This window comes from Rhizobacter sp. (assembly GCF_046595475.1).
Taxonomy (GTDB): Bacteria; Pseudomonadota; Gammaproteobacteria; order Burkholderiales; family Burkholderiaceae_C; genus Rhizobacter.
Genome location: NZ_JBKJOQ010000029.1, coordinates 1 through 52,672 on the forward strand (window position 1 = coordinate 1; position 52,672 = coordinate 52,672).

Annotated in this window: 41 protein-coding genes, 4 tRNA genes and 1 pseudogene; 19 read left to right on the forward strand and 27 right to left on the reverse strand. The window is 62.5% G+C overall.

The window, feature by feature from the left end; genetic code table 11:
- Positions 1 to 117 (reverse strand): annotated as a pseudogene (locus tag AC30QB_RS05320) (electron transfer flavoprotein subunit beta/FixA family protein); the annotation flags it as partial.
- 180 nt (positions 118 to 297) lie between these two features.
- Here AC30QB_RS05320 and murI point away from each other — a divergent pair.
- The gene (murI, locus tag AC30QB_RS05325) at positions 298 to 1,089 is read left to right on the forward strand and encodes a glutamate racemase (protein WP_489545149.1); all 792 of its coding nucleotides are present in this window, start codon (positions 298 to 300) and stop codon (positions 1,087 to 1,089) included.
- 43 nt (positions 1,090 to 1,132) lie between these two features.
- On the opposite strand, the gene AC30QB_RS05330 is transcribed toward murI, so the two are convergent.
- Positions 1,133 to 1,224 (reverse strand) — tRNA-Leu (locus AC30QB_RS05330).
- A 37-nt stretch (positions 1,225 to 1,261) separates the two neighbouring features.
- Entirely contained in the window at positions 1,262 to 1,702 is a 441-nt protein-coding gene (locus AC30QB_RS05335; RefSeq protein ID WP_489545150.1) for an OsmC family protein, read from the reverse strand.
- Positions 1,703 to 2,206: 504 nt separating this feature from the next.
- Here AC30QB_RS05335 and fusA point away from each other — a divergent pair.
- The 4 genes from fusA to AC30QB_RS05355 all read left to right on the forward strand — a co-directional run bounded on the left by fusA (position 2,207) and on the right by AC30QB_RS05355 (position 9,101).
- Positions 2,207 to 4,222 carry an elongation factor G gene (gene fusA, locus AC30QB_RS05340; protein ID WP_489545151.1) on the forward strand — a complete coding sequence of 672 codons (2,016 nt, stop codon included), beginning with the start codon at positions 2,207 to 2,209 and terminating at the stop codon, positions 4,220 to 4,222.
- Between the two features lie 282 nt (positions 4,223 to 4,504).
- Positions 4,505 to 6,430, forward strand: a complete 1,926-nt coding sequence (locus tag AC30QB_RS05345; protein ID WP_489545152.1) for an FAD/NAD(P)-binding protein — start codon at positions 4,505 to 4,507, stop codon at positions 6,428 to 6,430.
- A 51-nt stretch (positions 6,431 to 6,481) separates the two neighbouring features.
- Positions 6,482 to 7,837, forward strand: coding sequence for a YbfB/YjiJ family MFS transporter (locus AC30QB_RS05350; protein WP_489545153.1), 1,356 nt, complete (start codon positions 6,482 to 6,484; stop codon positions 7,835 to 7,837).
- Positions 7,838 to 7,955: 118 nt separating this feature from the next.
- On the forward strand, positions 7,956 to 9,101 hold the full coding sequence (locus tag AC30QB_RS05355) for an ABC transporter substrate-binding protein (protein WP_489545154.1): 1,146 nt from the start codon (positions 7,956 to 7,958) through the stop codon (positions 9,099 to 9,101).
- Between the two features lie 38 nt (positions 9,102 to 9,139).
- Here the strand turns inward: AC30QB_RS05355 and AC30QB_RS05360 are convergent, their stop codons facing one another.
- Together AC30QB_RS05360 and AC30QB_RS05365 are read right to left on the reverse strand one after the other, a co-directional pair.
- Positions 9,140 to 9,814 (reverse strand): general secretion pathway protein GspB, encoded by a 675-nt coding sequence (locus AC30QB_RS05360; RefSeq protein WP_489545155.1) that lies wholly within the window; start codon positions 9,812 to 9,814, stop codon positions 9,140 to 9,142.
- A gap of 11 nt (positions 9,815 to 9,825) precedes the next feature.
- Positions 9,826 to 11,511, reverse strand: coding sequence for an ExeA family protein (locus tag AC30QB_RS05365; protein WP_489545156.1), 1,686 nt, complete (start codon positions 11,509 to 11,511; stop codon positions 9,826 to 9,828).
- Positions 11,512 to 11,583: 72 nt separating this feature from the next.
- On the opposite strand from AC30QB_RS05365, the gene AC30QB_RS05370 reads away from it, so the two are divergent.
- Positions 11,584 to 12,633 carry an MBL fold metallo-hydrolase gene (locus AC30QB_RS05370; RefSeq protein ID WP_489545157.1) on the forward strand — a complete coding sequence of 350 codons (1,050 nt, stop codon included), beginning with the start codon at positions 11,584 to 11,586 and terminating at the stop codon, positions 12,631 to 12,633.
- Here the strand turns inward: AC30QB_RS05370 and AC30QB_RS05375 are convergent.
- Both AC30QB_RS05375 and AC30QB_RS05380 read right to left on the reverse strand, forming a co-directional pair.
- Positions 12,630 to 13,811, reverse strand: coding sequence for an acetyl-CoA C-acetyltransferase (locus AC30QB_RS05375; protein WP_489545158.1), 1,182 nt, complete (start codon positions 13,809 to 13,811; stop codon positions 12,630 to 12,632). The two genes, AC30QB_RS05370 and AC30QB_RS05375, sit on opposite strands and share 4 nt — an antisense overlap.
- A gap of 52 nt (positions 13,812 to 13,863) precedes the next feature.
- Positions 13,864 to 15,180, reverse strand: a complete 1,317-nt coding sequence (locus AC30QB_RS05380) for a UDP-N-acetylglucosamine 1-carboxyvinyltransferase (RefSeq protein WP_489545159.1) — start codon at positions 15,178 to 15,180, stop codon at positions 13,864 to 13,866.
- Positions 15,181 to 15,406: 226 nt separating this feature from the next.
- Here AC30QB_RS05380 and AC30QB_RS05385 point away from each other — a divergent pair, with 226 nt between their 5' ends.
- A complete protein-coding gene (locus AC30QB_RS05385; protein ID WP_489545160.1) occupies positions 15,407 to 16,027 on the forward strand; it encodes a hypothetical protein in 621 nt (206 codons plus the stop codon).
- A 70-nt stretch (positions 16,028 to 16,097) separates the two neighbouring features.
- On the opposite strand, the gene AC30QB_RS05390 is transcribed toward AC30QB_RS05385, so the two are convergent.
- The 9 genes from AC30QB_RS05390 to AC30QB_RS05430 all read right to left on the reverse strand — a co-directional run bounded on the left by AC30QB_RS05390 (position 16,098) and on the right by AC30QB_RS05430 (position 26,943).
- A tRNA-Cys gene (locus AC30QB_RS05390) sits at positions 16,098 to 16,171 on the reverse strand.
- 88 nt (positions 16,172 to 16,259) lie between these two features.
- Positions 16,260 to 16,335, reverse strand: a tRNA-Gly gene (locus AC30QB_RS05395).
- Positions 16,336 to 16,443: 108 nt separating this feature from the next.
- The gene (gene lon, locus AC30QB_RS05400) at positions 16,444 to 18,867 is read right to left on the reverse strand and encodes an endopeptidase La (RefSeq protein ID WP_489545161.1); all 2,424 of its coding nucleotides are present in this window, start codon (positions 18,865 to 18,867) and stop codon (positions 16,444 to 16,446) included.
- Positions 18,868 to 18,976: 109 nt separating this feature from the next.
- Positions 18,977 to 20,245, reverse strand: coding sequence for an ATP-dependent Clp protease ATP-binding subunit ClpX (gene clpX, locus AC30QB_RS05405; RefSeq protein ID WP_489545162.1), 1,269 nt, complete (start codon positions 20,243 to 20,245; stop codon positions 18,977 to 18,979).
- 127 nt (positions 20,246 to 20,372) lie between these two features.
- Positions 20,373 to 20,999 carry an ATP-dependent Clp endopeptidase proteolytic subunit ClpP gene (gene clpP, locus AC30QB_RS05410; RefSeq protein ID WP_489545163.1) on the reverse strand — a complete coding sequence of 209 codons (627 nt, stop codon included), beginning with the start codon at positions 20,997 to 20,999 and terminating at the stop codon, positions 20,373 to 20,375.
- Positions 21,000 to 21,145: 146 nt separating this feature from the next.
- Entirely contained in the window at positions 21,146 to 22,453 is a 1,308-nt protein-coding gene (tig, locus tag AC30QB_RS05415; protein WP_489545164.1) for a trigger factor, read from the reverse strand.
- Between the two features lie 30 nt (positions 22,454 to 22,483).
- Positions 22,484 to 22,570 (reverse strand) — tRNA-Leu (locus tag AC30QB_RS05420).
- 75 nt (positions 22,571 to 22,645) lie between these two features.
- Positions 22,646 to 25,792 carry an efflux RND transporter permease subunit gene (locus AC30QB_RS05425; protein WP_489545165.1) on the reverse strand — a complete coding sequence of 1,049 codons (3,147 nt, stop codon included), beginning with the start codon at positions 25,790 to 25,792 and terminating at the stop codon, positions 22,646 to 22,648.
- A gap of 11 nt (positions 25,793 to 25,803) precedes the next feature.
- Positions 25,804 to 26,943: an efflux RND transporter periplasmic adaptor subunit gene (locus AC30QB_RS05430; protein ID WP_489545166.1), complete on the reverse strand. Its 1,140-nt coding sequence runs from the start codon at positions 26,941 to 26,943 to the stop codon at positions 25,804 to 25,806.
- A gap of 159 nt (positions 26,944 to 27,102) precedes the next feature.
- Between AC30QB_RS05430 and hpnC the strand changes: the two genes are divergently transcribed.
- Genes hpnC through AC30QB_RS05450 form a run of 4 tightly spaced genes read left to right on the forward strand, consistent with a single transcriptional unit; the run spans position 27,103 to position 30,892 of the window.
- Positions 27,103 to 27,960, forward strand: coding sequence for a squalene synthase HpnC (gene hpnC / locus AC30QB_RS05435; protein ID WP_489545167.1), 858 nt, complete (start codon positions 27,103 to 27,105; stop codon positions 27,958 to 27,960).
- The gene (hpnD, locus tag AC30QB_RS05440; protein WP_489545168.1) at positions 27,957 to 28,793 is read left to right on the forward strand and encodes a presqualene diphosphate synthase HpnD; all 837 of its coding nucleotides are present in this window, start codon (positions 27,957 to 27,959) and stop codon (positions 28,791 to 28,793) included. Before hpnC ends, hpnD begins: the two co-directional genes overlap by 4 nt.
- The gene (hpnE, locus tag AC30QB_RS05445; RefSeq protein WP_489545169.1) at positions 28,757 to 30,067 is read left to right on the forward strand and encodes a hydroxysqualene dehydroxylase HpnE; all 1,311 of its coding nucleotides are present in this window, start codon (positions 28,757 to 28,759) and stop codon (positions 30,065 to 30,067) included. Before hpnD ends, hpnE begins: the two co-directional genes overlap by 37 nt.
- Before the next feature lie 54 nt (positions 30,068 to 30,121).
- Positions 30,122 to 30,892 (forward strand): IclR family transcriptional regulator, encoded by a 771-nt coding sequence (locus AC30QB_RS05450; protein WP_489545170.1) that lies wholly within the window; start codon positions 30,122 to 30,124, stop codon positions 30,890 to 30,892.
- A 67-nt stretch (positions 30,893 to 30,959) separates the two neighbouring features.
- Here AC30QB_RS05450 and pbpG read toward each other — a convergent pair whose 3' ends face one another.
- From pbpG to AC30QB_RS05485, 7 genes are all read right to left on the reverse strand, one after another.
- A complete protein-coding gene (pbpG, locus tag AC30QB_RS05455) occupies positions 30,960 to 32,075 on the reverse strand; it encodes a D-alanyl-D-alanine endopeptidase (RefSeq protein ID WP_489545171.1) in 1,116 nt (371 codons plus the stop codon).
- A 158-nt stretch (positions 32,076 to 32,233) separates the two neighbouring features.
- Positions 32,234 to 33,778 carry a 2-isopropylmalate synthase gene (locus AC30QB_RS05460; RefSeq protein WP_489545172.1) on the reverse strand — a complete coding sequence of 515 codons (1,545 nt, stop codon included), beginning with the start codon at positions 33,776 to 33,778 and terminating at the stop codon, positions 32,234 to 32,236.
- A gap of 27 nt (positions 33,779 to 33,805) precedes the next feature.
- Positions 33,806 to 35,503 (reverse strand): 2-isopropylmalate synthase, encoded by a 1,698-nt coding sequence (gene leuA / locus AC30QB_RS05465; RefSeq protein WP_489545188.1) that lies wholly within the window; start codon positions 35,501 to 35,503, stop codon positions 33,806 to 33,808.
- 193 nt (positions 35,504 to 35,696) lie between these two features.
- Positions 35,697 to 36,521 carry a CDP-diacylglycerol--serine O-phosphatidyltransferase gene (gene pssA / locus AC30QB_RS05470; protein WP_489545189.1) on the reverse strand — a complete coding sequence of 275 codons (825 nt, stop codon included), beginning with the start codon at positions 36,519 to 36,521 and terminating at the stop codon, positions 35,697 to 35,699.
- A gap of 112 nt (positions 36,522 to 36,633) precedes the next feature.
- Positions 36,634 to 37,650 carry a ketol-acid reductoisomerase gene (gene ilvC, locus AC30QB_RS05475; protein WP_489545173.1) on the reverse strand — a complete coding sequence of 339 codons (1,017 nt, stop codon included), beginning with the start codon at positions 37,648 to 37,650 and terminating at the stop codon, positions 36,634 to 36,636.
- Between the two features lie 48 nt (positions 37,651 to 37,698).
- Positions 37,699 to 38,190: an acetolactate synthase small subunit gene (ilvN, locus tag AC30QB_RS05480; protein WP_489545174.1), complete on the reverse strand. Its 492-nt coding sequence runs from the start codon at positions 38,188 to 38,190 to the stop codon at positions 37,699 to 37,701.
- Between the two features lie 159 nt (positions 38,191 to 38,349).
- Positions 38,350 to 40,125, reverse strand: a complete 1,776-nt coding sequence (locus tag AC30QB_RS05485; protein ID WP_489545175.1) for an acetolactate synthase 3 catalytic subunit — start codon at positions 40,123 to 40,125, stop codon at positions 38,350 to 38,352.
- A 240-nt stretch (positions 40,126 to 40,365) separates the two neighbouring features.
- Here AC30QB_RS05485 and AC30QB_RS05490 point away from each other — a divergent pair, with 240 nt between their 5' ends.
- The 6 genes from AC30QB_RS05490 (at position 40,366) to AC30QB_RS05515 (ending at position 43,728) form a co-directional block, all read left to right on the forward strand.
- Positions 40,366 to 40,932, forward strand: a complete 567-nt coding sequence (locus AC30QB_RS05490) for an RNA polymerase sigma factor (protein WP_489545176.1) — start codon at positions 40,366 to 40,368, stop codon at positions 40,930 to 40,932.
- The gene (locus AC30QB_RS05495; RefSeq protein WP_489545177.1) at positions 40,929 to 41,381 is read left to right on the forward strand and encodes a DUF3619 family protein; all 453 of its coding nucleotides are present in this window, start codon (positions 40,929 to 40,931) and stop codon (positions 41,379 to 41,381) included. The genes AC30QB_RS05490 and AC30QB_RS05495 overlap by 4 nt, the downstream gene beginning before the upstream one ends.
- Positions 41,382 to 41,482: 101 nt before the next feature.
- The gene (locus AC30QB_RS05500) at positions 41,483 to 42,193 is read left to right on the forward strand and encodes a DUF3106 domain-containing protein (protein ID WP_489545178.1); all 711 of its coding nucleotides are present in this window, start codon (positions 41,483 to 41,485) and stop codon (positions 42,191 to 42,193) included.
- The gene (locus AC30QB_RS05505) at positions 42,190 to 42,738 is read left to right on the forward strand and encodes an RDD family protein (RefSeq protein ID WP_489545179.1); all 549 of its coding nucleotides are present in this window, start codon (positions 42,190 to 42,192) and stop codon (positions 42,736 to 42,738) included. Before AC30QB_RS05500 ends, AC30QB_RS05505 begins: the two co-directional genes overlap by 4 nt.
- Before the next feature lie 31 nt (positions 42,739 to 42,769).
- Complete coding sequence (locus tag AC30QB_RS05510) at positions 42,770 to 43,147, forward strand: diacylglycerol kinase (protein ID WP_489545180.1); 378 nt, start codon at positions 42,770 to 42,772, stop codon at positions 43,145 to 43,147.
- Complete coding sequence (locus AC30QB_RS05515) at positions 43,144 to 43,728, forward strand: LOG family protein (RefSeq protein WP_489545181.1); 585 nt, start codon at positions 43,144 to 43,146, stop codon at positions 43,726 to 43,728. Before AC30QB_RS05510 ends, AC30QB_RS05515 begins: the two co-directional genes overlap by 4 nt.
- 51 nt (positions 43,729 to 43,779) lie before the next feature.
- Here the strand turns inward: AC30QB_RS05515 and AC30QB_RS05520 are convergent, their stop codons facing one another.
- Both AC30QB_RS05520 and AC30QB_RS05525 read right to left on the reverse strand, forming a co-directional pair.
- Positions 43,780 to 44,118, reverse strand: a complete 339-nt coding sequence (locus AC30QB_RS05520; protein WP_489545182.1) for a P-II family nitrogen regulator — start codon at positions 44,116 to 44,118, stop codon at positions 43,780 to 43,782.
- A 33-nt stretch (positions 44,119 to 44,151) separates the two neighbouring features.
- Positions 44,152 to 45,825: an NAD+ synthase gene (locus tag AC30QB_RS05525; RefSeq protein WP_489545183.1), complete on the reverse strand. Its 1,674-nt coding sequence runs from the start codon at positions 45,823 to 45,825 to the stop codon at positions 44,152 to 44,154.
- On the opposite strand from AC30QB_RS05525, the gene AC30QB_RS05530 reads away from it, so the two are divergent.
- Positions 45,826 to 46,995, forward strand: coding sequence for a GNAT family N-acetyltransferase (locus AC30QB_RS05530; RefSeq protein ID WP_489545184.1), 1,170 nt, complete (start codon positions 45,826 to 45,828; stop codon positions 46,993 to 46,995).
- Here the strand turns inward: AC30QB_RS05530 and AC30QB_RS05535 are convergent.
- Complete coding sequence (locus AC30QB_RS05535; protein ID WP_489545185.1) at positions 46,985 to 49,720, reverse strand: M16 family metallopeptidase; 2,736 nt, start codon at positions 49,718 to 49,720, stop codon at positions 46,985 to 46,987. The genes AC30QB_RS05530 and AC30QB_RS05535 overlap by 11 nt on opposite strands.
- A gap of 117 nt (positions 49,721 to 49,837) precedes the next feature.
- On the reverse strand, positions 49,838 to 50,371 hold the full coding sequence (ppa, locus tag AC30QB_RS05540) for an inorganic diphosphatase (RefSeq protein WP_489545186.1): 534 nt from the start codon (positions 50,369 to 50,371) through the stop codon (positions 49,838 to 49,840).
- 234 nt (positions 50,372 to 50,605) lie between these two features.
- Here ppa and AC30QB_RS05545 point away from each other — a divergent pair.
- Positions 50,606 to 52,672, forward strand: a 2,067-nt coding sequence (locus AC30QB_RS05545) for a sodium-translocating pyrophosphatase (protein WP_489545187.1), incomplete at its 3' end; no start/stop codon positions are given.

Sequence of the window (52,672 nt, forward strand, 5' to 3'; positions counted from 1 at the left end):
GTCGAACGGGTTCATGCTCATCTTGACGTTGGCGATGTCCACGCCACTGCCATCGCTCTTCACCCGCACCTTCACGTTGTAGTCAACCACTCGCTTGACGGCTACCAGCACTTTCATCGCGCATTCTCCTGAGAACATGGAATTGAATGAATTTTAGTGTTCGCCCTTCTCAAACTCCGAGAGGGCAAGACGAGCGTTCAGCGTGAAAAAAGAACGATCGTTCGATTCGGAGATTGTCTCACGTCTCTTGGCACTGCCGCCACCCCTCAGAAGACCCGCTGCTAGACTGCGCGCCCCATGAGTACCCCACAGCCCCCTCTCATCGGCGTGTTCGATTCAGGGGTTGGTGGTTTGTCGGTTTTGAAGGCGCTGCATCAGCAGTTGCCTCACCATGATTTGCTCTACGTGGCCGACTCTGGCCACGCCCCGTACGGCGAGCGCTCCGATGAGTTCATCACCGAGCGCACCCACCGGGTGGCCAGCCATTTGCTCGCCCAAGGCGCCAGCCTCCTGGTTCTCGCCTGCAACACCGCCACCGCGGTGGCCGCAGCCAGCCTGCGCCAGCGTTGGCCCGACCTGCCGATCGTGGCGGTCGAGCCCGGCATCAAGCCAGCGGTGACGGTCACTCGCAACGGCCGCATCGGCGTGATGGCCACGCCTGCGACCTTGCGCAGCGACAAGTTCAAGCGCTTGTTGAGCGCGCACGGGGCCGGCATAGAAGTTCACCTTCAACCCTGCCCTGGCCTGGCCGGGTTGATCGAACACGGAAACGGTGAAGACGAAAAGCTGCTCGCACTGATCGCGCAGTTCAGCATGCCCCTGAAGCAGGCCGGCGTCGACACCGTGGTGCTGGGCTGCACGCACTACCCTTTCGTCTCCACGCAAATCCAGTTGGCCTTCGGCGCAGAAGTGGTGCTGGTCGACACCGCCAATGCTGTGGCACGGCAGGCCGCCCGTCAGCTCGGCTCGGGCATGACCAGCGCACGCCACGTGACCCTGCAAACCACCGGCGACCCTCAGCATCTCGCGCGTCTGGCTCGCCACTGGCTGGAATTCGCGTTTGAAGTCGCGCCCGCGCCGGGCCTATAAACACAAAAGCCCGCATTGCGCGAGCTTTCGATTGGCGGGTGACTGGTGCCTGGGACGGGGGTCGAACCCGTACGCCCTCTTTCAAGAAGCGGCGGATTTTAAGTCCGCTGTGTATACCAATTTCACCACCCAGGCGCAGGGCGGATTATCAGCGCAGGCATCGCAAGCCAACTCACTCTGGCTGCAGGCGTGCTTCAAGCGTGATCTCGGGCACGCTCGCCAAGGCCTTAGACAAGGGGCAGTTGCGCTTGGCGGTTTGCGCGATCTCGTGAAATTGCGCTTCGCCTATACCGGGCACGGTGGCTGTGAGTTCAAGGGCAATACGGTCGATGACAAAGCCATCCCCCTCCTTGGCAAGCCGCACGCGCGCCTGCGTGGTGGCTTCGGTGGTGCCGAAGCCTGCCTTGTCGCAAGCGAATGAAAAAGCCATGGTGAAGCAGGCCGCATGGGCTGCCGCCAAAATCTCCTCTGGGTTGGTGCCCTTGCGGTCGTCTTCGAAGCGACTCCCAAAGCCGTAGGGGTGGTCGTTAAGAGCGCGCGTTTCGGTGCTCACGCGGCCCTGGCCAAGCTTGCCCCGGCCGACCCAGCGAACACTGGCTGTCTTTTCGATCATGGCGATTCCTTGAAGTTGTTGTGACGCTGCGAGTCGTTGCTGGCCTTGAGTATCAGCAGCAGTGCAAGTAGCGAGCATCGGACAGCGCCGCGAGCTGCAGGGGTTGGCGTCCTACAGCGGCACTCTATGGGCGCGATAGCCAAGCTTGCGCTTCCCTTTCCGCCTGGCGCCTGAAACAATCTCCATCTCATACGGATGGCCCACGACATGAACCGCACTTTCTTTGGCAAGCACGCCACATTCGCTACCTAGTCACGGCCTTTCGACTCATCGGAAGGCTGCAGCGCCTTCCGCCCTACCCCGGCAGGCCTGTTCCTCCCGGGGTTTTGTTTTTTCCGGCACATGCAATGCGCACCTACGACAAGCTGATCGCCACGATTCTTCTCGCCAAAGCACGAGACGGCCTGCGCTCGTGCTTTGGCTCGTTGCTGCCAGCGCACTAGCGCCAGCCTGATTGCGGACACCGCTTGCAGGCTGGTCACCAGCCTTCAACGAAAGATTCGCATGAACACCACCCCTCGCAAACTCAGAAACATCGGCGTCATTGCCCACGTCGACGCCGGCAAGACCACCACCACAGAACGCATCCTGTTCTACACCGGCGAAAACCATCGTATCGGCGAGGTGCACGATGGCACCACCGTGATGGACTTCGACCCTCAGGAGCGCGCACGCGGCATCACCATCAACAGTGCGGCCACCACGGTGTTCTGGAAAGGTGCGCAGATCAATCTGATCGACACGCCCGGTCACATCGACTTCAACATCGAGGTGAACCGCTCGCTGCGCGTGCTCGATGGCGCTGTCGTGGTGTTCGACGGCGTCGCAGGTGTGGAGCCGCAGACCGAAACCAACTGGCGCCTGGCAGACAAGTACTACGTGCCACGCCTGGCCTTCATCAACAAGCTCGACCGCGTGGGCGCTGATTTCCTGCGCGTCGTGCAGATGATGGAAGACCGCCTGGGCGTAAAGCCACTCGTGCTGCAACTGCCCCACTACGCGCGCGAAGGCGCCGAAGATTCCTTCAACGGCGTCGTGGATCTGCTCGCGCTCAAGGCTCGTGTGTGGCACGGCAGCGAAGCCGGCGAGCCCTATGAAACCCAGGCCATTCCGCCGCGGCTCATGGCGCAGGCCCTGATCTATCGCGCCCGCCTGATCGAAGCCAGCGTGGAGCACGACGACGACGCTTTGGCGGCTTACCTCAACGGCGAAGAGCCTACGCTCGACCAGCTGCGTGCCTGCATACGCAAGGGCACGCTGGCGGGTGCCTTCGTGCCCGTGCTGGCCGGTGCGGCGTTCAAGAACAAGGGCATCGAGCCCTTGCTCGACGCCGTGGTCGACTACCTGCCCGCACCGCAAGACGTGCGAGCGGTGGGTCAACCAGAGGCCGACCCCGACGGCCCGCTTGCAGCGCTTGCCTTCAAGGTGGTGACAGACGCCCACGGCTCGATGGTGTTCGTGCGCGTCTACCGCGGACGCCTGCGGCCGGGTGACGTGGTGCTCAACGCCAATACCGGCAAGACCGAGCGCGTGTCTCGCCTGTACGAGGTGCACGCCAACAAGCACGAGGAACGCCAACTGCTGGAGGCGGGTGACATCGCGGGCATCGTCGGCCTCAAAGACACGCTGACCGGGCACACGCTTGCCGATCGCCGGTACCCGCTGGTGATGGAGCAGATCAGCATTCCAGAGCCCGTGATCCACGTTGCGGTGGAGCCCAAGACCCAGGCCGACCAACAAAGCCTGGGCAAGGCCTTGCACGCCCTGGTGAAAGAAGACCCGAGCCTGCGCATTCGGCAAGATGCCGAGTCGGGCCAGACCATTTTGTCGGGCATGGGTGAGCTGCAACTGGAAGTGACGCTCGAGAAGCTGCGCACCAAACACCACGTGAACGTCTCGACCGGTCGCCCGGAGGTGGCTTACCGCGAGACGATCACCCAAGCTGTGGAGCTGAAACACGTGCACAAGAAGCAGACGGGCGGCCCCGGTCAGTTTGCCGAGCTGACCCTGAGGCTCACGCCGTTGCCACGCGGCGAAGGCATACGCTTCGAAAGCCAGGTGGTGGGCGGCGCCATTCCACGCGAGTTCATCCCCGCGGTGGAGGCTGGCGTGCGCCGCGCCGCCGAGGCGGGCGTGCTTGCGGGCTTCCCGCTGGTCGACTTCCAGGCCACGTTGGTAGACGGCAGCCACCACGAGCGTGATTCGTCGACGCTGGCCTTCGAGCTGGCCGCGGCGGCAGCGTTGCGCGAAGGGGCGGCCAAGGCAGCACCCGTGGTGCTGGAGCCGCTGATGGCGGTCGAGGTGGTCACGCCTGTCGAGTACCTCGGCGATGCCATAGGCGACCTGAATCGCCGGCGCGGCACGATCCGCGGGCAACACGATCGCGGCAATGCGGCGGTGGTCGACGCACACGTACCACTGGCGGAAATGTTCGGCTACATCGGGGCCTTGCGTGCGCTCTCTTCAGGGCGCGCGCAGTACTCGATGCAGTTCGACCACTACGAGATCGCGCCGAAATAGCCACCAGGGCGCGCCCTTTGGCGCCGTGAGATCCCCCTTGGCACAGGCCTAGGGGGACACTTACACTTGGAAACACCCGGGCAAACCCTTCCCGATCATCATTCACCTCACAGAACAACCCCCGATTCAGGGGGGTCAACGGAGACCAGGGCTCCAGAGGACAAGATGGGCATTCGGATGGGCAAGCTGTGGCTAGCCCTGACGTGGCGAATGTGCATCACTGTCCTTTTTCTGTAACAACCCTGGGTTAGATTACGCGATCGATAAGAGGGTGGGTATCAGATGGCAATAACTCGGATAGGGATCATCGGTGTTGGCCCACGTGGGTTAACCATACTCGAGCGGATAGTCGCCAATGAGCGAGTCCGCAAGTCATCGGAAGTACAAATATATCTATTTGACCCGAATGAACCGGGCGTAGGCTGCCACGACCCGGAGCAATCCGACTATTTGCTGGTTAATACGGTGGCCGGTCAGATCACCCAGTTCTCCGACTCATCAGTTGTGGGAGCCGGCCCTATTCTCGAAGGCCCTTCCTTCTACCAGTGGCTCGAAACTGAGAGGCGCAACCTGCGCCCTGGCCATACCGAGAGCACGCCTGTCGCCCCTGATGCCTATTACTCCCGCGGCCTTTTCGGGCGCTATCTGCATTGGGTATACCGTTACCTGGTGGGCTTGGCACCGGCCCACGTCAAGATCACGTTCATCAAAACAGCAGTCGCCCGCGCAGAGCGTGTCGAGGACGACGCCTGGTTGCTTGAAACCAAGAGCGCAAGCTTTTGCGTGAATTACCTGTTCTTGACGACCGGCCATACGAAGCCGGCCGTGCGCGATACCGTGGTGCCCCCGGCACAACGCGAGCGCATTGCCACTGCCGTCGTCGGCGACCCTTATCCGGTCAGGCAAAAGCTGGCGTTTATCACGCCGAACATGACTGTTGCCATCGAAGGCATGGGCTTGACGACGTTCGACGCCCTGGCCGAATTGACCGTGGGGCGTGGGGGGCGGTTCATTGCCTCTGCCACCGGCGAGAAGGAATACATCCCCTCGGGGCAAGAGCCCCGCATCGTCGCCTTCTCCCGCTCGGGGCTACCGCTCACCGCGCGTGCCGTCAATCAAAAGGGTGTCTCGATTCAATATCGCCCCCGCTTTCTGTTTGCTGAAAAGCTTCGCGAATTGCGAGCCAAGCGCAAACTCGATTTCGCCGACGACGTGCTGCCGCTCTTGCGCGCCGACATGGAGTACGCCTTCTACGAAGCCTATTTGAGAGACAGGCGCGACCCCGTATCGGCCCTGCTCTTCTGCAATCAGTTTGTTTGTGCCGATGCTGCCGAGCGGCTGGCGCTGATTGCCCAGTACGTACCGGCCGAAGACCGCTTTTCGTGGGAAAGACTGCTGTCGCCCATCCCGCCGCAGGCGCTCCTCTCGCATGCAACCTTCAATGACTGGCTGGTGGCCTACCTGAACCAGGATCTCGCCGATGCCATGAAGGGCAATGTGGACGGCCCGCTGAAGGCAGCCTGCGATGTACTGCGCGATCTGCGCGACACCCTGCGTGCGGCCATCGATTTCGGTGGCCTGACAGAGGCTTCGCACCGTTGGTTGCTATCTGAGTTTGTGCCGGTGATGAACCGGCTGGCGGTCGGCCCCCCGGCCACGCGCATCGCCGAGATGCTGGCGCTAGTGAAGGCCGGCGTGCTCAACGTGGGCTTCGGCCCCGGCGCCGTTTGCGAACGCACGTCGCGCGAGAGTTTCATGCGCATCACGTCGTCCAGGTGGCCTGAGCAAAGTGAAGAAGTTCATGCGCTGATCAAGGCCAGAATCTCGATGCACAGCCCGCAAGAAGACGCCTCGCCACTGCTTCGAGGCCTGCTTGATGCCGGGCATTTGCGCCTGTTCCACAACGGCAGCTTTCACCCCGGCGGCATCGAGATCGACCGCGAATTCAACTGGGTCTCAAAAGACGGCTCAGCCATCTCCAATGCCTGGTCGCTGGGTATTCCCACCGAAGGCGTCAAGTTCTACACCTTCGTGGTGCCCCGCTCTGGCGTGAACTCCACGGCCATTGTGGACGCGGGCCGAGCGGTCAGCAAAATGCTGTCCATGGTCAGCGGCACCACGCCCGTACCGTTGGTCGTAATACCCGAATCAATACCCACCCAAGAATATGCGTCTGCCTTTGCGTCCCTTTACGGCGCACTTTCTTGAGCCAATGCCACCACCGCCAAACACCTTGCGCCCGCCCCGCCACTTGCTGACATGAGGCAGGGGGCACTGAACCGACTCAGCCTGGCAGGCCTCTGCGCCACCCTGATCGGCAACGGCATCGGCCGTTTCGCCTTCATCGCACTGATGCCAGCGCTGATCGAAGCCGGCTGGTTCACCAAAGGCCAGGCCTCGCACTTGAGCGTGGCCACCCTCCTCGGCTATGTGCTCGGCGCGTGGGCGTCGGCTTCTCTGGGCGCCCGCTTCAGAGTGGCCACGCTGCTTCGCGCATCCATGCTCATCTGCACGGTGAGCTTCTTTGCCTGCGCCTTCGAAGGCCCTGGCATGGCCTGGTTTTACTTCTGGCGAGCGGCTGCCGGCTTCTGTGGCGCCATTCTCATGGTGCTGCCGGCACCCGTGGTGCTCCCCGAGCATGAAGCGGCCGTTCGAGGGCGAGCCAGCGGGGTGGTGTTTTCCGGGATCGGCCTGGGCGCGGTCATCTCGGGAGCGTTGGTGCCCGTACTCATTTCGGGAATCGGGTTCGGCGTCATCTTCGCCGGCAGCATGATCCCTGTGGTTTTGTTTCAAGGTGTTACGGGCGCATGGCTGGGAATGGGGGTTGTGTGCCTGGCGTTGACCGTGTTCGCCTGGCGCCAGTGGCCGGTCGACGCACATGCAGACCCGAGACTGGCGGTCGCGGCGGGGGAGCAGCCTGAATCGCTGCCGCTCGAGGCTCGCTTGCCGGTCGCCCTCATCCTCGCCGCGCACGGGCTCAACGCGATCGGCTACCTGGCGCATACGCTGTTCTGGGTCGACTACATCGTGCGCGAGCTCCAGATGCCACTGGCCACGGGAGGCTTCTTCTGGTCGATGTTTGGGCTGGGTGCCGCCATCGGCCCCTTGCTGACCGGCACGCTCGCCGATGCATTCGGCCTCAAGCGATGCCTCATCGTGGCCTTCTTGCTCAAGTCGCTGGCCGCTGCCCTCCCTTTGTGGAACAGCGGTGTTGCAGCGCTGTTCATATCGTCGATCCTGATGGGCATCTTCACCCCGGGAATCGTGGCGCTGATCTCCGCGTACACCCTTGATCGGGTCGGCCCGAAACTTCATCGCAAGGCATGGGGGATGGCAACTTTCAGCTTTGCCATCGCGCAGGCAGCGGGCGGTTTCTTGATGGCCACGATTGCCGCGAGCCTGGATTCCTACCACCCCTTTTTCTGGGTGAGTGCGCTCGCCTTACTGGGTTCTGTGGCGTGCATTTCGTTTGTTCCAAAAAACCCTGCTGCCGATACACCTGGGGACCAACCCGAAGCCCCGGGGCTTCCCGAGAAAGAGCAAGAACCGCAACCAGTATCAAACCTTGGCGAGCCGCTGTTGGAAAATAGCACCCCTGATCAAATGACCCGTTAAACACCCTCAGTTTCCCGGCATGCCGCGACTTGCCGGCGCTAAACTTGGAGGCTATACAGTTGTTTTTTTGAGGTCGCAAGACCTAAGTCATTCAAACCTAGCGAAATAGGGGTCTTTGATGATCAAGTTTTCCGCGAACGCGTATTGCGCCGCCGTGATCGTGTTCAGCCTGGTGGCCAGTGGCACGGCCGCAGCCCAGATCCGCATCGGGCAAACGACTGGATTGACGGGGCCTGTGGCCGCCCCGGTGGCCGAAATCAATACCGGCGCAAAGCTGTATATCGATTCCGTGAATGACGAAGGCGGGATCGGCGGGCAGCAGATAGAACTGCTTTCGCTAGACGATAAAAACCAAGTTCCCCTGGCTGCACAAAATGCAAAGCAGCTCATAGCCGACCCCAAGGTGGTCGCACTTTTCCTCACCCGCGGTACACCCCACGCGCAAGCGCTTCTGCCTCTCCTGGCGGAAGGGAAAATCGTGCTTCTGGCCCCCTCTACCGGTGCCATGGCGCTGCACAAGCCTGTTCAGCCCTGGGTGTTCAACGTGCGGGCCACCTACCAGCGCGAGGCCGAGCAGGTGATTCGCCACCTCGGCATGGGCGGCCTGGAGCAAGTCGCCATGTGCTACGTCGACGACTCGTTCGGAACAGACGCACTGCAAGGAGCGCTCAAGACGTTCAAAAACGCCGGCAAGGTGCCCGCGTTCAATCAAGCCGTCGACAAGTTCAAGCCTGACTATTCCTCATGCGTCAGCCAAACCTTGGCCAAGAAGCCCCTAGGCTTGTTGATCATCGGTACCACGGTCTCCGTGGCAGCTGGCGTTAAGGCGGTCAGGGCTACCGGCTCGAAGGTGACGATCGCGACGCTGTCGAACAACGCTGCATCGGGCTTCGTTCAAGCGCTAGGCGAGAGCGCGACCGGGGTGATCGTGAGCCAAGTTTTTCCCTCTGAACGCCGCTTGGCCTCGCCCATGATTTCTGAGGCCGCGCGCCTCGGCACCGCCAAAGGAATCAAGCAGCTCACGCCGGCGATGATCGAAGGCTTTGCCGGAGCCAAGGTGTTGGTGATGGGCCTGAAGCGGGCCGCCAAAGACAAGGATGGCGTCACACGCGCCTCGTTCAAGCGGGCACTCGAAGGCTTTAACCGTGTCGACATCGGCGGCGGCGTGGGCGGCACCGAGCTGAGTTACAGCGCCGCCGACCATTCGGGCCTGGATTATGTCGACCTCTCGTTCATCGGCGATGACGGTTCATTCCGTCGCTGATTTCTGTCGCTGACACATCGCGCCTCCCGGCGCCCTGATCAATAGTTGATGCCGTAGCGGTGGCCCTTGTAGGCCAGCACCGCCGACTTCAGCTTGATCTGCTCCAGCACCAGCTCCCCGGCCACTTTGTCGCCTTCGTGGAAGACCTGGCCGTTCAAGATCAACATGCGGCTGGCCGGTGTCTTCGAGTACATCGCTCCGCCTATCACCAGTTGCGGCAGCTCCCGGCGAATGTTTTCGGGCAGGTCATTGAAGGCAGACACCGGCCGCTCCACCGCTTCGGACACAGGAGCCGGAGGCTTGGCCGCCTGGTGCACCGGTTTGCTCAGCGCGGTCGAGGTGACGGGGGGAGCAGCCACGCGCACAGGCGCAGGTAACGCGGGCGACGCGGCCTCCGGCGTCGCAGGCGCATCCCGCGGTGCCAACGTCGGTTGCACCACCGCCGTCGGCGCTGGCGCAATGGTTTGAGTGGCAGGTGCGGGCGCCGCATCAGGGGCATTTCCGCCAAAAAACAGCCAGGCCAACACGGCAGCCAGCACCAGCGCGAGCACCACCACCGCCCACCACAGAGGCTGCGAGCGGCCACGCACCTCGTCGTCATCGTCATCGGCATCGGCCAGCGCCGCAGGCACAGGCTTGGTGTGCAGATTGGGAATGGCACCGCGATCGCGCTCGGTATCGGCTCGCCTGAGTGCATCGAGGATGTACGACATCGCTCAGCCTTTCAGTTGGAAGCCATCTCGGCTTGAAGACGCGGCTCATCAACGCCCGCGACCCGGTTCAGCTGCATCAGGGTGAGGGGGCCGACTTGGCCGTCGGCCTTCAGCCCCTGAGCCACTTGGAAAGCCGAAACCTTGGCTTGCATGGTCGAGCCGTACTTCTGCTCAGCGACCGGTGGTGCATCTCCTTGCACCTTGGCCAGCTGCAACGCCAGCCAGTCGACCATCGGCCCTGCATTGCCTGTTGACAGTTTGCCCTGGAAGCCTGGCGGCGCTCGCCAAAGCGTGGCGAAGCTGCCGCGCCAGACCTTCGATAGCGCCAGCAAGCTCACCGTCTGCGTGGCACCACCTGCCCGCAGGCTCGCGGTTTGGTTCGTCAGACCCACAAGCACGGCATACGCCGGCTTGCCATTCTCGTCATAGAACGTGAGCACGCTTGGCCTGCTGAGTTGGCGAATGAGCGCAAGGCCGCCATCGCTCTTGAAGCAATGCAGTTGCTGGTGCAAGGCCGCGGCGCAGGGGTCGCCCTCGACCAATGTCGCTTTCCACCATGGCGCGAGCTCGCGCCATGCGTCGCGCTCGCTCAAAAGGCCAAGCGTGATCGGCGCGGTGGGGTCGGTCGCACTCGCACTCGCACTCGAAATAGCACTGACAGCCGTTACGGCTTGGCTTGCAGCCGCTGATGCTGCGCCGGGCACGCCGGATGCGGCTTTGTGCACCAATGGCGCGACAGCCACCTCTTCGCGATGCTTACCGCTTTCGGTGGCCCAGCTCACCATGCCGAACAGGGCCGCACCCACCAGCAGGCCGGCACCTGATGCCAGCAGAGCCACACGCGTGACTCGTGTGGCCGGCACCGACGCCACATCGTTTGGCCCAAACACCTCCACCGCCGCTTTGTCGACTGTTTCGCGGTCCACTCGTGCGCGCCCCTCGGCGTAAGCGCCCAGCAGCGCGCGGTCGCACAGCAGGTTGATGCGCCTGGGCACACCGCGCGAGAGTTGATGAATGCGCTTGCGCGCCTGGCGATCGAATGGGACGACGCCGCTCAGCCCCGCGACGCCGAGCCGATGGCGGATGTACTGGACGCTCTCACCTTCGGCCAACGCCTTCAGGTGGTAGCGCGCAATCACGCGTTGCGCCAGCTGCTCAAGCTCGGGCCTCGCCAGCATGTCGCGCAGCTCGGGTTGGCCGATCAAGATGATTTGCAGCAGCTTGCGCTCGGTGGTTTCAAGGTTGGTCAGCAAGCGCAGTTGCTCGAGCACGTCGGCCGAGAGGTTTTGCGCCTCGTCGATGATGAGCACGTTGTTCTGCCCCACCGCATGGGTCTTGAGCAAAAACTCGTTGATCGGATCGAGGTAGCCCTTGACGGTGTCCCCCCGTGGGTGCTCGGGGTCGAGTGGTATGCGGAACTCGTCGCATACCGTCTTGAGCAGCTCGATCACGGTGAGCTTGGGGTTGAAGATGTAGGCCACGTTGCAACGCTTGGGGATTTGCTCCAGGAAGCAGCGGCATACCGTGGTCTTGCCCGCGCCGATCTCGCCCGTGAGCAGCACGAAGCCCCCGCCACCACGCAGCCCGTAGAGCAAATGGGCCAGCGCTTCGCGGTGCCGCTCGCTCATGAACAGATAGCGAGGGTCGGGCGCGATGGAGAAAGGCTCTTGCCTGAGGCCGAAGAATTTGGCGTACATCTTGGCCGCGAGTCTATCCTCGCCCTCGCCCCGCGGGCTATGCTGCGGCGCTCTCGCGGCGTGGCCTTCCACATGAACCCCTACTACGACCCCTCCAAGCCCCACCACCGACCCGACGGCTTTCAGAACAGCTACACCGAGTTCACGCCCAAGACCTTGGCTGAGGTGCTGCGCTGGCGATGGGACGCAGCTCGCCAAGGCCTGCCCAAGCCACCTCAGGTGCCCACCCCGCAGGTGGCGCCCGATCTGACCTTCTTGCGCACCAACGCGGTGGCCGGTGCGGCCATGCAGCCCGCAGTCACCTGGATCGGCCACGCCACGGTGCTGGCTCAGCTGGGTGGGCTCACGCTGCTCACCGACCCCGTCTTTTCGCAGCGTGCGTCTCCATCGTCATTCGTCGGCCCCAAAAGGCACCAGCCTGCAGGCGTGGCGCTGGCTGACCTGCCTCATATCGACCTGGTGCTGGTCTCGCACAACCACTACGACCACCTCGACGGTGCTTCGGTCGACGCGCTGAATCGCCAGGCCGGCGGCCCGCCTCTCTTCGTAGTGCCTTTGGGCCTCAAGCCCTGGCTTGCCGCACGCGGCATACGCCACGCGATTGAGCTCGACTGGTGGAGCAGTCATCGCATCTCAACCGCAGCGGGCGAGGTCGAAGTGATGCTGGTGCCAGCGCAGCACTGGTCGGCCCGTGGCCTGAACGATCGAATGACAACTCTGTGGGGTGGCTTCGCCCTTTTCGCTTCCAGCTGCCATTTGTTCTACGCGGGAGACACTGCCTACTCACGTGATTTCAATGACATGCGTGAGCGCTTTGCCGATCGTCAATCTGCAGCGCAAGGCGGCGGCTTCGACATCGCGCTGCTGCCCATAGGCGCGTACGAGCCGCGCTGGTTCATGGCGACGCAACACGTGAACGTGCAAGAGGCCATGAAGATCCACGGTGACCTGGGTGCCAAGCGCTCACTGGGCGTTCACTGGGGCACCTTCTCGCTGACCGACGAGCCGCTGGACGAGCCTCCCCGGGTGCTGCTGCAGGAGCGTCAGGCACGCGGCATGGCTGCAGAAGAGTTCTTCACCATCGCCATCGGTGAAACCTGCAGGCTGCAGCCACGTGCCTAGGCCAAGCGCTCGATGATGGTCACGTTGGCCAAGCCACCGCCCTCGCACATGGTCTCCAGGCCGTAACGTTTTTTGCGCTGCCCGAGCGCATGAACCAAGGTGGTCATCAGCTTGGTGCCCGAGGCGCCCAAGGGGTGGCCGAGGGCAATCGCCCCGCCATTGACATTGAGGCGATCGGGGTCGGCCCCGGTGACCTGCAGCCACGCCAGCGGCACCGGCGCAAAAGCTTCGTTGACTTCGAACAAATCAATATCGTCGATGTTCAAGCCCGTCTTGTGCAGGGCCTGCAGCGTGGCTGGAATGGGCGCCTCCAGCATCACCACCGGGTCGTGTCCGATCACCGTCATGTGGTGCACGCGCGCCAGCGGCGCCACGCCGAGGGCCTTCAGCCCCCGCTCGTTGACCACCATCACGCCACTCGCGCCGTCGCAAATTTGGCTGGCGGTGGCCGCCGTCACGCGCCCATTGGGCTGGATGAGTTTCACGCCGCGAATGCTGTCGAGTGAGGCATCGAAGCGTATGCCCTCATCGGTGCGGTGCATCTCACCGCTCTCGCTGCCATCCTGCAGCCGCACGGCCACGGGCACGATCTCGCCTTCAAAAGCATGCACCCGTGCGGCGGCAATGGCACGCTGATGGCTCTGGAAGGCGTACTCGTCGAGTTGATCCTTCGACAGCTCGTACTTCTTTGCGATGGCCTCGGCACCGAAGAACTGGCTGAACTCCACACCGGGGTAGCGAAGCTGCATTTGCGGGCTGACGTAGTAGCCTAGGCCGTTCTTCTGCGGCAATGTCATGGGCAGCCCCATGGGCACGCGGCTCATGCTTTCCACGCCGGCGGCGATCACCATGTCCATGCTCCCCGACATCACGGCCTGCGCGGCAAAATGCAAGGCCTGCTGCGAAGAGCCGCATTGCCGGTCGACAGAGGTACCCGGCACCGACTCGGGCAGTGAAGAGGCGAGCACAGCATTGCGCGCCACGTTGGCGGCCTGTTCTCCAGCCTGACCCACGCAACCCATGATCACGTCGTCGACCATGGCGGGGTCAGCGCCAGTGCGGCGTACCAGCTCATTGAGCACATGGGCGGCCAGGTCGGCGGGGTGCCAGCCCGAAAGCCGACCACCGCGCCGGCCTCCAGCAGTGCGGGTGGCGGCGACAACATAGGCCTCGGGCATGGTGGCTCCTTCGCGTGGGCGCTGGCGTGGAAGATGACCCCGATTCTGATCTCTAGGCCCCGACCTTCCACTCAATGTTTGCCCCCAGCGCGCGCAGGTTTTCCACGAACTTTGGATGGGCTCGGCGTATCGGTGCCGCATTCTTGATCACCGAGCGACCCTCAATGCTGGCCGCCACCATCAGCAGGGCAATCGCCACTCGGATGATGTAGGGGCTCTCCACTTCAGCGGCCACCAAGCGCTTGCCACCGAATGTGATCACCCGGTGCGGGTCTGACAAGAACGTATGTGCCCCGAACTTTGACAACTCTGACGTCCAACCCATGGCGCCGTCATAGACCTTGTTCCAGAACATCGCACTGCCCTCGGCCTTGACGCCCAACGCAATGAAGATGGGCAACAGGTCTACCGGCAAATACGGCCATGGCGCGGCCTCGATCTTTTGCAGCATGTTGACAGTGAAGGGCTCGGTCACGCGCAGCCGGTCGGGTACGCGGGCATGCGACCAGCCATCGCGGTGCGTGACCTGCACACCAAACTTGGCAAAGCAGCGGTCGATCAGGGGGAAATGCTCGGGCGATGAGTTGCGCACAACAACCGCACCACCGGTGATGGCCCCGAGCGCGAGGAAGGTCACGATCTCATGAAAGTCTTCGGTAAAGCGGAACTCGGTGCCGCCCAGTTCGTCGACACCTTCGATGGTGAGCCGCGAGGTGCCGATACCCTCGATGCGCGCGCCGAGCTGGCGCATGAAGGCACAAAACTCTTGCACATGCGGCTCGCAGGCGGCGTTGGTCAGCGTCGAGGTGCCGCTGGCCAATGCGGCGCAGAGCACGAAGCTTTCGGTGGTAGTGACTGAGGCGTAGTCGAGCCAATGCTGCGTCGCGCGCAGCGGGCCGTCGCTGCGCACGACCAGGGCATCGCTGCAACGCTCCACACGACCGCCGAAGCGCTGCAGCACTTCGACGTGCGGGTCGATCTCGCGCACGCCCAGGGTGCAACCTTTCACGTCGTTCTCGATGCGGGCCGCACCGAAGCGCGCGAGCAACGGCGGCACGAGCATGATCGACGAGCGCATCTCTTGTGGCAGTCGATGCTGCTGCACGTCAAACAACGTGTGCCGATGGTGAATGGAGACGATGCCGCTCTCGAAATCAGCATGCACCTCGCTGCCAATTTGCTCAAACACTGCGAGGATCTTGCGCACATCGGTGATGTCGGGCATGCCGCGCAAAAGCACCGGCTGGCGCGTCAACAAGGTGGCACACAGGATGGGCAGCACCGCATTCTTGTTGGCCGATGGCACCAGCCGACCCGACAGCGTTGCACCACCGTGAACGATGAGGCTAGTGGTACTGTGCGGCTGCACTGCTTGTTGCAAACACTGACTGGGTGACACGCGCTTGGCTCCTGGCTGGGTGCCCCCGACCTGGGTGGCTTGAGAGCGAGCATGGGCGCGGCCTGCGAAGAGGGAATGAAGCATGCGCAGCCATTTGTGAAGCCGCGGTGAACTCAGGGCATAGGTAGTGGGTCTATTGCCCATGGCAACGAAACCCGACAACATGGGCGCAGTTTCTTTTGAGCAATTGACAGGCATGAAAACCCGAACCTTTCCCCTTGTGGTCGCTTTTTCCCTCTGCTCGGCAGCCGCCCTGGCGGCAACCCCGCCCGACGCCGGCAAAGCGGCCGACAGCTGCGAAACAGCCGTCACCGAGACCATCAAAGAAATGCGGGGGCGTGACGCACAAGACGTGCAATTCAACAAAGACAAACGGGTGCTGGCCCCAACCACCGGTGACGACACCGACGTGAAGGGCGGCGGCCGATACCGCAATGCAAGCGGTGCCTCCATGCCCTTCACTTACGGCTGCGCCTACAACACCACGACCGGCGCGACGTCGGGCATCGTTTTCCGCGACGCTGGCGGCCTGCGCGCCACCGAAGAGAAGCCTTGGCAACCCGACTTGGCGAGTGTGTCGCCAGAGGCTTGCGAAGCTGCGGTTGCCGCAGCCCTCAAGACCAAGCACCCACGCGTGGGCCGTATCGCCTTCGGCTCCGACTCTCGGCAACTGCGGCCTGCGCCCGCCGGCCGATCCAGTCTGGAAGGCCTGGGCGCTGTGCAGCGAGCAGCCGGCATGAACCTGGTTCAATTTACTTACCGGTGCGAGTTTGAGCCTGGCAACGGCAAGCTCGTTGCAGTGCAAACGTTCGAGTAAGCCCGAGCACCAAAAAGCAAAAAGCCCCGACGTTTCGGGGCTTTTTGCTGCCTGCGTTGGAGGCGATGTCTGGAGGCGCGACCCAGAGTCGAACTGGGCTATACGGATTTGCAATCCGGCGCATAACCGCTTTGCTATCGCGCCTCTGTAAAACTCAAATCTCTTGGCAAAAAGGGAAGCCGAAGCTTCCCTTTCAAAACCGCTGGAAGCCGAAGCTTCCTTCTCTTAGATCTGGAGCGGGAGACGAGATTCGAACTCGCGACCTCAACCTTGGCAAGGTTGCGCTCTACCAACTGAGCTACTCCCGCTTAGTGCCTCGATCAAAATAAGCTGCTCTTTTGAAGCCTGCCTGAATTAACCGAAGCTCGCATTATAGGCCGGAAAAACCTGGGCAGGCAAGCCCGGATCGCTGAACATCAATGCTTCAGCGACTCCGCGCTCACCGGCGCCACCACGGCTTCGGTTTTCACAGCGTCGACCTTAACTGGCTCATCTTCTGGCAGAGCTTGCGGCATGGATTCAAGCGCGATCTCCAGCACTTGGTCAATCCACTTCACCGGCACGATCTCGAGGTGGTTCTTGACGTTCTCTGGGATGTCCTGAAGGTCCTTGGCATTCTCTTCAGGAATGAGCACCGTCTTGATGCCACCGCGATGAGCGGCCAGCAGCTTCTCTTTCAAGCCACCGATGGCAGTGACCTCGCCACGCAGCGTGATTTCACCCGTCATCGCAACATCAGCGCGCACCGGAATGCCCGTCAGCGCCGATACGAAGGCTGTGGTCATCGCCGCACCGGCACTCGGGCCATCCTTGGGGGTGGCGCCGTCGGGCACGTGGATGTGGATGTCGCGCTTCTCGAACATCTCGTCTTTGATGCCCAGGCGGCGTGAGCGGCTGCGCACCACGGAGCGCGCGGCTTCGACCGACTCTTTCATCACGTCACCCAGCGAGCCGGTGCGGATGATGTTGCCCTTGCCCGGCATCACGGCCGTCTCGATGGTCAGCAGATCGCCACCCACTTCAGTCCACGCCAAGCCCACGACCTGCCCGACCTGGTTGGTCTTCTCGGCCTGGCCGTAGTTGAACTTGCGCACACCCAAGAAGTCGTTCAGGTTCTCATCGGTGACCACCACCTTCTCGGTGTAGGTCTTGAGCTGAATGCCCTTCACCACCTTGCGGCAGATCTTGGAAATCTCGCGCTCGAGCGAACGCACACCGGCTTCACGTGTGTAGTAGCGAATGATCCCGCGCACGGCCGACTCGGCGACTTCCATCTCTTCGTCTTTCACGCCATTGTTCTTGCACTGTTTGGGCAACAGGTACCGCGTGGCGATGTTGAGCTTCTCGTCTTCCGTGTAGCCCGACAGGCGAATCACTTCCATCCGGTCAAGCAATGCTGGCGGAATGTTCATCGAGTTCGAAGTCGCGATGAACATCGTGTCGCTCAGGTCGAAATCGACCTCGACGTAGTGGTCGCTGAAGGTGTGGTTCTGCTCGGGGTCGAGCACTTCCAACAGCGCCGAAGACGGGTCACCACGGAAGTCCATGCCCAGCTTGTCGATCTCGTCGAGCAAGAACAGCGGGTTGCGCGTGCCGACCTTGGAGAGGCTCTGCAGCACCTTGCCCGGCATAGAGCCGATGTAGGTGCGGCGATGCCCGCGAATTTCGGCCTCGTCGCGCATGCCGCCCAGCGCCATGCGGACAAACTTGCGGCCGGTGGCGCGCGCCACGCTCTGCCCAAGCGAGGTCTTGCCCACGCCAGGAGGGCCGACCAGGCACAGGATAGGCGCCTTGACCTTGTCGACGCGCTGCTGCACCGCGAGGTACTCAAGGATGCGATCCTTGACTTTGTCGAGGCCGTAGTGGTCTTCGTTAAGCACTTCTTCGGCGTGCTTGAGGTCGTACTTGATCTTGGTCTTCTTGGTCCAAGGCAAGTTGATCAGCGTGTCGATGTAGTTACGCACCACAGTGGCTTCAGCCGACATGGGCGACATGAGCTTGAGCTTCTTGAGCTCGCCATCGACCTTCTTGCGAGCCTCTTTCGGCATCTTGGCAGCGACGATCTTCTTTTCCAGCTCCTCCATGTCGGCGCCTTCTTCGCCGTCACCGAGTTCCTTCTGGATGGCCTTGACCTGCTCGTTCAGGTAGTACTCGCGCTGGCTCTTCTCCATCTGGCGCTTCACACGGCCGCGGATGCGCTTTTCAACCTGAAGGATGTCAACTTCGTGCTCGAGTTGCTCAAGCAATTTTTCCAGCCGCTTGTCGACCGCGAACAGGTCGAGCACCGACTGCTTGTTTTCGAGCTTCAGCGGCAAGTGCGCCGCGATGGTGTCGGCCAGGCGGCCCGCGTCATCGATGCCCGCGATTGAGGTGAGGATCTCCGGCGGGATCTTCTTGTTGAGCTTGACGTATTGGTCGAACTGCTGCGTCACGGCGCGGCGCAGGGCTTCGACTTCCGGCTTGGCATCGACCTCGGGGGGCACGGGCGTCACCTCGGCCATGAAATGCTCGCCGTTGTCGCTGATCGAATGCGTGTTGGCACGCTGGATGCCTTCAACCAGCACCTTCACCGTGCCGTCGGGCAGCTTGAGCATCTGCAGGATGCTGGAGACACAACCCACTTCGAACATATCGTCGGGCTTGGGCTCATCCTTGCCAGCAGCGCGTTGCGCCACCAGCATGATTTGGCGGCCTGCTTCCATCGCCGCCTCAAGGGCCTTGATGGATTTGGGGCGACCCACGAACAGCGGGATCACCATGTGGGGGAACACCACCACGTCGCGCAGCGGCAGCAGCGGCATCGTGATCGGTTCAGCAGGCAAAACGGGATGTCCGGACATTGGAACCTCTCTTTCTCAAGCCCACATAAGGCCCGAGCGATTATTTGCAAGATGCCCGCGCCTTACAGCGCACGGGCCATTAAGGATCCTCAGTCTCAGCTGCGAGGGCTCAAGCACTGGCCTTGGCTTGCTCGCGATACACCAACAGGGGCTTGGCGTTTTCTTCGATGGTGTGCTCGTCGAGCACGACCTTTGCCACACCGTCCAGTGTGGGCAATTCGAACATGGTGTCGATCAGGCTCAGCTCCATGATCGAGCGCAGGCCGCGGGCGCCAGTCTTGCGGGCCAAGGCCTTGCGCGAGATGGCAGCCAGGGCCGACGGGCGGATTTCGAGTTCCACGCCGTCCATGGCGAAGAGCTTCTGATACTGCTTAACCAACGCGTTCTTCGGCTCGGTGAGAATCTGGATCATCGCGTCTTCGGTCAGCTCGCCCAATGTCGCAACCACCGGCAGGCGGCCGACCAGTTCGGGGATCAGGCCGAACTTGATCAGGTCTTCGGGCTCAACTTCACGGAAGACTTCGGACACGCGCTTCTCGCTCTTGGTGTGTACCGTGGCGCCGAAACCGATGCCCGACTTTTCGGAGCGGTTTTGAATCACTTTCTCCAGCCCGTCGAATGCGCCACCGCAGATGAAAAGAATGTTGGTCGTGTCGATCTGCAAGAAGTCTTGATTCGGGTGCTTGCGCCCGCCTTGCGGGGGCACAGACGCCATGGTGCCTTCCACCAGCTTCAGCAGCGCTTGCTGCACGCCCTCGCCCGACACGTCTCGCGTGATCGACGGGTTGTCGGCCTTGCGTGAAATCTTGTCGATCTCATCGATGTAGACGATGCCACGCTGAGCCTTGTCAACGTCGTAGTTGCAGTTCTGCAGCAGCTTCTGGATGATGTTTTCAACGTCTTCACCCACATAGCCGGCTTCGGTCAGCGTGGTGGCGTCGGCGATCACGAAAGGCACGTTGAGCAAACGGGCCAGCGTCTGAGCCAGCAAGGTCTTGCCTGAGCCGGTGGGGCCGATCAGCAGGATGTTGCTCTTGGACAGCTCCACCTCGTCTTTGGTGGTGGCCATGTGCTTCAGGCGCTTGTAGTGGTTGTAGACCGCGACCGCCAGTGTTCGCTTGGCTGTGTCTTGGCCGATCACGTACTGGTCGAGGCTGGCCTTAATGTCGCTAGGCACAGGCAAATCAGACTTGGCAGCACGCGCTTCGGGCGTGTCGGCCGGAACCTCATCGCGAATGATGTCGTTGCAAAGCTCTATGCACTCGTCGCAGATGAAAACTGACGGGCCCGCGATGAGCTTCTTCACCTCATGCTGGCTTTTGCCGCAGAAGGAGCAGTAAAGAACTTTCTCGCTGGAGGAGCCTTTTTTTTCGGCCATGAATGGGTGCGCGCTAGGGCGTAGAAGAGGCTGAGTGAATGATAGAGCAAAAGAAAACGGGGCCTTGGCGGTAATAAAGGCCCCGTTTAGATCGCAGTTACGGGCCTCGCCCTGTCGAAATGCTGATTCAGCCGGCGGCGGCCGGCCCCGCACGCTTGTTCACCACCAGATCGATCAGGCCATAGGTCTTGGCCTCTTCGGGGTCCATGAAGAAATCACGCTCCATGTCGGAACGGATCTTTTCCAGTGGCTGGCCGGTGCGTTCGGCGTAGATCTTGTTCAGCTGTTCACGGGTCTTCAGAATTTCGCGTGCGTGGATCTCAATGTCGGTGGCCTGGCCTTGCGCGCCACCCGAAGGCTGGTGAATCATGACGCGCGCATTGGGCAGCGAGAAACGCTTGCCTTTGGCACCGGCCATCAGCAGAAAGGAGCCCATGCTGGCAGCCATGCCCACGCACATGGTCGAGACGTCGGGCTTGATGAATTCCATGGTGTCGAAGATCGACATACCGGCGGTAACCGAACCACCTGGCGAATTGATGTAGAAGTGGATGTCCTTGTCAGGGTTCTCGCTCTCCAGGAAGAGCAGCTGAGCCACCACCAAACTGGCAGTCTGGTCGTTCACCGGGCCTACCAGGAAGATGATCCGCTCGCGCAGCAAGCGGCTGTAGATGTCGTAAGCACGCTCGCCGCGGCCCGACTGTTCGATGACGACGGGCACCATGCCCAAACCTTGTGTGTCCAGCGCGCTCATGCGATGCGTCCTTGAAGAAGTGATGGGTACAGGTTGGGTCTGATTATGTCGCGTCAAGAGTGGCGCCACAGAAACAAGCCGAACAAATGCAAAGGGCGCCAAGCCTTGCAGCCTGACGCCCTTTCGAGGCTCGAACAGTCAGCCCGTCAGCCGGCCATCAACTCGTCGAACGGCAGCACCTTGTCGGTGACCTTGGCCTTGGAGAGCACGTAGTCCGTGACGTTGTTCTCGATCACAACGCCTTCGACTTCCGCCATGCGCTGACGGTCGCTCAGGTACCAACGCACCACCTCGGCCGGCTTCTCGTAGCTCTGCGCCATTTCTTCAATGTGGGCTTGCAGTTGGTCGGGTTTGGCTTGCAGGTTGTTGGCGCGCACCAGCTCGGCAACCACCAGACCCAAGCGCACGCGGCGTTCGGCTTGGGGAGTGAAGATTTCTTCGGGGATAGGCGCCTTGTCGGCATCTTTCACGCCGCGCTTCTTCAGGTCGGCGCGCGCGTTCTCGACCATGCGATCGGTCTCGTTCTTGACCAGCGCCGTCGGCAGATCGAGCTCGGCAGTCTTGGCCACGGCGTCCATCACCGAAGCTTTGTTGCGGGCCAGCACGCGAAACTTCACTTCACGCTCAAGGTTGCGCTTGATGTCTGCGCGCAACGCGTCCACCGTGCCGTCGGCAATGCCCAGGCCCTTGGCCAAGGCCTCGTTCACTTCCGGCAGGTGCTGGGTTTCAACCTTGTTCAGCGTAACCATGAAGTCGGCTTCCTTGCCGGCCACATCCTTGCCCTGGTAGTCCTCAGGGAATTGCAGAGGAAAGGTCTTGGAGTCGCCGGTCTTCATGCCTCGCACGGCCTTCTCAAAGGCTTCGAGCATCTGGCCTTCGCCGATGATGAACTGGAAACCCTCGGCCTTGCCGCCGTCGAAGGGCACGCCGTCGATCTTGCCTTCGAAGTCGATGGTGACGCGGTCGCCCTCGCCCGCTGCCTCAGCCTGCGGGCGCTGCGCAAAGGTGCGGCGCTGTTTGCGCAGGATGTCGAGCGTCTTGTCGATGGCGGCTTCAGTCACTTCGGTGCTGACGCGCTCGACTTCAGCGGTGCCCAGGTCACCGAGCTTCACCTCAGGGTAGACCTCGAAGGTGGCGTCGAAGGCCATCTGGCCCTCAGGTGCAGCTTCTTTCTCGGTGATGCGCGGTTGGCCGGCCACGCGCAGGTTGGCCTCGTTGGTGGCCTGCTGGAAGGCTTGGCCGACCTTGTCGTTCATGACCTCGTATTGGACCGAGTAGCCATAACGCTGAGTCACCACGCTCATCGGCACCTTGCCGGGGCGAAAGCCGTCGGCTTTGACGGTGCGCGCAAGGCGCTTGAGGCGCGATTGCACCTCGTTGTTGATGGTGTCGGCGGCGAGCGTCAGCGTGATGCGGCGTTCGAGCTTTTCGAGGGTTTCAACAGTGACAGCCATGATTCTCTGGACTCTCTGGTTTCGTGTTGCTGGTGCGCGGGGCGGGACTCGAACCCGCACACCATTGCTGGCGTCAGGACCTAAACCTGGTGCGTCTACCAATTTCGCCACCCGCGCGGGTGTCAGAAGAAGAAAAGCGGGGTCGCCACGGCGACCCCTTTTCGGTTGGGCGATTTCGAGGAACCGCGGATTTTAGCTGCTTGCGGCCACTCGCTCCTGATCGGCCGGTTTGACCCGGAACCAGGCGGCATACATCGCCGGCAAAGCCAGGAGCGTGAGCGCCGTCGCGACGATCAGCCCGCCCATGATGGCGACCGCCATCGGGCCCCAGAACACGCTGCGCGACAACGGGATCATGGCCAGCACCGCAGCCGCGGCCGTGAGGATGATCGGCCTGAAGCGGCGCACCGCGGCTTCGACAATGGCGTTCCAGGTGGGCACGCCGCGCTCGCGGTCTTGCTCGATCTGGTCGATCAGGATCACCGAGTTGCGCATGATCATGCCGGCCAGTGCGATCACCCCCAGCAAGGCCACAAAGCCGAACGGCCGGTTCAGCAGCAGCAAGGCGCCGGCCACACCCGCAATGCCCATAGGCGCGGTTAGAAACACCAGCACCGAGCGGCTGAAGCTTTGCAGCTGCAGCATCAGCAGCGTGAACATGATGAAGAGCGCAATCGGCAAGCCGGCAGCGATCGAGCCCTGCCCCTTGCTGCTTTCTTCCACCGCGCCTGCCACTTCCACGCGATAACCCTGAGGCATCTTGGCGCGGATGGCGTTGAACAGCGGGTTCAGCTGCTCGGTCACCGTGGCGCCTTGCAGGCCGTCGATGATGTCGCCCTGCACCGTGGCAGCGTAGTCACGGTTCTCGCGCCACAGCACACCCGGTTCCCACACGAAGCTGGCCTTGGCGATCTGACCCAGCGGGATGCTACGACCCGTGGTTGTGGGCACGTAGGCGTTGCCAAGATCGGTGAGCGCGTTGCGCTCTTCCAGCGGCTGGCGCAGCACGATGTCGATCAGCTTGTCGCCGTCGCGGTACTGGCCGACGGTGGTGCCGCTGTTCATGGTGCGGGCTGCTTGGGCGATGGCTTGGCTGGAGACGCCAAGCGCACGAGCCTTGTCTTGGTCAACTTCCAGGCGCAGCACCTTCACCGACTCGTTCCAGTTGTCGTTGATGCCGCGCATGTTGGCATTGGTGCGCATGATGGCCTTCACTTCGTCGGCATAAGCGCGCACCTTGCCAGGGTCGGGGCCGACCACGCGGAACTGCACCGGGTAAGGCACCGGCGGCCCGTTGGGCAGCAGCTTGGGTCGCGCGCGTGCCTCCGGGAATTCGGTGGCCAGCAACTCGGGCAGCAGCTTGCGCAGGCGCTCGCGGGCCTTCAAGTCCTTGGGCAGCACCACGATCTGGCTCACGTTGCTCTGCGGGAATATCTGGTCGAGCACCAAGGCGAAGCGCGGCACGCCACTGCCCACCCAGGTGGTGACGTGGTTGACGCCCTCGAGCTTCATCAGGCGTGTTTCGACCCGCTTGGTCAGGGCTTCGTTGGCCGCGTAGGAGGTGCCTTCGGGGTACCACAGGTCAACCAGCACTTCGAGGCGGTTGGAGTCTGGGAAGAACTGGTTCTGTACCTTGCCCATGCCGAACAAGCCGAGCAGCAATGTGCCCACGGTCAGGCCGATGGTGATCCAGCGGTGAGCCACGCACCAGTTCACCAGTGCGCGAAAGCGCGCGTAGAACGGCGTGTCGAACAGCTCGTGCGGCTGGTCACTGTCGGCATGCGGCTTGGTCTTGAGCAGCAGCGTGCCCAGGTAAGGCACGAAGTACACCGACACCAGCCATGAGATCAGCAGCGCCGCGGCCGTGACGGCAAAGATGGCGAAGGTGTATTCGCCCACCGTCGATTGCGCCAGGCCTATGGGCAAGAAGCCCACCGCGGTGATCAGCGTGCCGGTGAGCATGGGCATGGCCGTGGCCTCATACGCGAAGGTGGCGGCGCGCGCCTTGTCGTAGCCTTCTTCGAGCTTGCGCACCATCATCTCGACAGCAATGATGGCGTCGTCCACCAGCAACCCGAGCGCGATGATCAGCGAGCCTAGCGAGATCTTGTGCAGCCCCACGCCCCAGTAGTACATGGCGACGAAGGTGATGGCGAGCACAAGCGGAATGGTGATGCCCACCACCATGCCAGGCCGCCAATCGAGACGCAGCGGCTTGAAGTGCAGGCCCAGGCTGATGAAACTCACCGCCAGCACGATGATCACGGCCTCGATCAGCACGCCCACGAACTCACCCACCGACGTGGCGACCACGGTCGACTGGTTCTGGAACTGGTACAGCTCCAAACCGGCGGGCAAATCATCTTTGATGGCCTGCGTGGCCACCTTGAGCGACTTGCCCATTTCGATGATGTCTCCGCCCTTGCCCATCGAGATGCCGAGTGCGATCACCTCTTTGCCCTGGTGGTGCACCTTCACCTGCGGCGGGTCAACATAGGCTCGCTTCACTTGCGCGATGTCGCCTAGTTTGAAGCTCGCACCGTTGGCACGTATGGCAAACAGCTTCAGCTGCTCCACCGAGTTGAACTGGCCGCCCACGCGCACCTGCACGAAGTCGGTGGTCGAGTTGATGACACCCGCCGATTCCACTGCGTTCTGCTGGCCCAGCTGCGCCAGCACGGCGTTGAAGTCGAGGCCCAACTGTGCGAGGCGCTTCTGCGAAATCTCTATGAAGATCTTTTCATCTTGCGCGCCGAAGACCTCGACCTTGTTGACGTACTTCACCTTCAGCAGGCGCTGGCGCACCTGATCGGCGTGGTCTTTCAGCTCGCCGTAGGTGAAGCCGTCGCTGGACAGTGCGTAGATCGAGCCATACACGTCGCCGAACTCGTCGTTGAAGAACGGGCCCACCACGCCGCCCGGCAACGTGGCGCGCATGTCGCTGATCTTCTTGCGCACCGTGTACCAAATCTGCTGGACTTCCTTGGGCGGCGTCGAATCTTTCAGCTGAAAGATGATGAGCGTCTCGCCCGGCTTGGAGTAGCTGCGGATCTTGTCGGAGTACGGCACCTCTTGCAGCGTCTTCTCAAGCTTGTCGGTGACCTGGTCGGCCACCTGCTGCGCCGTGGCGCCGGGCCAGTAGGCGCGCACCACCATTGCACGGAAGGTGAAGGGTGGGTCTTCGTCCTGGCCCAGTTGGAAGTAGGCAGCCAGGCCTAACAGCAGCAAGACGAGCAGCAGGTAGCGCGTGAGCGCGGGGTGTTCAAGCGCCCATTTGGAGATGTTGAAACGCTGCGAGGCGCTCTTGTTTTCGTGGGTGTCGGTGGGGGTGGTGCTCACAGCAGCCTCTCTTACTTCACCGAGACCGGGGTGCTGGTGGCCACCGTGGCCGCAGGCGGCGCGGTGGGGTCGACATAGAACTTCACTTGCTGGCCGGAATTGAGCACGTGCACACCGGCCGTCACGATCAGCTGGCCAGGCGCCAGGCCAGCCATCACTACCGCCTCGTTGCCCTCGGCACCGGCAATCTGCACGTCTTTCGACGACACCGTCATCGTCGCCTTGTCGACCACCCACACCGCCGTCTTGCCTTGCTCTTCACGCAAGGCCGACAGCGGCAGCTTGGTGATGCCCGACACCTTGGGCATGTCGGCCACGATGGTAGCGGTCTGGCCCAAGCGCACCGCGGCACTCGCCGGCGATGAGCCCAGGTCAGCCTTGACCGCAAAGGTGCGCGTCACGGGGTCTGCAGCGGCTGCAATCTCGCGGATGTGCGCCGGCAAGAGCTCGGCGTTGGCGCCCCACAAACGCACCTTGAGCTTGCCGGGCTGGCCCGCCAAGGCCTTGATCTGGTTGACCTTGTCTTCAGGCACGTTGAACACCACGTCGCGCGGGCCTTCATGCGCCAGGCGCACGACCGATGCGCCGGCCGCCACCACCATGCCGGGCTCGGCGTCCACGGCCGTGATCACGCCGTTGGCGTCGGCCACCAGCGAGGCATACGCAGCCTGGTTGCCCTGCACGCTGGCCTGTGCCTGCGCCTGATCCAGCTGCGCCTGACCCGACTTCAACGCGGTCTCGCGGCGCTCGAGCTCGGCCGAGCTGATGAAGCCCTGGTCGCGCAGCTCTTTGAAACGCTTGAAGTCTGCAGCGGTCTGATCGAAGTTGGCCTGCGCAGCAACAAGGCCAGCGCGGGCGGCTTCTTGGCCCAGCTTCAGATCTTGCGGGTCGAGCTGCGCCAACACTTGACCGGCTTTCACCACGTCACCCACATTGGCCGTGCGGCGCACGATCTTGCCGCCGACCCGAAAGCCCAGGCGAGACTCGGTGCGCGCCCGCACCTCGGCAGCGTATTCATAGCTGGCGCCCGCGGAGTCGGTTGCCACGGTCATGGTGCGCACGGCGCGCACCGGCGCCGATGCCGTTTCGGCCTTGGAGCAGGCGGCCAACACCGCAAGGCCAAGCATGGAGATGAGCAGGGTGGAACGCATGGGAGTCCTTCGACTTAGGCGGTAGAGATGGCGCAACTGACTGACTGGTCAGTAATGTATTCGGGTGATCCCGGGGTGTCAAACACTCTTGCAGCGGCGCCCGTGTCGCAATTGGCAAAGCCAAGCAGGGCGACAATGCGCGCTCGAAATCAAGCCCTCATGAGCGTCAATCACTACGAAAACTTCCCCGTGGCCTCGGTGTTGTGCCCGCCCGGGCTGCGCCCTGCCGTGGCCGCGATCTACTGGTTCGCGCGCACCGCCGACGACCTTGCCGACGAGGGCGATGCGGCGCCTGAGCAGCGCCTGGCCGACTTGAGCGCCTACCGTGCCGAGCTTCACGCCGCTGTGGCCGGCAAGCCACCCGCCCCGCGTTGGCAGCGCGTGTTCATGCCCTTGAAGCAGGCCATCGATCGATATGCCCTGCCCATTTCACTGCTGGAAGACCTGCTCAGCGCCTTCGAGCAAGACGTGCGCCAGAACACCTATGCCGACCGCGTCGAGCTGCTCGCTTACTGCGGACGCTCAGCCAACCCCGTGGGCCGCCTGCTGCTGCATCTGTATGGCGTGCAAGGCCAGCGGCAGGTGCTTCAGTCAGACGACATCTGCAGTGCCTTGCAGCTGATCAACTTCTGGCAAGACCTGAGCGTCGACACCCCGCGCGGCCGCGCCTATGTACCGCTTTCGGATTGCGCGCGGCACGGCGTGCCGCTGGCCGCATTGCTCTCCGGTCAAGACACCACCTCAACGCGTGCCTTGGTCGCCGATGTGACGGCCTGGGCCAAAGGGATGATGCTTGCGGGGGCGCCGCTGGTTCACGCCCTGCCCGGCCGCACCGGCTGGGAGCTGCGCCTGGTGGTGCAAGGCGGCTTGCGCATCATCGAAAAAATCGAGCACATGAACCACAGCAGCCTGATCACGCGACCCCGGTTGCGTTGGTACGACGCGCCTGTGTTGTTGTGGCGCGCCGTACGCATGAAAGCCCCAGCGCAATCGTCGCTGCGCGAGGCCCAGCCATGACGCCCGAGCAGTACGTGCAAGACAAGGCAGCGCGCAGCGGCTCCAGCTTCTACTACGCTTTCCTCTTCCTGCCCCCGCCGCGGCGCGCAGCCATCACGGCGTTTTATGCGTTTTGCCGCGAGGTCGATGACGTGGTAGACGAGACACACGACCCCGGTGTGGCCGCCACCAAGCTGGCCTGGTGGCGCAAGGAAATCGCCACCAGCTTCGGTGGGCAACCCAGCCACCCGGTGATGAAAGCGCTGATGCCGCATACAGCTACGTTTGACATCCGCGTGGAACACCTGGCTGCCGTGATCGAAGGCTGCCAGATGGACCTGGAGCAGTCACGCTACCTCGACTACCCCGGCCTCGCCCGCTACTGCCACCTGGTGGCGGGGGTGGTGGGTGAAGTGGCCTCGGGCATCTTCGGGCGCACCCAGCCCGAGACGGTGCAGTACGCACACAAGCTCGGCCTGGCCATGCAGCTCACCAACATCATTCGCGACGTAGGCGACGACGCCCGACGCGGGCGCATCTACCTGCCGGTGTCGGAGCTGCAACAGTTCGACGTGAAAGCGCAGGAGATTCTCAACCGCGGCTACAGCGATCGTTTCACGCAGCTCATGCGCTTTCAGGCCGAGCGCGCACACCGCTGCTACGACGAAGCATTTGCCTTGCTGCCCGACACCGACCGCCGCAGCCAGAAGCCCGGCTTGATGATGGCCAACATCTACCGCACGCTGCTGCGCGAGATCGAGGCCGAGAACTTCCAGGTGCTGCACCAACGCATCTCGCTCACGCCGCTTCGCAAGCTGTGGATCGCAATGCGCACCAACTGGCGGGGCCGCTGATGGGGGTGTCGCGGCGCGTGGCCGTTGTGGGGGGCGGTTGGGCCGGCTTGGCGGCTGCAGTCGAAGCCACGCGGCGCGGCCACCGCGTCACGCTCTACGAGATGGCGCCGCAGCTCGGTGGCCGCGCACGGCAAGTCGACTTCGGCGACACCGTGCTCGACAACGGCCAGCACATTCTCATTGGCGCTTACACGCAGACGCTGTCGCTGATGCGGCTGGTGGGGGTGGACATGGAGCGAGCACTGCTGCGCATGCCACTGCGCGTCACCTATCCCGACGGAAAAGGCTTGCAGTTGAAAGCCGGCTCGCCGATCACAGCCTTCGGCAACGCGGTGCTGCGCTATCCAGGTTGGCACTGGCGCGAGAAACTGGCCCTGCTCATCACGGCCACGCGCTGGGCCTTACAGCGGTTTCGCTGCGACCCGAGCCTCACCGTCGCGCAGCTGACCATGCACCTGCCTGCAGCAGTGCGAGAAGAGTTGCTCGATCCCTTGTGCGTAGCCGCGCTGAACACGCCTGCCACTCAGGCCAGCGCCACCGTGTTCTTGCGCGTCTTGAAAGACGCCTTGTTCTCAGGCCCAGGCTCGGCAGATCTGTTGCTGCCACGTCAACGCTTGAGTGATCTTTGGCCGCAGCCTGCAGCCCAGTGGCTGCTGAACCAAGGGGCCACGCTCAAACTCGCGACACGGGCTGAATCGCTCCAGCGCACCGCCGAAGGCTGGCTGGTGAACGCAGAAGCGGCCGACCACGTGGTGCTGGCCTGCACCGCCAACGAAGCCGCTCGCCTCACGTTCGCCCACGCCCCCGAGTGGTCTCGCGCGGCGGGCGCGCTGAGCTATGAACCCATCGTCACCGTTTACGCCTACAGCACCGGCACGCGCCTGCCGCAAGCCATGATGGCGCTGCACAGCGACGCACAGCGCCCGGCGCAGTTCGTGTTCGACCTCGGCGTCATCGGTGGGCTCGATGGCGTGCTCGCGCTGGTCGTGAGTGGCGCTGCGGCCTGGGTGGCGCAGGGCATCGAAGCCGTGACCACCGCGGCACTCGCCCAGGCGCAGGCGGCCCTCGGTCAACATTTGCGCGCGCCGCTGATTGCTGTGCGAACCACCACCGAGAAACGCGCCACCTTCCTCTGCACGCCACAGCTGCAGCGGCCCGGCAGCCGCGTGATGCCGCAGCTGTTCGCGGCCGGGGACTATGTCGATGGACCCTACCCCGCCACGTTGGAAGGCGCCATGCGGTCTGGCGTGGCGGCCGCCGCAGCTGTCGACTGATGCAGATGGGTTTCGCGATGCAAAATTTTGCGAAACTGCGTCAAAATGCTTTCCATGAAAAGCAAAGAGGATCAAAAGCCCGCGATCCAGGTGCTTGAGCGCATGTTCTCGCTGCTGGATCTGTTGGCGACGCACCAGGATCCGGTGTCGCTGAAGTTCATCAGTGAACAGACCGGCCTACACCCTTCCACGGCCCACCGCATCCTGAACGACCTGACGGTCGGCCGCTACGTCGACCGACCTGAGGCTGGCAGCTATCGCCTGGGTATGCGCCTGCTGGAGATGGGCAACCTCGTGAAGGCTCGCCTCGACGTGCGCGATGCCGCACTGGGCCCCATGCGCGAGCTGCACAAGCTCACCCACCAGCCCGTCAACCTGTCGATGCGCCAAGGAGACGAGATCGTCTACATCGAGCGCACCTACAGCGAGCGCTCGGGCATGCAGGTCGTGCGCGCGGTGGGCGGCCGCGCGCCTTTGCACCTCACATCCGTGGGCAAGCTCTTTCTGGCCCATGACGACCCGCAACGTGTGCGGGCCTACGCCACCCGCACCGGCCTGGCCGGCCACACACGCAACAGCATCACCGATGTGAGCATGCTCGAGCGCGAGCTCTCCAAAGTCTTGCAGTACGGCACCGCGCGCGACGATGAAGAGCTGGAGCTGGGCGTGCGCTGCATGGCAGCGGGCATCCTCGACGACCAGGGCAAGCTGGTGGCCGGCTTGTCGATCTCGGCGCCCGCCGATCGGCTGGAAGAAGGCTGGCTGGAGCGACTCAAGTCGACTGCTTCGCAGATTTCATCTGCGCTGGGGCATCGCGGTGTGTAGCTTGTGGCCCGCCAAAGCAAAGAGCCCGGCATGCCGGGCTCTTTGCTTTGGGAAACGGGTATGTAGATCAGGAGGTGAGCTTTGGCGTTTCGAGCACGACGGGCTCGCTGGCGGCAGGTGCCGCTTCCGGCAGGGACACCGCTGCCGGCACCACGATCACCGGGGACGCTTGCACGGCGGCAGGTAATACGACGGCTGCCGCTGCCGGCCTGATCGCCACGGGCAACTCACTCACCCAGCGGCGTACGCGCTCGGCGTCGCCAATTCGCGAATACTTGCCGGCGGAATCAAGGAACACCATGATCAGCTGCCGACCCGCCAGCTTGGCCTGCATCACCAGGCAGCGGCCTGCCTCGCTGATGTAGCCGGTCTTTTGCAGGCTGATGTCCCACTCGGGGTTGCGCACCAGGCCATTGGTGTTTCGAAATTGAACTTGCCGGCGACCCACCGCCACCTGATGCTCAGGCGAAGTCGACAGCTCACGGATTACGGCGTAGTTGTGCGCGGCATTGACCAGGGTCGCCAGATCGCGGGCGCTCGACTGGTTGTGGCTCGACAGCCCCGTGGGCTCCACATACTTCGTGTTGGCCATGCCCAGGTCGACCGTCTTACGGTTCATCGCGGCCACGAACACATCGAGGCCACCCGGGTAGGTACGACCCAGCGCGTGTGCCGCGCGGTTCTCTGAAGACATGAGCGCCAGGTGCAGCATCTCGCCACGCGTGAGCTGGGTGCCCACGGTGAGGCGCGAGCGGCTGCCCTTTTCGGTGTCGACATCGGCCTGGGTGACGGTCAGCACCTCGTCCATTGGCAGTTTGGCTTCGGTCACGACCAGCGCGGTCATGAGCTTGGTCAGTGATGCGATCGGCAACACCGCCTGCGAATTTTTGCTGAAGAGAACCTCGTTGGTCTCTTGGTCCATGACCAGCGCGACGCTGGACTTCAGGTCGAGCGGGTCGGTGGTGCCATGCAGGCCGTAGACCTGGCCGAACGAAGGCTTGGCCGGAACGAACACGGCCCGCGAGCGCAGGCTGGTGCGCTTGACGCCACGCACCACGACCACCTTGGCGTTGACGCCCGACGCCTTGGACACAACAGCTGCGCGCTTCTTGGCTGGCTTGACAGCAGCCCCTGCCGACAAAGGCAGGCAGAAGGCAACCATCAGCGCGATCAAACCACGCATGACGGACGACGCTGACTTTTGTGTAAGTACCACCACCACAACAACCCCTTGACGCTCGGTCGCCCAAGTGTAGGTGAAAGAAAAAAACCTCGCAAGATCAAAAACTTGCGCCGTTTTTCTCAACTCAGACTAAGGAGTTGTCAGGTGTGTGACAAATATCACCCCTGTGCAGCGACGCGCTCGTTCTTGCTGTGCAGCTTGTTCAACGCTGCGAGGTAGGCCTTGGCTGACGCAACCACGATGTCGGGGTCAGAACCCACGCCATTGACGACACGCCCACCGTGTTGCAGCCGTACCGTCACCTCGCCCTGCGATTCTGTGCTTCCCGAGGTGATGGCATTTACCGAATAGAGCAGCATTTCAGCGCCAGATTTCAGCTTTGACTCGATGGCTTTGAGACTGGCATCGACGGGACCGTTGCCTTCACTTTGGGCATGGTGCTCGGTTTCACCGGCGGCAAACGCCACCTTGGCGTGGGGCCGCTCGCCCGTCTCGGAGTGCTGCGCCAATGAAAGCAACCGGTAGTACTCGTGCTCGGCGGTGACCGACTCGTCCATCACCAGGGCGAGGATGTCTTCGTCGAAAATGTCGCTCTTGCGATCGGCCAGCTCCTTGAACCTTGCAAACGCCGAATTGATGTCGGCTTCAGAGTGCATCTCGATGCCCAACTCTTGTAGTCGCTGCTTGAACGCGTTGCGCCCCGACAGCTTGCCCAGCACGATCTTGTTGGCTGCCCAGCCCACGTCTTCGGCCCGCATGATTTCATAGGTGTCACGCGCCTTGAGCACTCCGTCTTGGTGAATGCCAGAGGCATGGGCAAAGGCATTGGCACCCACCACTGCCTTATTGGGCTGCACCACAAAGCCGGTGGTCTGCGAGACCAAGCGCGAGACCGGAACGATCTGCGAGACATCGATGTCGAGCGACAAGCCGAAGTAGTCCTTGCGTGTGCGCACGGCCATCACCACCTCTTCCAATGCACAGTTGCCGGCCCGCTCGCCTAGGCCGTTGATGGTGCATTCGATCTGGCGCGCGCCGCCGATCTTCACCCCGGCCAGTGAGTTGGCCACCGCCATCCCAAGGTCGTTGTGGCAGTGCACCGACCACACGGCCTTGTCGGCGTTGGGAATTCGGTTGCGTAGATCGAGGATGAAGTTGCCGTACAGCTCGGGGATCGCGTAGCCCACGGTGTCGGGGATGTTGATCGTGGTCGCTCCTTCGGCAATCACCGCCTCGAGCACTCGGCACAAGAAGTCGGGGTCAGAGCGGTAGCCGTCTTCGGGCGAGAACTCGACGTCGCCCGACAGGTTGCGCGCAAAGCGCGTCGACAAGCGCGCCTGCTCGAACACCTGATCGGGCGTCATGCGCAGCTTCTTTTCCATGTGCAACGCACTGGTGGCCAGGAACAGGTGAATGCGCGTGGACTTGCCGCCTTGCAGCGCCTCGGCAGCGCGCGCAATGTCGCGGTCGTTCGCACGCGCCAGCGAGCAGACGGTGCAGTCCTTGATGGCCTGGGCGATCGCCTTCACGGCTTCGAAGTCCCCATTGGACGATGCCGCAAAACCGGCCTCGATCACATCGACCTTTAGTCGCTCTAGCTGGCGCGCGATGCGCAGCTTCTCGTCTTTGGTCATCGATGCGCCGGGGGATTGCTCGCCGTCACGCAAGGTGGTGTCGAAGATGATCAGTTTGTCGGTGGTCATGGCTGTCTCCTGGGTACTGTCCGTATGTTAGGCGACCACCGCCTGGGCGAAGCTCAGTTGGCCCAGGCGCTGGGCCCGGTGCAGCCCCGAGGTGATGGCCTTCAATGATGCCGAGACGATGTTGGAATCGATGCCCACGCCGAACAGGGTGACGGCATCGCCTATGCGCAGCTCGAGATAGGCCACGGCCTTGGCATCGGCCCCGCTGCCGATGGCGTGCTCGTGGTAGTCGAGCACACGCACCTGGGTTGCCAGCTTGCGGTTCACGCCTTCTACGAACGCATCGATTGGCCCTGCGCCCACGCCTTCGACGCCCAGGCCTTGCCCGCCGAGCTCGACGGTCGTCGACAAGCGCACCTGCCCTGGCGCCGCCTCTGATATGTTCGCGTGCACGACCTGAGCGCCCCACGCACCGTCCACGCTGTACTCGCGTTGAAAGATGTTCCACAGCTCAGTGGCCGTCAGCTCCTTGCCGGTGTCGTCCATCACGGCCTGCACCACCTGGCTGAACTCGATTTGCAGGCGGCGTGGCAACTCCACGCCGTACTCGCTTTCCAGCAAATACGAAATGCCACCCTTGCCCGACTGGCTGTTGACGCGGATCACGGCGTCATAGCTTCGCCCGAGGTCTTTCGGGTCGATGGGCAGGTAAGGCATGTTCCACACGTCGCTGTCTTGGCGTGCAGCAAACGCTTTCTTGATGGCGTCTTGATGTGAGCCAGAAAACGAGGTGTAGACAAGGTCACCGACATACGGGTGCCGCGGGTGCACGGGCAACTGGTTGCAGTGCTCGACGCAGCGTCGCACTTCATCAATATCAGAAAAGTCGAGCCCCGGTGCCACGCCTTGGGTGTAGAGGTTAAGCGCGATGTTGACCAAATCGACATTGCCGGTGCGCTCACCATTGCCGAACAAGCAGCCTTCGATGCGATCGGCACCCGCCATCAGCGCCAGTTCACCAGCGGCAGTGCCGGTGCCACGGTCGTTATGAGGGTGCACCGAGAGCACAACCGCATCGCGCCGGGCGATGTGGCGGTGCATCCACTCAACCATGTCGGCAAACACATTGGGCGTGGAAGACTCGACGGTCGTCGGCAAGTTGACGATGCATTTGTGGCTCTGCGTCGGCTGCCAGACACCTGTGACGGCATCGACGATGCGCTTGGCGAAATCGAGTTCGGTGTTCGAGAACATTTCGGGCGAGTACTCGAAACGCCATTCGGTTTCGGGCTGCGCCTCGGCCAGTTGTTTCATCAACTGGGCATGCTCCACGGCCAGTGCAACCACATCGTCTTCGTCGAGGCCCAGCACCACCTTGCGCATCATGGGAGAGGTCGCGTTGTAGAGGTGAACGATGACCCGCTTGGCACCCACCAGAGACGCGAAGGTGCGGCGAATCAAGGGCTCACGCGCCTGCGTCAACACCTGAATCGTCACGTCGTCAGGAATGACATCTTTCTCGATCAGCGTGCGGATAAAGTCAAATTCGGTCTGCGATGCAGACGGGAAACCGACCTCGATCTCCTTGAAGCCGATCCCCAGCAGCATTTCGAACATGCGCAGTTTGCGCTGCTGGTCCATCGGCTCGATCAGGGCCTGGTTGCCATCGCGCAGGTCGGTGCTCAGCCAGATCGGCGCATGTGTCAGCACGGCGTCGGGCCAGGTGCGGTCACGCAAGGCGACGGGGGTGAAAGGTCGGTACTTCAAGTGCGGTTGCGTCAACATCATGGTGAACCTTTGGTGAGTCGGGTCACAACCAGCACGCTCAGAAAGCAAAACGGCCCGATGCTGGTTGCATACGGGCCGTTGAGAGCGAAAACGAGTAGACGTGAACGATCAGTGAGCCCGTGGTACCTCTAGTAGGGCTAGCGCGAAAGTGGTCAAGAACGTCATGGAGGCGAATATAGCACGCAGCTTTTCAGCGGTGCAGGCCCTCTTCATCGGGCTCGTCCATCGAGATGGCAATCACGCTGACGGGCCGGCCCTTGATGCGCTTCCAGACATACACGCCATAGCCGGACAAGGCATAGATGCAGAACAGGGTGAACAGCACTGAAGGTGCATGGATGTTGATCACAGCGATGCCCAAGGCAATTGCCACGATCACGATAAACGGTACCGAGCGCTTAAAGCTCACGTCCTTGAAGCTGTAGAAAGGCACGTTGGTCACCATGGTGAGGCCAGCAAACATCGCAAACGCAAATGCCGTCCAGCGCAACCACTCGCCTTCGTTGGCGACCTTGAAGCCTGAGTCGTCCATCAGCCAGATGAAACCCATCACCAAGGCCGCTGCCGCAGGGCTGGGCAAGCCTTGGAAGAAGCGCTTGTCGACCACGGTGAGATTGGTATTGAAACGGGCCAAACGCAGCGCTGCGCATGAGCAATACACGAAGGCCGCAATCCAGCCCAGCTTGCCCAGGCCTTTGAGCGCCCACTCGTACATGATCAAGGCGGGAGCCGCACCGAACGAGACCATGTCGGACAAGCTGTCCATCTGCTCGCCAAAGGTGCTCTGAGTGTTGGTCATGCGGGCCACGCGCCCGTCGAGGCTGTCGAGCACCATCGCGCAGAAGATGCCGATGGCCGATTGCTCGAAGCGGCCATTCATGGCCATCACGATCGCATAGAAGCCGCCGAACAAGGCCGCCAGCGTGAAGAGATTGGGCAGGATGTAGATGCCCTTGCGACGCGGGCGCGGAGGTGCGTCGTTCGGGTCTGCCAGCGCCTGTTCGCCGTCGTGCATCTCGTTCATGACCCTGTAGGTTGGAAGGCAGTGAGCCCGGAAGGATACCGCAGCAGGCAACAAAAAAGCCGCAAGGTTTCCCCTGCGGCCTCTCATCATCTGCAACCGAATATCAGTTCTTCGACTGGTCGACCAGACGGTTCTTCTTGATCCACGGCATCATGGCGCGCAGCTGCTCGCCCACTTGCTCGATGGGGTGCTCAGCCGTCAAGCGGCGGCGCGACAGCAGGGTCGGCGCACCTGCCTTGTTTTCCAGGATGAAGCTCTTGGCGTACTCACCGGTCTGGATGTCCTTGAGCACTTGGCGCATCGCGTTCTTGGTGTCGTCGGTGACGATCTTCGGCCCCGTCACGTACTCGCCGTACTCGGCGTTGTTGGAGATCGAGTAGTTCATGTTGGCGATGCCGCCTTCATAGATCAGATCGACGATCAGCTTCAGTTCATGCAGGCACTCGAAATAGGCCATCTCCGGCGCGTAGCCCGCCTCGGTCAGCGTCTCGAAACCGGCCTTGATCAGTTCGACCGCACCGCCGCACAGCACGGCTTGCTCGCCGAACAGGTCGGTTTCTGTTTCTTCACGGAAGTTGGTTTCGATCACACCAGCCTTGCCGCCACCATTGGCCGCTGCGTAGCTCAGGGCCAGGTCACGCGCCTTGCCGCTTTTGTCGGCGTGCACGGCGATCAGGTGCGGCACGCCGCCGCCTTGGGCGTAGGTCGAGCGCACGGTGTGGCCCGGCGCCTTGGGGGCGACCATCCACACGTCGAGGTCGGCGCGCGGAACCACTTGCCCGTAGTGCACGTTGAAGCCGTGAGCGAAGGCAAGAGAAGCGCCTTGCTTGATGTGGGGTTCGACGTCGTTGGTGTAGACGGCAGCGATCTGCTCATCGGGCAGCAGCAGCATCACGATGTCGGCCGACTTCACTGCGTCTGCAATCTCCGCGACCTTCAGGCCAGCCTTCTCGACCTTGCTCCACGACGCGCCTCCCTTGCGCAAACCGACGGTGACCTTCACGCCGCTGTCGTTTAGGTTTTGTGCGTGCGCATGGCCTTGCGAGCCGTAGCCGATGATCGCGACGTTCTTGCCCTTCACCAGGCTCAAGTCGGCGTCCTTGTCGTAGTAAACCTTCATGTCTATCTCCTTCGATAACAGTTCAATGCGGGGTTTCGGTGTGATGAATCACGCGCGCAGAATGCGCTCGCCGCGACCGATCCCGCTGGTGCCGGTGCGCACGGTTTCCAGAATGGCGGTGCGGTCGATGGCCTCGATGAAGGCATCGAGCTTGGACGCATCGCCGGTCAACTCCATGGTGTAGCTTTTTTCGGTCACGTCGATGATGCGGCCGCGGAAAATATCGGCCATGCGCTTCATTTCATCGCGCTCTTTGCCTACAGCCCGCACCTTGATGAGCATCAGCTCGCGCTCGGTGTAGCTGCCTTCGGTGAGGTCAACGACCTTCACCACTTCGATCAGGCGATTCAGGTGCTTGGTGATCTGCTCGATGACGTCATCGGACCCGGTGGTCACGATGGTCATACGCGACAGCGACGGGTCTTCCGTCGGCGCCACGGTCAAGCTCTCGATGTTGTAGCCACGAGCCGAAAACAAGGCGACGACACGCGACAGCGCGCCGGGCTCGTTTTCGAGCAGCAAGGCAATGATGTGTTTCATGTTCTTTGAAGCGCGCTCTTCACACCATTGGCGGTAACCAATGGCCCTTGGCCACGCTGTCCACGGTGAACGGTTAAGAAATCGCTGAAGGTGGTCCGCGCATCTTCTGGGCTTTTGGGTGAGCGCGGTAACGCACACCCCCGGCCGAGATTCAGCGCATCACAGGTCTTCAGACCCCAAGAGCATTTCGGAAATGCCTTTGCCCGCCTGCACCATCGGCCAGACGTTTTCCGTCGGATCGGTGCGAATGTCGAGGAACACGGTGCGATCCTTGAGCTTGATGGCTTCGCGCAGCGCTGGCTCTACGTCAGCCGGCTTCTCGACCAGCAGGCCCACATGGCCGTAGGCCTCGGCGAGTTTCACGAAGTCGGGCAGCGCATCCATGTAGCTGTGCGAGTAGCGGCCACCGTAGTCGATCTCTTGCCACTGTCGCACCATGCCGAGGTAGCGGTTGTTCAGCGACACGATCTTCACCGGTGTCTTGTACTGTAGGCAGGTCGACAGCTCCTGGATGCACATCTGGATCGAGCCTTCGCCGGTCACACAGAACACGTCCGAGTCGGGCTTGGCCAGCTTGATGCCCATGGCGTAAGGCAGGCCCACGCCCATGGTGCCCAGCCCACCAGAGTTGATCCAGCGGCGCGGCTCTTCGAAGCGGTAGAACTGGGCGGCCCACATCTGGTGCTGGCCGACATCAGACGTGATGTAGGTGTCGCGGTTGCGCGTCAGTTCGCATAAGGTTTCAACAACGTATTGCGGCTTGATGACCTCGGTACTGTTCTTGTATTTGAGGCACTCGCGCTTGCGCCACTCGTTGATCTGGCCCCACCAGGCGGACAAGGCCTGCACGTCGGGCTTGGACTGCGCTTCCTTGATCTGGGCGATCAACTCGTGCAGCACATCTTTCACGTCGCCGACGATCGGGATGTCGACCTTCACGCGCTTGGAGATCGACGACGGGTCAATGTCGATGTGCACGATCTTGCGTTCCACCGAAGCGAAGTGCTTGGGGTTGCCGATCACGCGGTCGTCGAACCGTGCGCCAACAGCCAGCAGAACGTCGCAGTTCTGCATGGTCATGTTGGCTTCGTAGGTGCCGTGCATGCCCAGCATGCCCAGGAACTTGGGGTCGCTGGCCGGCATCGCGCCCAGACCCATCAAGGTGTTGGTGCAGGGGTACCCCAGCAAGTTGACCAGCTCGCGCAGTTCCGCCGAAGCATTGCCCAAGACCACACCACCGCCGGTGTAAATGTAGGGCCGCTTCGCCGCCAACAGCAGCTGCACGGCCTTGCGGATCTGACCGCCATGGCCCTTGCGCGCCGGGTTGTACGAGCGCATCTCGATGGTGGCTGGGTAGTGGAACGGCGCAGTCTTCTGCGACACGTCCTTCGGGATGTCGACCACCACCGGACCGGGCCTGCCGGTGCGAGCGATGTGGAAAGCCTTCTTCAAGGTCACGGCCAGGTCGCGCACGTCTTTCACCAAGAAGTTGTGTTTCACGATGGGGCGGGTGATGCCTACCGTGTCGCACTCCTGGAAGGCGTCGAGCCCGATCGCAGCAGTGGGAACCTGGCCGGTGATGATCACCATCGGGATCGAGTCCATATATGCCGTGGCGATGCCCGTCACGGCATTGGTTACGCCGGGGCCTGAAGTGACCAGCGCCACGCCGACGTTGCCGGTGGCACGCGCATAGCCATCGGCAGCGTGTACGGCCGCCTGCTCATGGCGCACCAGCACATGCTCGATGCTTTCTTGCTTGTACAGGGCGTCGTAGATGTAGAGGACCGCACCACCCGGATAGCCCCAGAGGAATTTGACGCCTTCAGCTTGAAGGCAGCGGACCAGGATTTCAGAGCCGTTAGGCTCGGCATTAGAGGTTTGCGGTTGCTGCGCCAAGGCGGCGCGCTTGAGTTCCGCGGCAGACATGTCCATGTTGAACCTTTGTGAATTTCTCTAACGAAAAACCATCGGTGCACCTCTCCTCGCCCTCGTGAGGCGGGTGTGGTACCTGCTGAGTCATTAAAACAAGGAGCCCAGGTCGGGCCGCCAAATTAAGACCAGTTGTTGTGCAAACGAGCATTATAAGACCGCTTCCGCCCCAAGCACTGAGCTTGGTTTGAGCGATGCGATAATCCGGCCCGTTTCGGCAGGCTGCGGCCTGAGGCGCTCCACTTGGCATCTGACAAAGAACTTTCGGACTTTCTGAAAAGCGTCGAAAAACGCGCTTTCAAGCGCGTGGCGTATGCCGTGCGGGACGACGATGCCGCGCTCGACATCGTTCAAGACTCGATGATCCGCCTGGCTGAAAAGTACATCGACCGGCCTGCGGCCGAACTTCCGCTCGTTTTTCAGCGCATCCTCTCCAACGCCACCATGGACTGGTTTCGCCGCCAGAAGGTGCGCAACGCCGTCGTTCGAAACTTTTCCGAGTACGAATCCTCAAGCGACGATGGAGATTTCGATCTGCTGGAAACTTTGGCGTCGCAGAATGAGTCTTCCTCCACGGAAAGCGCTGCGGAGTCGGTTTCACGGGCTCAGATCCTGCTAGCGATTGATGGTGAAGTGTCCAAGCTGCCGACGCGTCAACGAGAAGCCTTCCTACTGCGTTACTGGGAGGAACTCGATGTCGCTGAAACCGCTTCTGTGATGGGATGTTCGCAGGGAAGTGTCAAGACGCATTGCTCGCGTGCCGTGCATGCCTTGGCCGACGCCTTGAAGGCAAAGGGAATAGTGCTATGAACAACATCAATCTTCGACCCTACGCCCCTGCCGAGCTTGACGCCCTTGAAGCGCGCCTGGCTTTTCGCCTCACTGCGCGCCTGACCGAGCGCACCGCCGAGCTCCCCGCCGACGTGAGCGAGCGGCTGCGCTTCGCCCGCGAGCAAGCCCTGTCGCGCGCCCGTGCAGTGCGCTCTGCCAAGGCCGTGGAGCCGTCGGTCGTGGTTGGCTCGGGTACCACCCTTTCCTTGGGGCGCGGCCATGGTGGCTCGGGCTGGTGGGTTCAGCTCGCTGCCGCGGTGCCCCTGGTTGCGCTGGTCGGCGGCTTGGTGCTGATACAGAAGATGCATGACCGCAGCCAGATTGCCGCTGCCGCCGAAATCGACGCCTCATTGCTGGCCGACGACTTGCCCCCTTCTGCCTACAGCGACCCGGGGTTTGTGGAGTTCCTGAAAGCTCCTCGCGATTAACCGGTGCCGTCATGACTTCCACCCGGTTGATCCCACCCTCGCGGCGTGTATCAGCACGGCGCAGTTTTTCTAGCCTGTGGCTCGCGGTTTGCGCTCTTTCAATGGCCCCGTTGCTGAGCGAGGCGCAAACCTCGCCCGCCCCCGTCCCGGCGAAGCCAGCCAGCCCCGCAGCAGAAGGCCCTAGCTGGGCATCGCTGAGCACGACCCAGAAAAGCGCGCTGAAGCCGCTTGAGCGCGAATGGGGAAGCATCGACCCCACCCGCAAGGGCAAGTGGCTCGACATCGCAACCAAGTTCCCGACCATGCCAGCCGACGAGCAGGCGCGCATCCAAACCCGCATGGAAGACTGGGCCAAGCTCAGCCCTCGTGAACGCGGGCAGGCTCGCATGAACTACAAAGAGGCGCAGCGAGTTCCGGCCCAGGAGCGCAGGGACAGTTGGGAAGCCTACAAGGCGCTGCCACCCGAACAGCGCAAGCAATTGGCCGCCCGCGCCGTACCTCCTGCACGCAAGGCACCCGCAAACGACCAGCCTGGCGAATCGGCTGGCACCAAGTCCAACGTGGTGCCCAACTCGTCCTACGCACCTCGCCCGAAAGCGGTGGCCCCGACCGTGGCCCAGGCACAACCCGGCGCGACCACCAACCTGATCAACAAGCGCGCCAGCCCACCTGCTCACCAGCCCGCCGGCCTGCCCAAGATCGCCGTCAGCCCAGGCTTTGTTGATCAATCCACCTTGTTGCCCAAGCGAGGACCGCAAGGCGCGGCCACTCGCTCTGCTGCGGCCTCCGCGCCCGTCCCACCTCGCCCATGATCGACGCCGTGGCCGCAGGGGCCTATGGGGCCGCGGCCCCTCACCTTTTGCGTCGGATGGCCAGCCTCGTCTACGAAGGCCTGATCCTGTTCGGCATGTTGCTCATTCCGGGTGCGGTTGGAGCAGTCATCGTGGCCGTCACAGGCCTGCAGCATTCGACCATCGGCGATGTCGTACTCGAGGTGATCAGCTTCGGTCTCTATGCCTCGTATTTCACCTGGTTCTGGTCGACCCGTGGGCAGACTCTGCCCATGCAAACATGGCGAATTCAGGTCGTCACCGCCAGCGGCCAAAATCTGACCCGACCGCGTGCCTTCGCACGCTACCTCGCCAGCTGGCTCTGGGTCGCCCCCGCTGCAGCCCTGACCGTGCTGAACCACTGGAACGTGAGAGAGCAACCGCGCGCCGTCGCAGCCTGCATTGCGTTGAGCGTTTTAGGCTATGCCATGCTCGCACTGGCGCTTCCTCAGCGGCAGTTCCTGCACGACATTCTGTGCGGTACGCGCCTCATCGACGCCCTGCCAGAGCCTCGTCGCCCGGCATAGGCGTCAAATGCTCAGGGCACAATCGCCGCCCATGAGCAATCCATTCAAGGGCCGCACCGGCTTCGACAGAGTCATTCGCGCCACCGGCTATTCATTCGAAGGCCTGAAGACAGCGTATCGTGGTGAGAGCGCCTTTCGCCAGGAAACCTGGCTAGCGGTCATCCTGATCCCTTCCGCATTTTTGGTCGGTCGCACCTGGGTCGAGGTGGCCCTGCTGGTGGGCTCGGTGCTGCTGGTGATGATCGTGGAGCTGCTCAACTCGGGCATCGAAGCAGCCATCGACCGCGTTTCGTTCGAGCTGCATGACTTGTCCAAGCGGGCCAAGGACCTGGCAAGCGCCGCCGTGTTTCTCTCACTGGTGCTGTGCGGCGGGCTGTGGGCGGCTGCTTTGTGGCATCGCTTCCTGTGAGCAAGCTGTCGCTGTGCGTGTACTGCGGTTCTCGCAAGGGCGGAAAGCCAGCGTATGAAGCGGTCGCCCAGCATGTGGGCTCGCTGATCGGCGAGCGCGGCTGGCAACTGGTGTACGGTGGCGGCAATGCAGGCCTCATGGGCACAGTGGCCAACGCCGCACTCGCAGCGGGGGCTCCGGTCATCGGGGTCATCCCGCACTCGTTGATGGAACGCGAGCTCGGGCACCCAGGCCTCACCGAGCTGCACGTGGTCAACACCATGCATGAGCGTAAGCGGCTGATGGCCGAGCGGGCCGACGCATTCCTGGCGCTGCCCGGCGGCATCGGCACCTTCGAAGAGCTATTCGAGGTCTGGACTTGGCAGCAGCTGGGTTATCACGACAAACCCGTCGGGTTGTTGAACGCAGAGGGCTACTACGACGCCCTGCTCTCCTTCATCGCGCAAGCAGTTGGCGAGGGCTTCGTGCCACCCGCGCAGCACCAGTTGCTGCAAGTGGCAAGCGACCCGGTAGAGCTACTCGATCGACTTGGCGCGCAGGCACGGCGGGCAACAGCGCCCGACGACTACCGCCAGATCTAGGCGCAAAAGAGCCCGCTCGCAGCGGGCTTCGATTGACGCCACCAGAGCGCGTCAGACAGCGGCTTCGTCGGTCTCGCCGGTGCGGATGCGAACCACTTGCTCCACGGCCGTGACGAAAATCTTGCCGTCACCGATCTTGCCGGTCTTGGCCGCCTTCACGATGGCCTCGATGCAACGATCCACATCGCCATCTTTCACCACCACCTCGACCTTCACCTTGGGCAGGAAATCGACCACGTACTCGGCGCCGCGGTACAGCTCGGTGTGCCCCTTCTGGCGCCCGAAGCCCTTCACCTCGGTAACGGTGAGCCCCGTCACACCTACATCGGCCAACGCCTCACGCACTTCCTCGAGCTTGAACGGCTTCACAATCGCTGTGATCTGTTTCATGGCGGTCTCCGGGGCAAATAGGTTGACGGTAGTTTAAGCGCGGAACTTCGAGGTGATGGGGTAGCGCCAGTCTCGCCCGAACGCCCGATGGGTGATTCGGATGCCAATGGGTGCCTGCCGACGCTTGTACTCGTTGATCTTGATCAGGCGCGTGACGCGCTCCACGTCGGCGGCTGCATAGCCGGCCGCGATGATTTCGTCCAGGCCCTGGTCGTCTTCCATGTAGCGTTGCAAGATGCCGTCGAGCACCTCATACGCAGGCAGGCTGTCTTGGTCGGTCTGGTCGGGCCGCAGCTCGGCCGAGGGCGGCCGCGTGATGATGCGCTGAGGGATGACTTCTGAGCCCTGGGCGTTGCGCCAAATGGCCAGTCGATAGACCAGCGTCTTGGCCACATCCTTGATGACCGCGAAACCGCCGGCCATGTCACCGTACAGCGTGCAGTAGCCTGTGGCCATCTCGCTCTTGTTGCCGGTGGTCAGCACAATGGTGCCGAACTTGTTGGACAAGGCCATCAGCAAGGTCCCGCGGATGCGCGCCTGTATGTTTTCTTCGGTCGCGTCTTCCTTCAGCCCGGCGAACTCGCCCGCAAGGCTTTGCCGGAAGGCGTCGAACATGGGCACGATGGATATCTCGTCGTAGCGCACGCCGAGGCGCTCGGCCATGTCGCGAGCATCGATCCATGAAATGTCGGCGGTGTAGGGTGACGGCATCATCACGGTGCGCACCTTGTCGGCGCCCAGCGCGTCGACTGCGACTGCCAACACCAGGGCCGAGTCAATGCCACCGCTCAAGCCCAGCAATATGCCGGGGAAACCGTTCTTGACTATGTAGTCGCGCACGCCGGTCACCAGCGCGCCCCAAACCTGGGCTTCGATCTCAGGCACAGCAGCCACCGAGCCACTGACAGAGTCGCAGCCCACGTCGACCAGGGTGAGTGATTCTTCAAAGAACGGCGCGCGCGCCGCGACCCGGCCCTGTGCATCCAGCGCAAACGACGCACCATCAAACACCACCTCGTCTTGGCCGCCGCTCAGATGCGCATAGAGCAGAGGCAAGCCCACGTCGCGAGCGCGTAGCGCCATGCGCTCTTCGCGCTCGGTCACCTTGCCCACATGGAACGGCGACGCGTTGATCACGCACAGCACCTCTGCGCCTGCCGCCTTGGCGGCTCGCGCAGGCTCGTCAAACCAGGCGTCTTCGCAGATGTTGAGGCCGAACTTCAGCCCTTCTACATCGAACACCACCGCCCCCTGCCCCGCATCGCGGCCCGCCGCAAAATATCGCCGCTCGTCGAACACCTGGTAGTTGGGCAGCTCGCGTTTGCAATACGTGGCGAGCACCTTGCCCCCACTCAGCACCGAGGCCGCGTTGTAGCGCTGCTGCACGGCATGCGACTTCGACCTAACATCTCCCCGCTCACCCCACTGATGCGGATGCCCCACCACCACATGCAAACCCGGCAGATCGGCCAAGGCCTCGGCACACTCGGCCAGCGCGTGCGCGCAAGACTGCATGAACGCTGGGCGCAGCAACAGATCTTCGGGCGGATAGCCGCACAGGCCGAGCTCGGGTGTGAGCACCAGACGAGCGCCCTGTTCGTAGGCGCGCCGCGAAAACTCGACGATCTTGCGGGCGTTGCCGGCCAGATCGCCCACCGTGGCATTGATTTGCGCGAGTGCTACTTTGACCCGTGGGCTGGATGACATATGCGTGAAAAAAAAGGCTCGAACGATTATGTCATTCGGGTTCTCGACCACCCCTCTGAAGTGGACGCTGCGCAATGGAACGCACTGCTTGAAGCTCAGCCCTGTGCCACGCCTTTCATGCGCCACGAATACCTGCTGGCCATGCACGAGTCGGCCAGCGCCATCGAAAGCACCGGTTGGACGCCTCGGTTCCTCGTGCTGCATGAAGGCGCCCAGCTCGTGGCGGCCTGCCCGCTGTATTTGAAGGCTCACTCGTACGGCGAATATGTTTTCGACTGGGCCTGGGCCGACGCTTACCAGCGCCACGGTCTGCGTTACTACCCCAAGCTCTTGAGCGCCGTGCCATTCACGCCCGTGCCCGGCCCGCGGCTCCTGGCGCACGACAACTCGGCGCGCATTGCGCTGCTAGAAGCCATGAAGCAGTTTGCACAACAGGCCAAGCTGTCATCGGCCCACGTGCTATTTCTCGATGACAACGACCAAGATGCCGCCCGCTCTGCCGGCTGGATGATGCGCAGCACGGTGCAGTTTCACTGGGTCAACCGAGAGCCCGAGACGTACACAGATTTCGCTGATTTCCTGGCCAGCCTGCAGCGCGAGAAGCGCAAGAAGATCCAGCAAGAACGCCGCCGCGTGCAAGACGCGGGTGTCAGCTTCACCACCCTTCAGGGCGAGCAGATCACCGATGCCGATTGGGATTTCTTCTATCGCTGCTACACCCTCACCTATCGCGCGCACCACTCCTCGCCCTACCTCACGCGCGACTTCTTCTCACGCATGGCGCGCCACATGCCCCAGCACTGGTTGCTCTTCATCGCATGGCGAAACGGCGAGCGCATTGCGGCCTCGCTGATCGCCATAGACCCCGCGCGGCGCAGCGCCTTTGGCCGCTACTGGGGCGCGACGGAGCACGTTTCCTGCCTGCACTTCGAGGCCTGCTACTACCAGCCGCTGGCCTGGTGCGTCGCCCAGGGCTACCAGCGCTTTGAAGGAGGCGCACAAGGTGAGCACAAGATGGCGCGCGGCCTGCTTCCGGTGCAGACCTGGTCGGCACACTGGCTGGCACACCCTCAGTTTGCGCAGGCCGTGGCAGATTTTCTGGCGCGTGAAGGCGAAGGGGTAGAGAGCTATCTCGACGAGCTAAACGAGCGCCGGCCGTTCAAGGCTTGAAGTCGCCCGCCACCGCGCTCACGAAATTCTCAGGCTTGATGTAGGTGCGCAAGGCAGCGTTGACCTGTTCCAAGGTCAGCTTGCTCAAGGCATCGTCCACGCGCGCCGACACTGCGAAGGTGCGCCCCAGGTCGAGGTTGCCTGCCAGCGCTCCGGCCAAGTTGCGGTCTTGGGCACGTGACAGCTGTCGGAAGGCCAGCAGCCCGCGCTTGCCTTCGGCCAGCTCCTGTGCGGTGAAGCCATCTTTGTGCGCACGCACCAGCTCCTCCCGGAAGGCGGCCTCCACCTTGGCCAGGTTTTGTGGGGCAAAGATGGCGCTGCCTTGCCACACCGAGTGCGGCTCGTGGCTGTTCCAGCTGACCGAGCTGCGCACATCGTATGAAAGCCCCTCGGATTCGCGAATGCGCTTCCACAGGCGCGATTGCCCACCCGAGCCCAGCAGGAAGTTCGCCATCGTCAGCGCCGGGTAGTCGGCGTCGGTGTCGGACAGCGGCACGCTCAGGCGCACCAGCAAGGTGGCGTTTTGCTTGTCGGGTGTTTCGAGCTGCAGCCGCTGCGGCTTCACCGGCAACAAAGGCTGCGGCACACGCGCATAGGGCTCACCATTGCCCCAGCCCACAAACGCTTTGTCTAGCGCAGCGCGCACTGCTGCCACGTCCATATCACCCGCCGCACCGAACTCAGCGCGCGCCGCGCCATAGAAGCGCTTGTGAAACGCCCGCAGCTGCTCGACGGTGGCGCCATTCACGTCGCTCACCGTCTCGTCGAAGGTGCTCACGTAGCGCACGTCGCCACGCGGGTAGGTGCTGCGCAAGCGAGACAACGCGTTGTCGGCCACCGCCTCAGGCTCCTTGCGTTGCTGCTCCACATCGGCCACCACCTGACGCTTTAGCTCGCCCAGAGCATCTGCCGGGAAGACGGGGTTGCGCAGCAAGTCACTTACGAGCGCGATGGCGGCAGGCAGATGCTCGCGGCGCGAAGTCAGGCTGACACTCACCCGCCCCCGGCCACCGCTGATGCGCATTTCAGTTTTCAACTCGTCGAGTTGGTCTTGTATCTGCTGGCGTGAACGCGTGGCCGTACCCTTGTCGAGCATGGCCGCCACCATGTCGGACAGCTCGCCTTGGCCGAAGAGAGTCTTCTCATCACCGAAGTTCAGCGTCAGCACTGCTTGAACCGCCGAACCTCGCGCAGGCTTGGGCAGCAAAGCCACTTTCAAGCCCCCCACTGCGAAGCGCTGCGTGAGCTTGTCGATGTTTGCGGGTGTGGCGTCAAAGGCCGCCACCGTGGCCACCCCTTCCTGCGGTTTGAAGTTCTTCAATTCGGCGGCCACGTCGACCCTGGCAGGTGCCGGAGCACGCGCCGGTTTGTCGGTAGGGAGGTACAGCCCCAAGGTGCGGTTCGAAGGCAGCAAGCGCTGCTCGGCCACGCGTTGCACGTCAGCAAGCTTGAGGTCGCGCACCCGATCGCGGATCAGAAAGAAAAGGCGCCAGTCGCCCTGTGCCACCGATTCGCTCAGCGCCACACCAACGGTCTCGGGGTTGGTGAACGCCTGTTCCCAGCCTTTGGCCCACTGGGCCTGGGCACGCTTCAGCTCTTCTTCGGTGATGGGCTCGCGTGCCACCGATTCGATCGTGGCGAGCATCTCGGTGCGAGCGGCATCCACCTCTTGCCCAGGCGCCAGCTGTGCACCAAAAAGCGTAAAGCCTGGCTCGGCCAGGCCTTGCGCAAAGGCATACGTGCCTGCCGCGAGTTGCTTGGCAATGAGCCGCTTGTGCAGGCGGCCGGCGGGCGTGTCGCCCATGATCAGGTCGATCACCTCCACGGCGGCAAAGTCGGGGTGCGCTGCAGGCGGCACGTGGTAGCCCACCAGCAGCAGCGGCACGCCGCCTGTGCGGCGCAGCGTGATGCTGCGCTCACCGTCTTGCACCGCATCGAGCGTGTACTGCACTGGCAGTTTGCGTGTGGGCTTCTTGATCTTGCCGAACGATTGCGTTACCCAACCCAGCACCTTGCCCGGCTCAAATTTGCCGGCCACGATCAGCGTGGCGTTGTCGGGCTGGTAGTACTGGCGGTAAAAAGCCTGCAGGCGGGGAATGTCGACGTTCTCGACATCGGCGCGGGCACCAATGGTGTTTTTGCCGTAGTTGTGCCACTGGTACATGGTGGCCAGCGTCTTCTCGAAGAGGATGCGATCGGGGCTGTTTTCGCCCATCTCCATCTCGTTGCGCACCACGGTCATCTCGGTGTCGAGATCCTTGCGGGCGATGAAGCTGTTGACCATGCCATCAGCCTGCCAAGCCAGGTACCACTTCAGGTTGTCGTCGTTGGTCGAGAAGCTGGCGAAATAGTTGGTGCGGTCGAACCAGGTGCTGCCGTTGGCAGCGAGGCCACGCTTGGTGAACTCCCCCAGCAGGTTGCGGTGCGTGGGGGTGCCCTTGAACAGCAGGTGTTCGAGCAGGTGGGCCATGCCGGTCTCGCCGTAGTTTTCTTGGCGAGATCCCACGTGGTAGGTCATGTTGACCGTGGTGGTGGGCTTGGAGTCATCGGGAATCAGCAGCAGCTGCAAGCCATTGGCAAGCCGGTACTCGGTAATGCCTTCGACGGCCTGCACCCGCGTCAGCCCGACTGGGAGGCTTTGCGCCAGTGCTGCAGGGCCGAAAAGCACAGCAACGAGCACAGCACTGGAGCACAGAAATCGACGCAGCATGGAGGAGGCTCGCATAAGCAAAGGGGTCAGTGTAGAGGTGCGATCTGCAGGGCAAGTTCCAGCACCGACTGCCCTGAAACGACAAAAGGAGCCGAAGCTCCCTTTGCGCAGACGACCGACCTCAGGCTCGGTTCAGAGCGGCTTCTTGTAGGCAGCCATGCCTGCGCGAATTTCCTCCTTCGCCGACTCGGGGCCTTCCCAGCCCTGCACCTTCACCCACTTGCCCGCTTCGAGGTCTTTGTAGTGCTCGAAGAAATGCTGAATGGCCTTCAAGCGCATCTGATTGATGTCTTCAGGCTTCTGCCAGTGCGTATAGATGGGCAGCACCTTGTCGATGGGCACGGCGAGTAGCTTGCTGTCGCCACCGGCCTCGTCTTCCATTTTCAGCACACCGATGGGGCGGCAGGTCACGACCACGCCGGGCGAAAGCGGGAATGGCGTGATCACCAGCACGTCGACCGGGTCACCGTCGTCAGACAGCGTCTGCGGCACGTAGCCATAGTTGCAGGGGTAGTGCATCGCCGTGGTCATGAAGCGGTCGACGAACAAGGCGCCACTCTCCTTGTCGACTTCGTACTTGATCGGGTCGGCGTTCATCGGAATTTCGATGATCACGTTGAACTGGTCGGGCGCCTTGGCGCCGGGGGTCACGTTGTGCAGGCTCATGGTGTTTTGATAAGTGCGCGGGAAAACCCGAATTTTACTCGCGCGTCTTGCGGGGCTCCGATGCATGCCACCCGGCGCCCCGACCGATGGAAAACACCATGCGCGGTTCGTTGCCTTGTCTCGGGCCTTCCCGTAGCATGCCCCGCTGACCCGCCCGTACCTGCTTGCCAGGTGAAATAGCGGTGGGCCTGTCTCTCTCAAATGCGTGAACAACCGAAACGAGGAGTCCCACCGATGTCGACGAATTTGGCGCTTTACTTTGCGCTTGCCTGCGGTGTTGCCGCAGTACTTTACGGCTTCGTTCAGCGAAGCTGGATCCTGAGTCAAAGCGCCGGCAACGCGCGCATGCAGGAAATCGCTTCTGCCATCCAGCAAGGCGCCGCCGCATACCTCGCACGCCAATACAAGACCATCGCCATCGTGGGAGTGGTGCTGGCCGTGCTCATCGGTCTGTTTCTTGACATCACCACCGCCGTCGGCTTCGTGCTCGGCGCCGTGCTCTCGGGCGCCTGCGGCTTCATCGGCATGAACGTGTCGGTCAAGGCCAATGTGCGCACGGCAGAAGCCGCCACCAAAGGCATTGCGCCTGCACTGGCCGTCGCCTTCAAGGGCGGCGCCATCACCGGCATGCTGGTGGTAGGCCTGGGCCTGTTGGGCGTGACCATCTTCTTCATGTACCTCACAGGCAACGCGAGCAACACAGCCAATCTCTCGGCTTCGCTCAAGCCGCTGCTGGGCTTTGCTTTTGGCGCCTCGCTGATTTCGATCTTTGCGCGGCTGGGCGGCGGCATCTTCACCAAGGGCGCCGACGTCGGCGCCGACCTGGTGGGCAAGGTTGAAGCCGGCATCCCCGAAGACGACCCGCGCAACCCCGCGGTGATCGCCGACAACGTGGGCGACAACGTCGGCGACTGCGCCGGCATGGCTGCCGACCTGTTCGAAACCTACGCCGTCACGCTCATCGCCACCATGGCACTCGGTGCCCTGATGGTGACGGGCACGACCACGCTCAACGCCGTGATCTACCCGCTGCTGCTGGGTGGCGTGTCGATCATCGCGTCGATCATCGGCTGCAGCTTCGTCAAGGCATCGCCGGGCATGAAGAACGTGATGCCAGCGCTGTACAAGGGCCTGGCCGTGGCGGGGGTGTTGTCGCTCATCGCCTTCTACTTCGTCACCTCGACGCTGTTCCCGCAGGCACTGACCTTGAACGACGGCCGCACGGTAACGTCAATGGCCCTGTTCGGAACCTGCATCGTCGGCCTCGTGCTGACGGCCGCGATGGTGTGGATCACCGAGTACTACACCGGTACGCAATACAAGCCCGTGCAACACATCGCACAGGCATCGACCACCGGCCACGGCACCAATATCATCGCTGGCCTTGGCGTGTCGATGCGCTCGACTGCATGGCCCGTCATCTTCGTGTGCATTGCCATCCTGGTGGCCTATCAGCTGGCTGGCTTGTTCGGCATTGCGATTGCTGCAACCTCCATGCTCAGCATGGCGGGCATCGTGGTCGCCCTTGATGCTTACGGCCCCATCACCGACAACGCCGGCGGCATTGCCGAGATGGCTGAGCTGCCCAAGAGCGTGCGTGATGTGACCGACCCACTCGACGCGGTGGGCAACACCACCAAGGCCGTGACCAAGGGCTACGCCATCGGCTCGGCCGGCCTGGCCGCGCTGGTGCTGTTTGCCGATTACACCCACTCGCTCGAAGCCCTGGGTATGAAGGTCACCTTCGATCTGAGCGAGCCGCGCGTCATCGTCGGCCTGTTCATCGGCGGCTTAATTCCCTACCTCTTCGGCGCCATGGCCATGGAAGCCGTAGGCCGTGCCGCAGGCGCAGTGGTGGAAGAAGTGCGCCGCCAGTTCCGCGACATCAAAGGCATCATGGAAGGCACAGCCAAGCCCGAGTACGGCCGTGCCGTCGACATGCTGACCACTGCCGCAATCAAGGAAATGATCATCCCCAGCTTGCTGCCGGTTGTCGTGCCCATTCTGGTGGGTTTGCTGCTCGGCCCGGCCGCTCTCGGCGGCTTGCTGATGGGCACCATCGTCACCGGCCTCTTCGTCGCCATTTCGATGTGCACGGGCGGCGGCGCCTGGGACAACGCCAAGAAGTACATCGAAGACGGCCACCACGGCGGCAAGGGCTCTGAGGCCCACAAAGCTGCCGTCACCGGCGACACCGTAGGCGACCCGTACAAAGACACGGCTGGCCCGGCAGTAAACCCGCTGATCAAGATCATCAACATAGTGGCACTGCTGATCGTGCCGCTGTTGCCGATGAGCCTG

Bases quoted from the DNA above. Each gene is read 5' to 3' on its own strand.
- murI (WP_489545149.1), top strand. From the start codon at position 298: ATGAGTACCCCACAGCCCCCTCTCATCGGCGTGTTCGATTCAGGGGTT.
- AC30QB_RS05335 (WP_489545150.1), bottom strand. From the start codon at position 1,702: ATGATCGAAAAGACAGCCAGTGTTCGCTGGGTCGGCCGGGGCAAGCTT.
- fusA (WP_489545151.1), top strand. From the start codon at position 2,207: ATGAACACCACCCCTCGCAAACTCAGAAACATCGGCGTCATTGCCCAC.
- AC30QB_RS05345 (WP_489545152.1), top strand. From the start codon at position 4,505: ATGGCAATAACTCGGATAGGGATCATCGGTGTTGGCCCACGTGGGTTA.
- AC30QB_RS05350 (WP_489545153.1), top strand. From the start codon at position 6,482: ATGAGGCAGGGGGCACTGAACCGACTCAGCCTGGCAGGCCTCTGCGCC.
- AC30QB_RS05355 (WP_489545154.1), top strand. From the start codon at position 7,956: ATGATCAAGTTTTCCGCGAACGCGTATTGCGCCGCCGTGATCGTGTTC.
- AC30QB_RS05360 (WP_489545155.1), bottom strand. From the start codon at position 9,814: ATGTCGTACATCCTCGATGCACTCAGGCGAGCCGATACCGAGCGCGAT.
- AC30QB_RS05365 (WP_489545156.1), bottom strand. From the start codon at position 11,511: ATGTACGCCAAATTCTTCGGCCTCAGGCAAGAGCCTTTCTCCATCGCG.
- AC30QB_RS05370 (WP_489545157.1), top strand. From the start codon at position 11,584: ATGAACCCCTACTACGACCCCTCCAAGCCCCACCACCGACCCGACGGC.
- AC30QB_RS05375 (WP_489545158.1), bottom strand. From the start codon at position 13,811: ATGCCCGAGGCCTATGTTGTCGCCGCCACCCGCACTGCTGGAGGCCGG.
- AC30QB_RS05385 (WP_489545160.1), top strand. From the start codon at position 15,407: ATGAAAACCCGAACCTTTCCCCTTGTGGTCGCTTTTTCCCTCTGCTCG.
- lon (WP_489545161.1), bottom strand. From the start codon at position 18,867: ATGTCCGGACATCCCGTTTTGCCTGCTGAACCGATCACGATGCCGCTG.
- clpX (WP_489545162.1), bottom strand. From the start codon at position 20,245: ATGGCCGAAAAAAAAGGCTCCTCCAGCGAGAAAGTTCTTTACTGCTCC.
- clpP (WP_489545163.1), bottom strand. From the start codon at position 20,999: ATGAGCGCGCTGGACACACAAGGTTTGGGCATGGTGCCCGTCGTCATC.
- tig (WP_489545164.1), bottom strand. From the start codon at position 22,453: ATGGCTGTCACTGTTGAAACCCTCGAAAAGCTCGAACGCCGCATCACG.
- AC30QB_RS05430 (WP_489545166.1), bottom strand. From the start codon at position 26,943: ATGCGTTCCACCCTGCTCATCTCCATGCTTGGCCTTGCGGTGTTGGCC.
- hpnC (WP_489545167.1), top strand. From the start codon at position 27,103: ATGAGCGTCAATCACTACGAAAACTTCCCCGTGGCCTCGGTGTTGTGC.
- hpnD (WP_489545168.1), top strand. From the start codon at position 27,957: ATGACGCCCGAGCAGTACGTGCAAGACAAGGCAGCGCGCAGCGGCTCC.
- AC30QB_RS05450 (WP_489545170.1), top strand. From the start codon at position 30,122: ATGAAAAGCAAAGAGGATCAAAAGCCCGCGATCCAGGTGCTTGAGCGC.
- pbpG (WP_489545171.1), bottom strand. From the start codon at position 32,075: ATGCGTGGTTTGATCGCGCTGATGGTTGCCTTCTGCCTGCCTTTGTCG.
- AC30QB_RS05460 (WP_489545172.1), bottom strand. From the start codon at position 33,778: ATGACCACCGACAAACTGATCATCTTCGACACCACCTTGCGTGACGGC.
- leuA (WP_489545188.1), bottom strand. From the start codon at position 35,503: ATGTTGACGCAACCGCACTTGAAGTACCGACCTTTCACCCCCGTCGCC.
- pssA (WP_489545189.1), bottom strand. From the start codon at position 36,521: ATGCACGACGGCGAACAGGCGCTGGCAGACCCGAACGACGCACCTCCG.
- ilvC (WP_489545173.1), bottom strand. From the start codon at position 37,650: ATGAAGGTTTACTACGACAAGGACGCCGACTTGAGCCTGGTGAAGGGC.
- ilvN (WP_489545174.1), bottom strand. From the start codon at position 38,190: ATGAAACACATCATTGCCTTGCTGCTCGAAAACGAGCCCGGCGCGCTG.
- AC30QB_RS05485 (WP_489545175.1), bottom strand. From the start codon at position 40,125: ATGGACATGTCTGCCGCGGAACTCAAGCGCGCCGCCTTGGCGCAGCAA.
- AC30QB_RS05495 (WP_489545177.1), top strand. From the start codon at position 40,929: ATGAACAACATCAATCTTCGACCCTACGCCCCTGCCGAGCTTGACGCC.
- AC30QB_RS05500 (WP_489545178.1), top strand. From the start codon at position 41,483: ATGGCCCCGTTGCTGAGCGAGGCGCAAACCTCGCCCGCCCCCGTCCCG.
- AC30QB_RS05505 (WP_489545179.1), top strand. From the start codon at position 42,190: ATGATCGACGCCGTGGCCGCAGGGGCCTATGGGGCCGCGGCCCCTCAC.
- AC30QB_RS05510 (WP_489545180.1), top strand. From the start codon at position 42,770: ATGAGCAATCCATTCAAGGGCCGCACCGGCTTCGACAGAGTCATTCGC.
- AC30QB_RS05520 (WP_489545182.1), bottom strand. From the start codon at position 44,118: ATGAAACAGATCACAGCGATTGTGAAGCCGTTCAAGCTCGAGGAAGTG.
- AC30QB_RS05525 (WP_489545183.1), bottom strand. From the start codon at position 45,825: ATGTCATCCAGCCCACGGGTCAAAGTAGCACTCGCGCAAATCAATGCC.
- AC30QB_RS05530 (WP_489545184.1), top strand. From the start codon at position 45,826: ATGCGTGAAAAAAAAGGCTCGAACGATTATGTCATTCGGGTTCTCGAC.
- AC30QB_RS05535 (WP_489545185.1), bottom strand. From the start codon at position 49,720: ATGCGAGCCTCCTCCATGCTGCGTCGATTTCTGTGCTCCAGTGCTGTG.
- ppa (WP_489545186.1), bottom strand. From the start codon at position 50,371: ATGAGCCTGCACAACGTGACCCCCGGCGCCAAGGCGCCCGACCAGTTC.